At 68.7% G+C, this 56,658-nt stretch carries 50 protein-coding genes and 1 pseudogene (1 of these 51 running past the window's edge); 31 read left to right on the top strand and 20 right to left on the bottom strand.

All coding sequences use genetic code 11. The annotated features are described in order from the left end of the window. Window positions 1-43 precede the first annotated feature (43 nt). Window positions 44-313: a multicopper oxidase domain-containing protein gene (locus tag ABGA98_RS18790; RefSeq protein ID WP_347619614.1), complete on the bottom strand. Its 270-nt coding sequence runs from the start codon at window positions 311-313 to the stop codon at window positions 44-46. Window positions 314-772: 459 nt separating this feature from the next. Next, entirely contained in the window at window positions 773-1,612 is an 840-nt protein-coding gene (locus tag ABGA98_RS18785; RefSeq protein ID WP_347619613.1) for an NAD(P)H-binding protein, read from the bottom strand. Between the two features lie 196 nt (window positions 1,613-1,808). On the opposite strand from ABGA98_RS18785, the gene ABGA98_RS18780 reads away from it, so the two are divergent. The 3 genes from ABGA98_RS18780 (at window position 1,809) to ABGA98_RS18770 (ending at window position 3,724) form a co-directional block, all read left to right on the top strand. Next, window positions 1,809-2,687 carry a sigma-70 family RNA polymerase sigma factor gene (locus ABGA98_RS18780; RefSeq protein WP_347619612.1) on the top strand — a complete coding sequence of 293 codons (879 nt, stop codon included), beginning with the start codon at window positions 1,809-1,811 and terminating at the stop codon, window positions 2,685-2,687. Window positions 2,688-2,771: 84 nt separating this feature from the next. Beyond that, window positions 2,772-3,245 carry a carboxymuconolactone decarboxylase family protein gene (locus ABGA98_RS18775; RefSeq protein ID WP_347619611.1) on the top strand — a complete coding sequence of 158 codons (474 nt, stop codon included), beginning with the start codon at window positions 2,772-2,774 and terminating at the stop codon, window positions 3,243-3,245. 92 nt (window positions 3,246-3,337) lie between these two features. Next, the gene (locus tag ABGA98_RS18770) at window positions 3,338-3,724 is read left to right on the top strand and encodes a DoxX family protein (RefSeq protein WP_347619610.1); all 387 of its coding nucleotides are present in this window, start codon (window positions 3,338-3,340) and stop codon (window positions 3,722-3,724) included. A gap of 1,485 nt (window positions 3,725-5,209) precedes the next feature. Here ABGA98_RS18770 and ABGA98_RS18765 read toward each other — a convergent pair. After that, entirely contained in the window at window positions 5,210-5,590 is a 381-nt protein-coding gene (locus ABGA98_RS18765) for a hypothetical protein (protein ID WP_347619609.1), read from the bottom strand. A gap of 259 nt (window positions 5,591-5,849) precedes the next feature. Between ABGA98_RS18765 and ABGA98_RS18760 the strand changes: the two genes are divergently transcribed. From ABGA98_RS18760 to ABGA98_RS18745, 4 genes are read left to right on the top strand one after another with little or no spacing between them, the layout of a single operon-like run. Next, entirely contained in the window at window positions 5,850-6,506 is a 657-nt protein-coding gene (locus tag ABGA98_RS18760) for a TetR family transcriptional regulator (RefSeq protein ID WP_347619608.1), read from the top strand. Window positions 6,507-6,515: 9 nt separating this feature from the next. Next, window positions 6,516-7,724: a cytochrome P450 gene (locus ABGA98_RS18755; RefSeq protein ID WP_347619607.1), complete on the top strand. Its 1,209-nt coding sequence runs from the start codon at window positions 6,516-6,518 to the stop codon at window positions 7,722-7,724. An 8-nt stretch (window positions 7,725-7,732) separates the two neighbouring features. Then, on the top strand, window positions 7,733-8,623 hold the full coding sequence (locus ABGA98_RS18750; protein WP_347619606.1) for an ABC transporter ATP-binding protein: 891 nt from the start codon (window positions 7,733-7,735) through the stop codon (window positions 8,621-8,623). Further along, complete coding sequence (locus ABGA98_RS18745) at window positions 8,620-10,236, top strand: ABC transporter permease (protein WP_347619605.1); 1,617 nt, start codon at window positions 8,620-8,622, stop codon at window positions 10,234-10,236. The genes ABGA98_RS18750 and ABGA98_RS18745 overlap by 4 nt, the downstream gene beginning before the upstream one ends. 421 nt (window positions 10,237-10,657) lie before the next feature. Here ABGA98_RS18745 and ABGA98_RS18740 read toward each other — a convergent pair whose 3' ends face one another. Together ABGA98_RS18740 and ABGA98_RS18735 are read right to left on the bottom strand one after the other, a co-directional pair. Continuing rightward, on the bottom strand, window positions 10,658-11,857 hold the full coding sequence (locus tag ABGA98_RS18740; RefSeq protein WP_347619604.1) for an FAD-dependent monooxygenase: 1,200 nt from the start codon (window positions 11,855-11,857) through the stop codon (window positions 10,658-10,660). Then, window positions 11,845-12,432, bottom strand: a complete 588-nt coding sequence (locus ABGA98_RS18735) for a TetR/AcrR family transcriptional regulator (RefSeq protein WP_347619603.1) — start codon at window positions 12,430-12,432, stop codon at window positions 11,845-11,847. Before ABGA98_RS18735 ends, ABGA98_RS18740 begins: the two co-directional genes overlap by 13 nt. Window positions 12,433-12,632: 200 nt before the next feature. Here ABGA98_RS18735 and ABGA98_RS18730 point away from each other — a divergent pair. Next, window positions 12,633-12,761 (top strand): annotated as a pseudogene (locus ABGA98_RS18730) (PLP-dependent transferase); the annotation flags it as partial. A gap of 79 nt (window positions 12,762-12,840) precedes the next feature. On the opposite strand, the gene ABGA98_RS18725 reads toward ABGA98_RS18730, so the two are convergent. Next, window positions 12,841-13,509, bottom strand: coding sequence for a response regulator (locus ABGA98_RS18725; protein ID WP_347619602.1), 669 nt, complete (start codon window positions 13,507-13,509; stop codon window positions 12,841-12,843). Between the two features lie 629 nt (window positions 13,510-14,138). Here ABGA98_RS18725 and ABGA98_RS18720 point away from each other — a divergent pair. Further along, on the top strand, window positions 14,139-15,488 hold the full coding sequence (locus tag ABGA98_RS18720; RefSeq protein ID WP_347619601.1) for a potassium transporter TrkG: 1,350 nt from the start codon (window positions 14,139-14,141) through the stop codon (window positions 15,486-15,488). 311 nt (window positions 15,489-15,799) lie between these two features. Here the strand turns inward: ABGA98_RS18720 and ABGA98_RS18715 are convergent, their stop codons facing one another. Next, entirely contained in the window at window positions 15,800-16,618 is an 819-nt protein-coding gene (locus ABGA98_RS18715; protein ID WP_347619600.1) for a TetR/AcrR family transcriptional regulator, read from the bottom strand. An 84-nt stretch (window positions 16,619-16,702) separates the two neighbouring features. On the opposite strand from ABGA98_RS18715, the gene ABGA98_RS18710 reads away from it, so the two are divergent. From ABGA98_RS18710 to ABGA98_RS18700, 3 genes are all read left to right on the top strand, one after another. Then, a complete protein-coding gene (locus ABGA98_RS18710) occupies window positions 16,703-17,647 on the top strand; it encodes an ATP-binding cassette domain-containing protein (RefSeq protein ID WP_347619599.1) in 945 nt (314 codons plus the stop codon). Then, on the top strand, window positions 17,644-18,462 hold the full coding sequence (locus ABGA98_RS18705; RefSeq protein ID WP_347619598.1) for an ABC transporter permease: 819 nt from the start codon (window positions 17,644-17,646) through the stop codon (window positions 18,460-18,462). Before ABGA98_RS18710 ends, ABGA98_RS18705 begins: the two co-directional genes overlap by 4 nt. A 225-nt stretch (window positions 18,463-18,687) precedes the next feature. Further along, the gene (locus ABGA98_RS18700; RefSeq protein WP_347619597.1) at window positions 18,688-19,161 is read left to right on the top strand and encodes a carboxymuconolactone decarboxylase family protein; all 474 of its coding nucleotides are present in this window, start codon (window positions 18,688-18,690) and stop codon (window positions 19,159-19,161) included. 256 nt (window positions 19,162-19,417) lie between these two features. Here ABGA98_RS18700 and ABGA98_RS18695 read toward each other — a convergent pair whose 3' ends face one another. The 4 genes from ABGA98_RS18695 to ABGA98_RS18680 all read right to left on the bottom strand — a co-directional run bounded on the left by ABGA98_RS18695 (window position 19,418) and on the right by ABGA98_RS18680 (window position 22,218). Then, a complete protein-coding gene (locus tag ABGA98_RS18695) occupies window positions 19,418-20,377 on the bottom strand; it encodes a DUF5996 family protein (protein ID WP_347619596.1) in 960 nt (319 codons plus the stop codon). A 238-nt stretch (window positions 20,378-20,615) separates the two neighbouring features. Next, on the bottom strand, window positions 20,616-20,843 hold the full coding sequence (locus tag ABGA98_RS18690) for a GNAT family N-acetyltransferase (RefSeq protein WP_347619595.1): 228 nt from the start codon (window positions 20,841-20,843) through the stop codon (window positions 20,616-20,618). Next, entirely contained in the window at window positions 20,840-21,811 is a 972-nt protein-coding gene (locus ABGA98_RS18685) for a pirin family protein (protein ID WP_347619594.1), read from the bottom strand. Before ABGA98_RS18685 ends, ABGA98_RS18690 begins: the two co-directional genes overlap by 4 nt. Further along, the gene (locus tag ABGA98_RS18680) at window positions 21,808-22,218 is read right to left on the bottom strand and encodes a hypothetical protein (protein ID WP_347619593.1); all 411 of its coding nucleotides are present in this window, start codon (window positions 22,216-22,218) and stop codon (window positions 21,808-21,810) included. The genes ABGA98_RS18685 and ABGA98_RS18680 overlap by 4 nt, the downstream gene beginning before the upstream one ends. A gap of 228 nt (window positions 22,219-22,446) precedes the next feature. Here ABGA98_RS18680 and ABGA98_RS18675 point away from each other — a divergent pair, with 228 nt between their 5' ends. Then, complete coding sequence (locus ABGA98_RS18675) at window positions 22,447-22,611, top strand: hypothetical protein (protein ID WP_347619592.1); 165 nt, start codon at window positions 22,447-22,449, stop codon at window positions 22,609-22,611. Between the two features lie 117 nt (window positions 22,612-22,728). Further along, on the top strand, window positions 22,729-23,193 hold the full coding sequence (locus ABGA98_RS18670) for a MarR family transcriptional regulator (protein WP_347619591.1): 465 nt from the start codon (window positions 22,729-22,731) through the stop codon (window positions 23,191-23,193). A gap of 136 nt (window positions 23,194-23,329) precedes the next feature. Here the strand turns inward: ABGA98_RS18670 and ABGA98_RS18665 are convergent, their stop codons facing one another. The 3 genes from ABGA98_RS18665 to ABGA98_RS18655 all read right to left on the bottom strand — a co-directional run bounded on the left by ABGA98_RS18665 (window position 23,330) and on the right by ABGA98_RS18655 (window position 25,977). Then, window positions 23,330-23,752: an alpha/beta hydrolase gene (locus ABGA98_RS18665; RefSeq protein ID WP_347619590.1), complete on the bottom strand. Its 423-nt coding sequence runs from the start codon at window positions 23,750-23,752 to the stop codon at window positions 23,330-23,332. Window positions 23,753-23,966: 214 nt separating this feature from the next. After that, window positions 23,967-25,562, bottom strand: a complete 1,596-nt coding sequence (locus ABGA98_RS18660; RefSeq protein ID WP_347619589.1) for a multicopper oxidase family protein — start codon at window positions 25,560-25,562, stop codon at window positions 23,967-23,969. Beyond that, window positions 25,549-25,977 (bottom strand): hypothetical protein, encoded by a 429-nt coding sequence (locus tag ABGA98_RS18655; RefSeq protein WP_347619588.1) that lies wholly within the window; start codon window positions 25,975-25,977, stop codon window positions 25,549-25,551. Before ABGA98_RS18655 ends, ABGA98_RS18660 begins: the two co-directional genes overlap by 14 nt. 109 nt (window positions 25,978-26,086) lie before the next feature. On the opposite strand from ABGA98_RS18655, the gene ABGA98_RS18650 reads away from it, so the two are divergent. After that, on the top strand, window positions 26,087-26,998 hold the full coding sequence (locus ABGA98_RS18650; protein ID WP_347619587.1) for a LysR family transcriptional regulator: 912 nt from the start codon (window positions 26,087-26,089) through the stop codon (window positions 26,996-26,998). A gap of 99 nt (window positions 26,999-27,097) precedes the next feature. Beyond that, window positions 27,098-27,625, top strand: coding sequence for a winged helix-turn-helix transcriptional regulator (locus ABGA98_RS18645; protein WP_347619586.1), 528 nt, complete (start codon window positions 27,098-27,100; stop codon window positions 27,623-27,625). A 110-nt stretch (window positions 27,626-27,735) separates the two neighbouring features. Here the strand turns inward: ABGA98_RS18645 and ABGA98_RS18640 are convergent, their stop codons facing one another. After that, on the bottom strand, window positions 27,736-28,590 hold the full coding sequence (locus ABGA98_RS18640; protein ID WP_347619585.1) for an SAM-dependent methyltransferase: 855 nt from the start codon (window positions 28,588-28,590) through the stop codon (window positions 27,736-27,738). 423 nt (window positions 28,591-29,013) lie between these two features. Between ABGA98_RS18640 and ABGA98_RS18635 the strand changes: the two genes are divergently transcribed. The 3 genes from ABGA98_RS18635 (at window position 29,014) to ABGA98_RS18625 (ending at window position 30,464) form a co-directional block, all read left to right on the top strand. Beyond that, window positions 29,014-29,460 (top strand): hypothetical protein, encoded by a 447-nt coding sequence (locus tag ABGA98_RS18635; RefSeq protein ID WP_347619584.1) that lies wholly within the window; start codon window positions 29,014-29,016, stop codon window positions 29,458-29,460. Window positions 29,461-29,608: 148 nt separating this feature from the next. Next, window positions 29,609-30,004, top strand: coding sequence for a hypothetical protein (locus tag ABGA98_RS18630; RefSeq protein WP_347619583.1), 396 nt, complete (start codon window positions 29,609-29,611; stop codon window positions 30,002-30,004). A 52-nt stretch (window positions 30,005-30,056) separates the two neighbouring features. Further along, window positions 30,057-30,464 carry a transposase gene (locus tag ABGA98_RS18625; protein ID WP_347619582.1) on the top strand — a complete coding sequence of 136 codons (408 nt, stop codon included), beginning with the start codon at window positions 30,057-30,059 and terminating at the stop codon, window positions 30,462-30,464. A gap of 122 nt (window positions 30,465-30,586) precedes the next feature. Here the strand turns inward: ABGA98_RS18625 and ABGA98_RS18620 are convergent, their stop codons facing one another. Then, window positions 30,587-31,591: a LacI family DNA-binding transcriptional regulator gene (locus ABGA98_RS18620; RefSeq protein ID WP_347619581.1), complete on the bottom strand. Its 1,005-nt coding sequence runs from the start codon at window positions 31,589-31,591 to the stop codon at window positions 30,587-30,589. 79 nt (window positions 31,592-31,670) lie between these two features. Here ABGA98_RS18620 and ABGA98_RS18615 point away from each other — a divergent pair, with 79 nt between their 5' ends. From ABGA98_RS18615 to ABGA98_RS18595, 5 genes are all read left to right on the top strand, one after another. After that, window positions 31,671-32,948, top strand: a complete 1,278-nt coding sequence (locus ABGA98_RS18615) for a polysaccharide pyruvyl transferase family protein (protein ID WP_347619580.1) — start codon at window positions 31,671-31,673, stop codon at window positions 32,946-32,948. After that, window positions 32,941-33,852: an ABC transporter permease subunit gene (locus ABGA98_RS18610; protein WP_347619579.1), complete on the top strand. Its 912-nt coding sequence runs from the start codon at window positions 32,941-32,943 to the stop codon at window positions 33,850-33,852. Before ABGA98_RS18615 ends, ABGA98_RS18610 begins: the two co-directional genes overlap by 8 nt. Then, window positions 33,849-34,811, top strand: a complete 963-nt coding sequence (locus ABGA98_RS18605) for a carbohydrate ABC transporter permease (RefSeq protein WP_347619578.1) — start codon at window positions 33,849-33,851, stop codon at window positions 34,809-34,811. The genes ABGA98_RS18610 and ABGA98_RS18605 overlap by 4 nt, the downstream gene beginning before the upstream one ends. A 33-nt stretch (window positions 34,812-34,844) precedes the next feature. Next, window positions 34,845-36,467, top strand: coding sequence for an extracellular solute-binding protein (locus ABGA98_RS18600; protein WP_347619577.1), 1,623 nt, complete (start codon window positions 34,845-34,847; stop codon window positions 36,465-36,467). Window positions 36,468-36,557: 90 nt separating this feature from the next. Continuing rightward, complete coding sequence (locus ABGA98_RS18595) at window positions 36,558-39,929, top strand: alginate lyase family protein (RefSeq protein WP_347619576.1); 3,372 nt, start codon at window positions 36,558-36,560, stop codon at window positions 39,927-39,929. 52 nt (window positions 39,930-39,981) lie between these two features. Here ABGA98_RS18595 and ABGA98_RS18590 read toward each other — a convergent pair whose 3' ends face one another. After that, window positions 39,982-40,215: a hypothetical protein gene (locus ABGA98_RS18590; protein WP_347619575.1), complete on the bottom strand. Its 234-nt coding sequence runs from the start codon at window positions 40,213-40,215 to the stop codon at window positions 39,982-39,984. An 18-nt stretch (window positions 40,216-40,233) separates the two neighbouring features. On the opposite strand from ABGA98_RS18590, the gene ABGA98_RS18585 reads away from it, so the two are divergent. From ABGA98_RS18585 to ABGA98_RS18565, 5 genes are all read left to right on the top strand, one after another. Then, window positions 40,234-40,398 carry a hypothetical protein gene (locus ABGA98_RS18585; protein WP_347619574.1) on the top strand — a complete coding sequence of 55 codons (165 nt, stop codon included), beginning with the start codon at window positions 40,234-40,236 and terminating at the stop codon, window positions 40,396-40,398. A 479-nt stretch (window positions 40,399-40,877) separates the two neighbouring features. Beyond that, entirely contained in the window at window positions 40,878-46,799 is a 5,922-nt protein-coding gene (locus tag ABGA98_RS18580; protein WP_347619573.1) for an RHS repeat-associated core domain-containing protein, read from the top strand. A 93-nt stretch (window positions 46,800-46,892) separates the two neighbouring features. Then, window positions 46,893-50,342, top strand: a complete 3,450-nt coding sequence (locus tag ABGA98_RS18575; protein WP_347619572.1) for a LamG domain-containing protein — start codon at window positions 46,893-46,895, stop codon at window positions 50,340-50,342. A 120-nt stretch (window positions 50,343-50,462) separates the two neighbouring features. Further along, window positions 50,463-51,653: a histidine kinase gene (locus ABGA98_RS18570; protein WP_347619571.1), complete on the top strand. Its 1,191-nt coding sequence runs from the start codon at window positions 50,463-50,465 to the stop codon at window positions 51,651-51,653. Window positions 51,654-51,662: 9 nt separating this feature from the next. Then, complete coding sequence (locus ABGA98_RS18565; protein WP_347619570.1) at window positions 51,663-52,316, top strand: response regulator transcription factor; 654 nt, start codon at window positions 51,663-51,665, stop codon at window positions 52,314-52,316. A 247-nt stretch (window positions 52,317-52,563) separates the two neighbouring features. On the opposite strand, the gene ABGA98_RS18560 is transcribed toward ABGA98_RS18565, so the two are convergent. From ABGA98_RS18560 to ABGA98_RS18550, 3 genes are all read right to left on the bottom strand, one after another. Further along, window positions 52,564-53,385, bottom strand: coding sequence for an alpha/beta hydrolase (locus ABGA98_RS18560; RefSeq protein WP_347619569.1), 822 nt, complete (start codon window positions 53,383-53,385; stop codon window positions 52,564-52,566). 19 nt (window positions 53,386-53,404) lie between these two features. Further along, window positions 53,405-53,974 (bottom strand): DJ-1/PfpI family protein, encoded by a 570-nt coding sequence (locus ABGA98_RS18555; RefSeq protein ID WP_138666282.1) that lies wholly within the window; start codon window positions 53,972-53,974, stop codon window positions 53,405-53,407. An 87-nt stretch (window positions 53,975-54,061) separates the two neighbouring features. Beyond that, window positions 54,062-54,805, bottom strand: coding sequence for a GntR family transcriptional regulator (locus ABGA98_RS18550; RefSeq protein ID WP_347619568.1), 744 nt, complete (start codon window positions 54,803-54,805; stop codon window positions 54,062-54,064). Window positions 54,806-55,241: 436 nt separating this feature from the next. Here ABGA98_RS18550 and ABGA98_RS18545 point away from each other — a divergent pair, with 436 nt between their 5' ends. Then, on the top strand, window positions 55,242-56,612 hold the full coding sequence (locus ABGA98_RS18545; protein ID WP_347619567.1) for an extracellular solute-binding protein: 1,371 nt from the start codon (window positions 55,242-55,244) through the stop codon (window positions 56,610-56,612). After that, a protein-coding gene (locus ABGA98_RS18540; protein ID WP_347619566.1) for a sugar ABC transporter permease crosses the window boundary here: on the top strand, window positions 56,609-56,658 show its beginning. The gene runs 901 nt beyond the window's last position; the window shows 50 of its 951 coding nt (coding positions 1-50); it begins with the start codon at window positions 56,609-56,611; its stop codon lies beyond the right edge, outside the window. The genes ABGA98_RS18545 and ABGA98_RS18540 overlap by 4 nt, the downstream gene beginning before the upstream one ends.

Genomic DNA, 56,658 nt, shown 5'->3' with positions numbered 1-56,658 from the left:
GGCGTACCGCCACCCCAGCCTCTCAGATGCCGCAATCCGGTCATCAATGCTGGTGGTGGGTCGGCGCGGACCGGACCGGGGACCGGCCTGCGGACCGGCCGGGCGCCGTGACAACGTACTGGCCCATGAGGCCCTGATCCTCGTGGTTGAGGATGTGGCAGTGGAACATGTAGGGCGTCGCCGGATCCGGTTCTCCGCGAAACCGCAGGGCGATGCGGACGGGAACGTTGGGCGGCGTGTGCACGGTGTCCTTCCAGCCGCGCAGTTCCGGCGGGGGTGGCGCGCCACCGACCGACACCACCTGGAACTGCACGTCGCTTGGAAAACCCGTTGTAGGACTCGACCTTGTTGGTCGCCGCAGTGACCCGCGCCCGTGCCGGCGATAGTGGCCATGCACGCGGGAAGAAAGTGTTCCGCAGGAGAAACTGATCAAGTTCAATACCCTCCGGATAACCCCGTCACCAGCGAATTCAGCATGGAACGTGCTCAGAGCAGAACGAGGGAGCCCCCGTATAGATTGCATCACAGAACAGCAGCAGAAAGAGCGCCTCGCCGACGCGGGGCGCTCTTTCGCGCGCGGAGGGTGTCAATAGCGTTCCCGCCACGGTCAAGGCATGATCATGGCGCGTGCGACCAGCGGAAATACCGCGCACCGCGGCGACATGCCAAGACCTGACTTTGTCGATGAGAGACGGCTTCGGTTGACAGTCGGCTGGTGCCGCCGGGCTCGCCTTCGGGACATGCGCGAAGGCCGGCAGCTGCCGCCAATCCGTCAGGCCGACACCGCGCCGAAGGCGGCGGCGTGGTCGGCGACCCACTGTGCGTAGGTGAAGGGCGGTCGGCCGGTGACCTGTTCGACCGTCGGCAGGATCTCCGTGGGCTTGCCGACTCTCGCGGTGAGCAAGTTGACGTAATCGTCGATCCCCATGGCGGGCATGCCGGCGCGGGCCATCTGGTCCCGGAACCAGTCCTCGGACTGCTCCTGCCACCGCAACGGCCGCCCGATGGTCTCCGCGATGACGCGCACGCGGTCGATCTGGGTCAGCGACTGCGGTCCGGTCACCGAGTACCCCTCGCCGGCACGCCCGTCGAGGAGGCTGCGGACGGCGACCGCGGCGATGTCGCGCGGGTCGATCGGGGCCGTCGCGGCCTCGCCGTAGCGTCCGCGTACGACATCGCCGGCGATGATCTGGGGCGCCCAGATCAGGTCGTTGGTCGTGAGCCCGTCGGGCCGCACGAAGGTCCACGCCAACCCGGACGCTTCGACGGATCGTTCGAGCCGCAGGTGCATCTCGCCGACCCAGCCGGGCTCGGGCCACGTGACGGACACCGAGGACAGCATCACGACATGTCGCAGGCCGGCTCGCTTGGCCACGTCGAGGAATCCGTCGACTCCCTGGAAAACGGGGAACAGGAAGGCCCGCTCGATGCCGGACAGTGCCTCAGGCAGGGTTTCCGGCTGGGTCAGGTCGCCGGTCACGACTTGGACCTGGTCAGGGAACGCATGGCCGCTGGAGTTGCGGGTCATGACGCGGACCTTCTCACCCTCCTCCAGGAGTTGGCGGACGACGTGGGAACCGACGTTTCCGGTGGCACCGGTTACCAGGATCATGGTGGGGATCTCCTTTAGTTTCTTGGTTTCTTTGAGCGGGGAGCCGGTCGGTGACGATCGCGTCACTCGACCAGCCGTCCGGTGGATTCGAGGTCAGCGGTAAGTTTCACGAGGCGTGTGGATCGTTTGCGTGGTTACCTCGACGCCTTCGGTCGCGTCATGACCATGACGGAATTCGCGCAAGGAAGGTAACGACATGGCCGGACCAGGTCCTCACGAAGCACTGGCGGGAGCCTTCGAACAGCAGCGCGAGCGCCTGGTGGCGGTCGCCTACCGGATGCTGGGGTCGCGGGTGGACGCCGAGGACGCGGTGCAGGAGGCGTGGATCCGGCTGGCGCGGCAGGACGCGGCCGGGATCGACAACCTGGCCGCCTGGCTGACCACCGTAGTCGGCCGGGTCTGCATCGACGCGCTGCGCTCGCGTAAGACTCGGGCTGAGCTGTCGTACGAAGACTGGCTGCCCGAGCTGGTGGTGACGGTGGACGGCGGGGCGGCACCAGAGGACGACGTGATGCTCGCCGAATCGGTCGGGCTGGCACTGCTGGTGGTGCTCGACACCCTCACGCCTACCGAGCGGCTGGCGTTCGTTCTGCATGACATGTTCGCGGTGTCCTTCGCCGAGATCGGCGAGATCATCGGCCGGTCCGCCGACGCGACCAAGATGCTCGCCAGCCGGGCCCGCCGGAAGGTGCAGGGCGCGTCGCGGCAGGAGGAGCCGCGGCGGCAGCGCGCCGTGGTCGACGCATTTCTCGCCGCGGCGCGCAACGGGGACTTCGAAGGGCTCGTACGGCTGCTCGATCCGCAGGTGACCTGGCGCACGTACCACCCGCAGGGCGTGCTGACCACGGTCGGGGCGGCCGAGGTGGCCGGTCCGATCCTGCGCGGCATCCGGTCGATGACCTCGGCGCTGGCGGTTCTGGTCAACGGCGAGCCCGGGTTCGTGGTCTGGGGCGCGAAAGGCAAGGTGCTCGGCGTGGTGGGGTGCACCGTGGTCGACGGCCGGATCGTCGAGCTCCTGACCGTGAGCGACCGCAAGCTCCTCGACGCCATGAATCTGCCCGCGCGACCCGAGTAGCGCACGTCCGTCGCATGGGTTGTTACGTCTTGGCCGGGTTCTTCGTCGTAGTGGTGCAAGTATCCGAAGACGAAGGAGACCGCGATGGAAACCCGGATCAACTGGATGGGTACCGAGGTCGGGTCGAAGTGGGCCAAGTACATCATCTCGTCGAACAAGGTCATCACCGACTCGGCGCTGCCGAAGGCGGTGCAGGAGCTGGTGAAGATCCGCGCCAGCCAGATCAACGGCTGCGGCGGCTGCCTTGACATGCACACCAAGGACGCCGCGGCCGCCGGCGAGAGCACGGTGCGGATCAACCTGGTCGGGGCATGGCGGGAGACGACCGTCTACACCGAGGCGGAGCGGGCGGCGCTGGAACTCACCGATCAGGGCACCCGCCTCGCCGACTCCAGCGGCATCACCGATGAGGCGTGGGCGAACGCGGCCAAGCACTTCGACGAGGATCAGATGATGGCGCTGGTGGCCCTGATCTGCACGATCAACGCCTTCAACCGGCTGAACGTGATCACCCGGACGCCCGGCGGGGACTACCAGCCCGGGCAGCAGTTCCTCTGACGCGGGCCTTTCCCTCAGGCTCTCAGGCGGACCCGGACCCCGGGTCCGCATCGCGGCCGCCACCCCCAGACACTCTGCCAAAGAGAAGACTCATGAACATCGCACTGTGGATCATCACCGGCCTGCTGACCGCCCTCTACCTGTTCTCCGGCTTCGGGAAGCTGTTCGTGCCACGGGAGAAGATGGCCCAGATGGCCAACGCCGCGCGCTGGGTCCTCGACTTCAAGCCCGGCACCCTTAAGGCCATCGGAGCGCTCGAGGTCCTCGGTGCTGTGGGCCTGATCCTGCCCGCCTTGCTCGGCATCGCGCCGGTACTGGTACCGCTGGCGGCTAGCGGCCTGACGCTGCTCATGGCCGGCGCCGTGATCATGCGGATCCGTCGTGGCGAGACCAAAGCCGCGCTGGTGGACGGGAGCTACCTTGCCCTGGCCGCCTTCGTGGCGATCGGCCGCTTCGCACTGGAACCCTTCACCGGCTGACCGGCCCGTCACCCGGGCGGGATGCGGGCCGCGATCCGCTCCTGCGGGTGGGCGCACTCGCCGAAGGGCAGCGACAGGGCGGGGCGTGCTCGATGAGCTTCTGTGCGCCCTGGTCGGCGACATGACCGGGCGGCTGCGGTGAAGGTAGCCAGCGATGACCACGACGCAGCGCTGCTGGCTGAAGAGCGCGCCGTCGAACGGCTGACGCGACTCCGTCGATCCCTTACGAAAAGGGGCAATGCGCCCGAGATCGCCAAATGCCCACGGGAGCGTCTGGCTCCTCGCCGACGAGGTGATCGACTACACCGAGGAGGACTTCGCCGCAACGGTCCGCGACGTCGACCTGGTCATCGACAGCATCGGTGGCGACTACGGGGCGCGTTCCCTGCAGACCACGTCCTGGGCCGCACCCGATCGACAAAGTCGTACGCCCCGTGGTGTTCGAGGCACGAGCCGCCGGCGAAGCCTTGCGCCGAGCAACCGGACAACCGGTAGACGTCGTCGCCATCATCGCCGTACACGGCGCCCGCCTACCCCGGTGGGGAGCCATCAACACCGGAGGCACCACCATCCTGCGCGCCTCTCGATTGCATGGCTCCATCACCCGCCGTCCCCGCAGATACACCGCCGAGCAGGTCGCAACCCTAGCGACGGCAGCCGAGCAGGCACTGCCTGCGTACGCGCCTCAAGCACCGCTGTCATAACACTCGGAAGGACGCCCCCCATGCTTCCAGCCGAACGAGGCGAACATTTGGGGCAGCACCAAGTTCGACTGTCGGTCAAGGGTGGAGGCGGACACGCCGTGGGCGGCGACGGGGTGGTGCAAGGTCTCGCGGGCCATCGGCCGTTGACGCGATGGTGGCAGGTGATGGGTTGGGGCCGATTCTAAGGCGAGTGGTCGCACCTCCCGGATGGCGATCGTAAGGGGCCTGCCCAGAGGCGTCTCATCAGCGTGGGGCAGGCGCCGTCGATCTCACGGACACGTACTCGTTCTGCCACCCGCAACAGCCTGATGGCCGCGCGCCGCCCAGGACAGCACCCGAACGGCGCGTCACATCACAAGAGGGCACGTTGCCTGATGCGCTAGTGCAGCATCAGCGCGGGCTACTGCTCCACGTGGGCGGCGAGATTCGTCAGGGAAGAGGCGAGCCCCGCGGCGTGGTCCTCCGCGGAGATGCCGTCCGGGACGTCCTCGGCAACGATGTCGATGCGCGCCCCCGCTCCGACCGCGGTGACCTCCCAGGTCAGGCGAACGTGCTGGTGGTCTCGGGGCCGAAGTGGCGGCTGGCCCAGGCAGCGAAGCCTTGCAGTTCTTCCAGTGTGTGCAGCACGTACACGGCGAAGGGCAGCAGGAAGGGCCAGGCGCCGGGTGTGGCGGGCCCGGCCTGAACGGGAGCGGGGCCGGTGAGGGGGATGCCATGGTCTTCTCCGGTAGGCGGGTGAGGTGTCGATGTGAAGCGATGGGTCGCCGGGGCCTGCGGTGGGTCACCAGTCCAGTTCGTCGCAGCCGCGGTGGTCGGTCGGTTCCACTTGAAGCGTGGCGTGGGCCACGCCGTGGCAGTGGCGCAGCAGGTCGCGGGCCTGGTCCAGGACGGCGTGGTTGTCGCTGAGGTTTGCGGTGACCAGGTGGGCGGTGGCCACGTTCATGCCGGAGGTCAGTGTCCACAGGTGCAGGTCGTGCACGTCGCGGACGCCGACGATGGAGGCCAGGTCCTGGGCCACGGCACCGGCGTCGAGGCCCTCGGGTACGTGCTGGCCCAGCACGGCGAAGACCTGCCGTCCGAGGGAGATGGCGCGCACGGCGACGAAGACGCCGATGGCCAGGGCGACGAAGGTGTCCCAGAACGGCTGGCCGGTGGTGGACACCAGCCAGCCGGCTGCGATGACGCCGACCGAACCGGCACGACCTCGAGGTAGGCGCCTTTGACGTTGAGGCTTTCGCCGGCTCCCGAGCGCAGCAGCAGGGCTACGAGGTTGACGGCCAGGCCGATGGCGCCGACGACGAGCATGGGGCCGGAGGAGACCTCGGCGCTGCCGCCGATGCGGCCGATGGCCTCGATGTCGACGTAGAGCGCCAGACTACACGCGTGTATAGTAAAATATCCGATTGTGTAGGAGTGTGATGATGGCCAGGATCGAGGCAGACCTGGAAGATCTGACGGCTCGCGCCCGCATCAGGGACGCCGCACTGCGGCAGATCGGTGAGCACGGGTTCGAAAGGGCGACGATCCGCGGCATCGCCGAGGCTGCGGGGGTCTCCTCGGGGCTGGTGCGCCACCACTTCGGCTCCAAACAGGCGCTGCGGGAGGCGTGCGACGACTATCTCCTCAAGGAGATACGCCGGCTGGGCGACGAGACACGCGCCGACTCCACGGCTGCCGACGTGAACCCGGTCGGCTCCGCGCTGGCCGCGTTCGGGCCGTACCAGCGGTATCTCGCGCGGGCCCTCGCCGAGGGGTGGGCGGCGCCGCTGTTCGACGAAATGGTCCAGGTGTACGAGGAATGGCTGGCGGAGGTCGACAAGTCTCGCCCTGATCCCCCGTACGCCAGTCGCAAGGCCCGCGCGACCGTCGCTACCGCGATGAGCCTGATCGTGCCGGTGCTGTACCAGCACGTCTCCCGCGGGCTGGGCGCCGACCTGGCCACCCCAGAGGGTGCGCACCTGCTTGCGCTGGTCCTCCTCGACATCCACTCCCACCCGGTACTCACCCCGGAGACGGCCGCCTCGCTGCGCGAGGCCCTCGAAAAAATCCACGACAAGACACCCCAACCACGCTTCTAGGAGTGCGATATGACAGAGGGCGCCATCGAGCTCCCCTGGACGGCGCGTACCACCCGACCCGGCCTCTTCGATCCGCCGCAGATCATCGCCACGCTCAGGAGCGAGCGCCCGCTCCGGCCCATGGCCTTCGCCGACGGCCACCAGGGCTGGCTGGCCACCGGCTATGACGTGGTCAAGGCCATCCTCGCCGACAGCCGCTTCAGCATCCGGCGCGAGGTGGCCCACCCGCCGGTCACGATGCCCAACGCCGGCGCGCAGGCTGTGTTCACCGCGCCGCCGCCGCCAGGGATGTTCGTCCGCATGGACCCGCCGGAGCACACTCGCTACCGCAAGCTGCTGGTCGGCGAGTTCACCGTGCGCAGGATGCGGCGGCTCGAGGCCAGGATCGCCGAGGTGACCGGGGACTGCCTGGACGCCATGGAGCGGTCGGGGCCACCCTCCGACCTGGTCACCGCCCTGTGCGTTCCCGTCCCCGCGCTGCTCATCTGCGAGTTGCTCGGCATCCCCGAATCCACCCTCCCCGTGTTCCGGCAGGCCGCGGCCACCGCGCTCGACGGGGAGTCGTCGCAGGAGCAGATCCAGCAGGCGTACGCGACCATGCTCGGCGTCTTCCCGCCGCTGATCGCGAACAAGCGTGACAACCCCACCAGCGACGTCTACAGCAGTCTGATCAACCACGGTGGCCTCTCGGACGAGGAGCTCACCTCCATCGGGCTGTTGCTGTTTGCGGCCGGATACGAGTCGACCTCCGGCATGCTGGCGCTGGGGGCGTTCGCGCTGCTTGAGCACCCCGGCCAGGTCCAGGCGTTGCGCCGCGACCCGACCTTGATTGACAACGCCGTCGAAGAGCTGCTGCGTTTCCTGACCGGGCCCAGCGGCATGCTGCGCACGGCGCTGGAGGATGTGGAGATCGGCGGCGAGCTGATCAGGGCGGGCCAGACCGTCGAGCTGCTCGTCGGCGCCGCCAACCACGACCCGGCCCGCTTCGAACGCCCCGGCGAGTTCGACATCACCAGGCCGGCCCGAGGACATCTCACCTTCGGGTACGGCATTCACCAGTGCCTGGGCCAGCAACTGGCCCGAGTAGAGCTGCGCGCGGCGCTGCCCGCGCTCTTCGACCGGTTCCCCGGCCTGCGCCTCGCAGTGCCCGCACAGGAGATCCCCATGAAAGACGACTCGGCCTTCTTCGGCCCCAAGAGCCTCCCGGTGGAGTGGTGAGCCGCCCCATGACCGCCATCACCACCCGCGACCTCGTCAAGGACTTCGGCCCCACCCGTGCACTGGACGGGCTCGACCTGACCGTCGGCACAGGGGAGATCCACGGCTTCCTCGGCCCCAACGGGGCGGGCAAGTCCACCACCATCCGGATCCTGCTCGGCCTGGCGCGCGCCGACTCCGGCCGCGCCGAGTTGCTGGGCGGCGATCCATGGATCGACGCCACCGAGCTGCACCGGCGGCTGGCGTACGTGCCGGGTGACGTCGAGCTGTGGCCGAACCTCACTGGCGGCGAGGTCATCGACCTGCTCGGCCGCCTGCGCGGCGGCCTCGACGAGACCCGCCGCGAAGAGCTGATCGAGCGCTTCCAACTCGATCCCACCAAGAAGGCCCGCACCTACTCCAAGGGCAACCGGCAGAAGGTGGCGCTCGTGGCCGCCTTCGCCGCCGACGTGGAACTGCTCATCCTGGACGAGCCGACGTCGGGTCTCGACCCGCTCATGGAGGCCATCTTCCAGGAGATCGTCGCGGAGACGCACGCGGCCGGCCGTACCGTCCTGCTGTCGAGCCACATCCTCTCCCAGGTGGAGAAGCTGGCCGACCGGGTCAGCATCATCAGACAGGGCAAGATCGTACAGGCGGGCACGCTGGCCGAGCTACGCCATCTCACCCGCACGACGGTAGAAGCCCTGACCGCCGCCCCGGTCAGCGGCCTGGCCGCGCTCCCCGGCGTCCACAACGCCGAGACCGAGCACGGGCAGGTGCGGTTCAGCGTGGACGCCGAGCACCTGGACGGCGCCATCAAACATCTGGGAGCCTTCGGCATCCTGGCGCTGACCAGCCATCCCCCCACCCTGGAGGAGCTCATGCTGCGTCACTACGGCAACGGAGCAGCCGCATGACCGCCACCACCGTCGGCCGCCGCACGGCCGCCTCGCCCGGCGGCGCCCTGACCGGCACCAGGGCGATGCTGCGGCTGGCCCTGCGCCGGGACCGCGTCAAGCTGCCCACATGGACGCTCGGGATCACCTTGTTTCTCCCTTATTTCGCCAGCGTGGTGAACGCGACGAACCCGACGGCCGAAACCCTGCGCGCCAGCGCGGAGATGATGGACGCCCCCATGCTGCGGTTGTTCTCCGGGCCCCTGTTCGGCATGGAGAACCCCACGGTCCTGAAATATCTCGTCAACGCCTACTTCCCGGAGTTTCTGCTGGGCGCGGCGCTGATGAGCATGCTGCTGATTGCCCGGCACACCCGCGCCGAAGAACAGAGCGGCCGGGCCGAGCTGGTGCGCGCTGCGGTCGTCGGCCGGCAGGCCGCACTCACGGCCGCGCTCCTCGTCGCCGTCCTCACCAACATGGTGCTAGCCCTGCTGCTGACCGCGGCGGGGGTGGGCGTCGGAATGACCGCGGGCGACGCGCTACTGTTCGGCGCGGCCACGGCCGCGATGGGGCTCGTCTTCGCCGCGGTGACCTCGGTGAGCGTGCAGTTCACCGAGCACTCCAGGGCCGCGGTCGGAATCGCGGGCGCGGTGCTGGCCGTCGTGTGGTTGCTCCGCGCCGTAGGCGCCGTCCAAGACGTTCAAGGCGGCTGGCTGACGTGGCTCTCCCCAATGGGGTGGGCGCAGCTCACCCGGGTGGCGGATGACGGGCGCTGGTGGCCACTGGTTCTGGCGGTACTGCTCAGCACGGCTCTGACGGCGGTCGCGTACGCGCTGTCGGCGCGACGGGACCTCGGTGCTGGGCTGGTGGCCTCGCGCTCCGGCCGCGCGCGGGCGGCCCGCGGGCTGCGTTCACCCCTCGCGCTGGCGTTCCGGCTCCAGCGCGCGTCCATCCTGTGGTGGGGCGGGTCCCTGATCGCGGCCGGCCTGGTGTTCGGCGGGCTCGCCGGCTCGATGCGCGAGGGTGTGGCCGAGGAGATCCTCGGCGGCGACCCGGACGTGGTAGGCGGCTACCTGAGCCTCATGGGGGTCGGGATGTCCTTCCTCGTCGGAATCTTCACGGTCCTGGCGACGACCCGACTGCGGACGGAGGAGAACCGCGGGCGGGTGGCGCCACTGCTGGCCACCCCGACCGGCCGATGGGCCTGGCTGGGCTCGTCACTCCTGGCCACCGGGCTCGCCGCCGTCGCGCTGCTGATGGTGTCCGGCCTGTCCATGGCCGCCGGCACCGCCCTGGCGCTCGGTGACGCCGCCCGTGCGGGAGCGGCGGCCGCCGCCGTGATCGCCCGCACCCCGGAGATCCTCTTCCTGCTGGGGGTCGCCGCCACGTTGTTCGGGCTCGCGCCCAGGGCCGTCGCCCTGGCATGGGCCGTGCTCGCCTTCGGCGCGGTCATCCGCTTCTGGGGCGCGGACCTGCCGGACTGGGCGCGGGGGCTGTCCCCGTTCGACCACATTCCCCGGATGCCGGTCGAGGACTTCCGCCTCGCCCCGCTGGTGATGCTCACGGCGCTCGCGGCGGGCCTGCTTCTCATCGGCCTGTACGGCTTCCGCAGCCGCGATCTGCATGACAAATAGGCCCCTGACGGAGCCAAAGCGTGCCCTGCCCCGTCCGCCTGGCGATCGCAGCCACGCAGGTGGCATCGGCCAACAGCTGTCAATGCTCGCCGCTGCCAGTATCGACGGCACCGGGTTTTTCGGCACTGCCGGATTCGCCTGAAGCCCCTGAGGGCGAGCCGCCTGAGCCTGAGGGCGAGGCTCTCTACGAACACTGGCAGGGCCCTTGGTATCGCTGGAGTGAGCCCGAGTAGAGAGTCTTTCATCCGGTTGGCGATCGCCCGGATCATCTGGCTTCGGCCTGATCCCAGAAACCCTCCATAGCCCACCCGGTATCGGTGTGTGCCCGGTCAAGCGGATCCACATCCCGGAGAAGAACGGCAGGACATGCCGGCGAGGCCGTCGACCTGCTCGGCCGGCTGACCGTGGATCGGAGCGGGCGCTACGCGACCGCCGGTTCGGTCGCGGTGCCGGAGGTCTGGCGCATGACGTCGGCGAGCTTGGTGTCCTTGCCTGCGAGGATGGAGCTCAGGTAGCCGGTGACGAAGGGCACTCGGGTCAGGCTGAGCATGATGCGCCGGATGCGCAGGTCGGTCGGTGATGAGGGCAGGAACCAGCGGGCCATCGATCGGGCGTTGCGTTGTTTGTCCTCGACCACGGGTCGCCACAGGCGCTCGAACTCGGCGGTGGCCCGCTCGATCGTCGGTGCGTGCGCGAGCCGATCGGCGAGTAGGAAGGCGCCGGCGATCCCGAGCGACGCGCCCTGCCCGGCGATCAGCGATACGGCGTAGGCGGCGTCTCCGACCAGGACCACCCGGCCGGTGCTCCACTCCGGAAGCTCGATCTGCGCGACCTGGTCGTAGTAGATCTCCTTGGCCGGCGGGCACTGCTCCAGCGCGCGCGGCGTCACCCAGCCCAGACCGGTGTAGGCCCGCTGGATCGCCACCCGAAGATCGTCTGGAATTGTGGGGTCGGCGCTGCGGTGCACCGCGAACGCGGCAACTCGGCCGTCGCGCAGCGCGTAGAAGCCCATCTGCCGGTTGACGGAGTCGGTGAGACAGAACGCGTGCTTGGTGACGGCGTGCACGTCCGGCGCGTCGAAGGTGAACGCCGCTGTGTGCAGGCCCAGGTAGTGCAGGTAGTGGTCTTCCGGCCCGAACACCAGCCGGCGCACGGTCGAATGGATCCCGTCGGCGCCAACGAGTAGATCGGCGTCCAGGACGGTGCCGTCCTCCAACGTCACCGTCACGCCGTCGGGGTGGTTGACCACGTCGGTCAGCGCCATGTCATAGCGCAACTCGACCTCGGCCGGAAGGTTCTCGGCCAGTACGGCCTCGATGTCGGGACGCAGGAGGTTCAGCAGCCGGCCGCGCGAAAAGCTTTTGGTTCGGATCGTGGCGCGGCGGCGACCGTTCTGGTCGACCAGGCGGCCCTCGTCATAGCGGTAGGCCGGTCGTTCGAACGCGGGCAGCAGCCCCATGGCATCGACCGCCTCCAGCCCGGGGCCGAAAAAGTCGATCATGTATCCCTGGGGGCGAGGCCCGGGGGCCCGGTCGACCACTACGATCTCGCCGCCCAGGGTGGCGAGCCGATGGGCCAGGGCCAGGCCGCTGATCCCGGCCCCGCAGATCACTGTCCGCACTGTGGTTCCTCCTCGGGGGACGTGGAAAGAAGCCTGCGTAGCACCGCCGAGGGATCCTTCGCCTTCAGGCCCAGGCCGCGGTGCAGCAGGAGGCCGTCCACGCAGGCCGCCAGGACGGCGGCGGTCTCGAATGGGGCGCGCGCCCCGTGCCGCTGCAGCAACTCGCCGAACCGTTGCCGGAATTCGGCGACCAGCTCGGTGATCCGCTTGCGCAGCGCGTCGTCGCGGGTGCTCGCCAGGTACGCCTCGATGAACAGCAGCGAGGCGGCGTCGGCGCCGGTGTGCTTCTCGACCGACGCGAGCATCGTCTCGATCGCGTCGCCGGGTGACGGGGTGCTTTCCATCAGTTCGTTCAGCCCGGCCAGCATTCTCCTCATCTCGCTAATCGCGGCCTCGCTCAGCAGGCTCGGCAACGAGGGGAAGTGGTAGTGCACCACGCTCGGCGTCACCCCGGCGCGCTCGGCGAGGATCCGTGTGCTCACTGCCGTCCAGCCGCGTTCGGGGATGAGCTCCGCCGCGGCATTCAGCAGTCGTTCCCGCACCGCGCGCCCGCGTTCGGCCGCTGGGGAGGCCATGGCTCTCTCCTGTCTAGGTCAGTCGTCCTGTACGACTGCCCTGATTGTATCGCCGCGCCTGGACAGACTCAAGGCGAACCGGGTTCGGGCAGGTCACGGGCGCGCTGAAGCTGGGCGCGAACACCGGCATCCAGGACGCCCACAACCTCGCCTGGGTGGAGGTCCGGGCCGGGGCGAACCTGCTGGACACCTCCACGCCGCCGCTGGCGGTGGACAACACTTTCGCCACTCCCGTCCTACAGCGCCCGGTCGAGCGCGGCGTCGCCGTCGTCCTCCACAGCGCCACGAAGTTCCTCGGTGGGCACGGCGATGTGATGGGCGGGGTCGTCACTTGAGGCGAAGAGTTCGCCCAGGCGATCCGGCAGAACTTCGCCGAACCGGCGACGGTGACCGGCCGCCCCGGCGCGGCTAGGGGATGTAGCGGTAGCCCATGCCCGGTTCGGTGATCAGATGGGCCGGGCGGGACGGGTCGCGTTCGAGTTTCTTGCGGAGCTGGGCCATGTACTGGCGCAGGTAGTGGGTTTCCGTGACGTAGTTGCTGCCCCATACCTCGTTGAGCAGGTAGCGCTGCGGGATGAGCTTGCCTGGGTTGCGCAGGAGGATCTCCAGGATGTGCCATTCCGTGGGCGTAAGCCGGATGCCGTGGGAAATGTTCTTGCCGGCCAGGTCGACCGTGTGGTCTCCGACCTGGATCTGGGCGAGGTCGGCATCGTGGGCCGCAGTGCGCCGGGAGACGGCCCGGATGCGGGCCAGCAGTTCACCGACGCTGAACGGCTTGGTGACGTAGTCGTCGGCGCCCGCGTCCAGGGCGTCGATCTTGTCCTGGTTTCCCGCCCGGCCGGACAGGACGACGATGGGGATCTCGGTCCAGCCGCGGAGGCCGTGAATGACCTCCACGCCGTCGATGTCGGGCAGACCGAGGTCGAGGACGATCAGGTCGGGATGCCAGTCGGCGGCCTGGCGCAGCGCCTGGCCGCCGTCGGCGGCGACCGCGACCTCGTAGTGGCGGGCGGTCAGGTTGATGCGGAGCGTGCGCAGAATCTGGGCGTCGTCGTCGACGACGAGGATCTTGGTCATGCCGTCACCGCTCGGGCCTCATCCGGATAATCATGGAGTCTCCCCCTGGCCTCTCGCGACTGCACCCAAGCCAACACTGAGATTTGAGGGGTTTTGCCGCTCTTGACGGATTCCATACGGCTGCAACCCCAGTATTGACGCCATTTCTACGCCCCGGCTCGCCTGCGAACCGTCTGGACGCCGTCAAGATCGGAACCGGCGATGCGGCCGGAGAAACAGTCGTGAGCGCATCTTGGAAGACTCGTGGACGGACGCGATCTCCCGAGATGCGACCCAACGGGGGCGCGACCATGCCCGCAACGGATGACCCCTTTCCCACCGGTACTGGCCAGTCTCCGATTCATACGTTTTCTTGACGCCCTCACCTCGTCCGCCGCCTTGCAGCCTGGGTAACGTGCGATGCGTCCTCAAGGGGTCTTGATGAAGGGTGACCTTTATGGTGCTGGCGAAACGGTCGGCCGTGGGAGGCCCGTTCGATGCCGGCGGGTTCACGGTCGAGCCCGCGTGCTCGGCATGTTCCCGATCAGAGTCGCAATGCCCTTGCCAACCCTTCTGAGCTGTGGCCTGTCCGTCCACGGGCACACTGCGGCGGCGTGCCTTGGTCGGCTCCGCGTACGTGAGCGTGCGGCATGAGACGGCGTCACGGGATCCTTGATCGGTTTCAGCACCCGGCCCAGGTGATCGTTACCGGGTTCGGGGCGGTAGTTCTGATCGGCACTGCCTTGCTCACCCTGCCGATCGCCACCGAGTCGGGGGAGTCGGCGGGTTGGCTGGCCGCTCTGTTCACCTCGACATCAGCGGTATGCGTCACCGGGTTGGTGGTCGTGGACACCGCATCGCACTGGTCGGTGTTCGGCGAGATCGTGATCGCCGGGCTGATCCAGGTCGGCGGGTTGGGGATCATGACCCTGGCGACACTGTTCACCGTCCTGGTGGCCGGCCGCCTCGGCCTGCGCGTAAGGATCTTCGCACAGGCCGAGACCAAGACGCTGAACATGACCGACGTGCGGCACGTGGTCCGCCGCGTGGTCGTCTTCAGCCTGGTCTGCGAGGCCATCGCCGCGGTGATCCTCACGGGCCGGTTCCTCCTCGGCTATGGCGAGCCGTTTGGCCGAGCCGTCTACCTGGGCGTCTTTCACGCAATCTCGGCCTTCAACAACGCCGGGTTCGCCTTGTGGCCCGACAGCCTGATGCGCTTCGTCACCGACCCCTGGATCTGCTTGACCATCGCGATCGCCGTGATCGTCGGCGGGCTCGGCTTCCCGGTCGTGTTCGAGTTACTGCGCACCTGGCGCCGACCCCGCCACTGGTCGGTCCTGACCAGGGTCACCGTCGGCGTCACTGCGGTCCTGCTGGTCGCCGGCATGCTGGTGTTCCTGGGCACCGAATGGCGAAACCCGGAGACGCTGGGCGCACTCGACGACCCCGGCAAGCTGCTGGCCGCCTTCTTCACCGCCGTCATGCCACGCACCGCGGGCTTCAACAGCATCGACGTCGCCGGCATGTATCCCACCAGTTGGCTGGCCACCGACCTGCTGATGTTCATCGGCGGTGGCAGCGCGGGCACGGCGGGCGGCATCAAGGTCACCACGTTCGGCATGCTCGCCTTCGTCATCTGGGCCGAGCTGCGCGGCGAGCGCGAGGTCAACATCGGCCATCGCCGCCTGCCGGAGGCGGCGCAGCGTCAAGCCGTCTCGATCAGCCTTGTGAGTGTGGCGCTGGTCGCAGCGTCCACGTACGTGCTGCTGGCCCTGACTCCGCACACCCTGGATCAGGTGCTGTTCGAGGTGGTGTCGGCCTTCGGCACAGTGGGCCTGTCGACCGGCATCACCGCCGATGCCACACCGGCTGGTCACGTTCGGCTGACGCTGTTGATGTTCATCGGCAGGATCGGCCCGCTCACCCTGGGCTCCGCCCTCGCGCTGAAGGACCGCGCCCGCCGCTACCAACTCCCCGAGGAGAAGGTCATCGTCGGCTGACAAGAACCCTGAGACAGTGGCCACGCCGAAGCCGGTGGCAGCGGCAATGTCGTGGACACTCAGCCGGGTCTCTTCAAGCAGTTCCTGAGCCGCCGCGACCTGGCTCCGACGTGCCCCTGGAGTCCAACGCGTACACGGTCCACCAGGTGGTCGCGCGCACTGCGCGGTGGTGCGATCGCCGGGCACCGCATCGCGACCGTGATGCTCGTCGGCCACTCCTACGGCCCGGAGATCCGCCGAGCTGGGAACCGCGCAAGGCGTACAGGACGCCGCTGCGCCTTTCGGTGGGCATTCAGGCATGGCTTGTGCGCCTATTTCGCTTTTGATGCCCTTTCGGATGGGCTTCGACGAGCATGCCCTGGTCCGTCCTGTTCTTCGCGCCCCTCTCGGTGCGCCGGCATCGAGGGCTCGGCCGTTGCCGGGAGGGCCGCCGCGATGCAGTCGAGGACGCGCTGGAGCCCGTACCGGAACTGGTTCTCGCGGCTCAGGTGTGGCTGGCGCGCCTCCATCACGATCTTGGTGAAGATCGGGTGATCCCCGCTCTTCACCAGCTGGTCGACGTACGGGTGGCTGCGCGCCATCCACTGCGACTCGCTGAGCCCGCTGCGGCGGAGTTCCCTGGCCGTGCTGATCTCCTCGCGAACGGTGCTCTCGATGTAGCCGTTGAGGATGGCCATGAGGCCGAGGTTCTCGTCGATGGAGACGAAGGCGTCGAGCACTCCCATCAGCCGTTCGATCAGGAGTAGTTGGTTGGGGCCGAAGCTGGGGAGTGAGCGCTGCACGGTGGCGATCCACGGGTGCCTCAGCCACATGGCCCGCAGCCCGTCGGCGTAGTGGGTCAGGTCAGCGCGCCAGTCGCCCGAGGGCATGCCTGTGACGTCGATCTCGCCCATCACCCGATCGGCCATGAGCTCGACCAGGTTGTCGCGGCTCGGTACGTAGCGGTAGAGGGACATCGCCCCGGCGCCGATCTCGGCGGCGATCCGCCGCATGGTGGCGGCCTCCAGCCCTTCGGCGTCGGCGATCCGGACGGCCGCCTCGGTGATCTGCGCGCGGCTGTAGACCGGCTTCGGCCCGCGGGCGGGCCGCTCGGGCCGCATCCAGATGCTCGCGTACTCGACGTCGGTCACCGTTCCACCTCCTTGTTGCGTACATAGTACCCAGTGCTTTAGCGTGACGCCGTAACCGCGTACAAAGTACCCAGTGGAGAGATCATGCCTGAACCGATCGTGGTCGCCGAAGGGCTGCACAAGTCCTTCGGCGACACCCACGCCCTGCGAGGTTTGGAGCTGAGCGTCCCGAGAGGAACGGTCTGCGGCCTGCTGGGGTCCAACGGCGCGGGGAAGACGACCGCGGTGCGCATCCTGGCGACCTTGTCCGATCCCGATGCCGGGCACGCCCGCATTGCCGGATACGACGTCGTCCGCGAGGCCGGCAAGGTGCGCGCCAGGATCGGGCTCGCGGGCCAGTACGCCGCCGTGGACGAGAAGCTCACCGGCCGTGGCAACCTGCGCATGTTCGGGCGCCTGTCCCACCTGTCCCGGCGCGGGGCGCACCGGCGGGCCGACGAACTGCTCGAACGCTTCGGCCTGATGGACGCCGCCGATCGGCAGGTCGCCGGCTACTCCGGCGGCATGCGGCGCCGCCTCGACCTGATCGCCAGCCTCATCCTGCGCCCCGAGGTGCTCTTCCTGGACGAGCCGACCACCGGCCTGGACCCGCGCAGCCGCGGCGAGATCTGGGACAACGTCCGCGAGCTGGTGGCGGACGGCACCACCGTGCTGCTCACCACGCAGTACCTGCACGAGGCCGACCAGCTGGCCGACGACATCGCCGTCGTCGACCACGGACAGGTGATCGCCACGGGCACACCCGACGAGCTGAAGGCCGCGATCGGCGACCGCGTCGACGTCGTCCTCGAAGACCCCGCCGCCCTGCGTCCGGCGGCGACCGTGCTGAAAGCCCTGGCCGGAACCGATCCCACGACGACCGGCGCCGACCGGCTCAGCGTCGCCCTGCCGGGCGGCGGCTTCCGGCTCGCCGACGTCGTGCGCGAGCTCGACCGCGCCGGGGTCGCCGCGGCGGACGTGCGGCTGCGCCGCCCCACCTTGGATGAGGTGTTCCTGCGCCTCACCGACCGGAAGGAGCCGGTCTCATGACCCGCACCCGGCCACTGGGCAGCCGCCTGCGCTGGACCCTCACCGACGGGCTGACCCTGGTCGGCCGCGAGCTGGAACGGCTGCGACACGCTCCCGGCGAACTCGTCGCGGCCCTGGTCTTCCCGGCCGTCATGGTGGTGCTGTTCGGGTACGTCTTCGGCAGCGCGATCCGGGTGCCGGACGGTGGCGACTACCGCGAGTACCTCATGCCTGGCCTGTTCGCGATGGTGACCTTCTCCGCGTGGTTGGGTGTCATGACTCGGATGGCCGCCGACGCCTCCCGCGGTGTGATGGACCGGTTCCGCTCCATGCCGATGGCGCGCTTGGCGGTGCCGTTCGGGCAGACGGGCGCCGACCTGCTGACCGGCCTGCTGATGCTGGCCATCATGGTGGGCGCGGGCCTGCTTGTGGGCTGGCAGCCGCACCGCGGCCTGATCCCCACGGCCCAGGCGTTCCTTCTGATGATCGTGCTGCGGTACGCGCTGAGCTGGGTGGGCGTCTATGTGGGCCTGGCGGTGAAGAACGACCAGGTCGCCGACGCGATGGTGCCGCTGGGCCTGCCGTTCACAATGTTGTCGAACGCGTTCGTCCCGACCGACGGCATGCCGGGCTGGCTGCGCTTCCTGGCCGACTGGAACCCGGTGAGCGCGCTCACCGCCGCCTCACGGGAGCTGTTCGGCAACCCGGGCGCCCCGTCCGGAAACGTGGCGTGGCCACTCGCGCATCCGGTGACCGCCGTCCTGCTCTGGTCGGCCGCGCTATTGGCGATCTTCGTGCCGCTGTCGCTGCGCGCCTACATGCGCAGGGGACGCTGAACGCTCCAGCCATCCGCAGGCCGCATGTTCTGCACCGAAACATGCTCCTCCGAAAAGTATCCACCGCGGCCCGCCGTGGTGAACGGCGGTGCGCGGTGAGCACCCGCCGTGACGCGCATCACATCGGCATGCCGATGTGATGCGCGTCACGGCCGGCAGGTCGTCCCCAAACGTCTGAGCCCTTCGTCACTTAGGTGTAACAGCCGACGCAACAAGGAGATCCTCATGGAGAGCCGCTTCAACTACGCCGAGAACCCGGTCGGGGCCAAGGCCGTCAAGCATCTGGTCTCGGCGAGCAAGGTCGCCCTGGACTCATCCGTGCCGGCCGCGACGAGGGAACTGGTGTCGCTCCGCATCAGCCAGATCAACGGTTGCGCGCCCTGCGTGGAAATCCACACCAAAGACCTCGAGCACGCGGGGGAGACCTCGCTGCGGATCAACCTGGTCCCGGTCTGGCGGGAGGCGCCCGTCTACACGGACGCCGAGCGGGCCGCCCTGGCGCTCGCGGAAGAGGGCACCCGGGTCGCCGACGCCGCCGAGGGCGTCAGCGACGAGACGTGGGCCGCGGCGGCCAAGCACTACGACGCGGACCAACTCGCCGCCCTGGTGGCGCTCATCGCCGTGATGAACGCCTTCAACCGCATGAACATCATCACCGCGCAGCCGGCCCCGGGCTCCTACCAGCCAGGCCAGTGGTAGCCGACAGCGGAGAAGGCGACCCGGCCACGGGCTGGAAAGCACCCGTGGATGTCGCGAAGTGGAGATCATCGACAAGGAACGTCACATCGTGCGGATCCATCTCGCTGCCCGGGCCCTCGATCCGATCCGTCGGCTCGGTACGGTGATCGGCGACGATGTCACGCTCAAGCCGTACGCGGATGCGCTCGCGGACTTCGCGCCTCCACCGCAACCTGGCAGGGGCAACGGCCCCACCCCGAGCAGGTCGCTCGGCGGGTCAGGCATCGGTGTCTCCTCGAGACGCGGGGGTTCCGTGCCACCGGAAGGGGTCGTCTTCCAGCGTGGAGCGGTCCCAGTGTCCGCGGTCCGCGGCGGCTTCGTAGGTGGTGTGGAGGAACTCGGCGACCGCGCGGTCGGGGTCGGGCGCGGCGCGGGCGGCCTCGTAGGGCAGCAGGAACTGCTGGAACTCAGTGCTGAAGTACGCCCCTTCGGGGCCGATCGGTTGGTCGGCGAACCCGTCGGGCTCGGGGTAGGCGTAGGAGTAGAAGGCGCCTTCTTCTCCACCGCCGGGCCAGAATCCGCAGCTGGACAGTTCCCGGGAGTAGCCCTCGACCATGACCCAGTCCCCGCAGTTGGGCACTCCGCCGGGATGTGGCGGAGCTGACCGCCCGGAGAAGCGGGTGCAGGCGAGATCCATACCTCCCCAGAAGAAGTGCACCGGACTGACCTTGCCGACGAAGTGCGACCGGAACTCGCCGATCACTCGGTTCGCCTGCAGCAGCTGTCGCCAGAACAGGGCGGCCGCCTCGCCGTCGTAGGAGGCGTGGGTGTGGTCCTCGGCGAAGGGGATCGCCGGCTCGACCTCGTTGGGGTGCGGCCGGATCGGGGCCTTGATCCCGAGTTGGTCGAGCATGTCCAGGATCCGGGTGTAGAACTCGGCGACCGGCATCGGCCGGAGCGGGAGGCTCCGCACGCCGCCGTTGCTGCTGCGGACCTCGAGCTGGTGGCCGACGAAGTCGAACTCGATCTCGAAGGCCCCCGTGCGGTACGGGATGGTCGATGTCGTCAACCCGCGCGGGCTGACGTACAGGGTCACCTGCCACCAGTGGTTGAGCAGCGGAGCGTGGGCCATGCGGATCTTGCCCACGATCTGCGTCCACATGTGCAGGGTCTCGCGGGTGGGGGTCCAGTCCGAGACTCGTAGGCTCGGCCAGCTCGTTGTCGTGGGGCTGGTCATCGGTTCTCACATCCCGTGGTGGTCATGTTCTGCGGGCGGGGTCCTCGGGCCCGGTCGCGGGCGAGCCCGGTGAAGTCGGGCTTCTCGATCATCGATGCGGTCATGGGGGTCCTTCCGGTCCGAGGACGGACATTGACGGGTGGTTCCGGTTACTGGCCTGCGGCCAGCCACCTCAGGACGTCGCGGTTCACCGGATCGGTGATGTCGGTGAACCCGTCGTGCTTCGCGAGGTAGCGAGCTACGGCCGGGCAGATCGGAACGACGCGCTTGCCTTCCTCGCGCGTGTGGTCAGGGCGTGCTCGATGAGCACGGAGCTCAAGCCCTTGCCCTGGAACGCCTCGGTGATCTCGGTGTGGAAGAAGACCCGTTGTGCGTCCCGGTCGCGGAACTCCGTGAAGCCGGCGGGCTCGCCGTCGACCCGGATCAGGTAACGGTTGTCGGCTCGTTCGACGGTGGGGTGTGTCATCTCCGGCTCCGGGGGGTGATCCTCGCGTTGGGCAGGGCGGGCGCGGGCAGGCGTTGTGGCGTGCCGGTGTAGCCGTCGATGCGGCCGAACTGGTCGGACTCGCGTTCCCATGCCTCGCGGAAGGCCACGACCTCATCGTGGCTGCGGGCCACGAAGTTCCACCACATCACGATGTCCTCGTCGAACGGGGCGCCACCGAGCAGCAGCACCCGGGCCGACTGCCCGCCAGGGTTTTCCAGCACCAGGGTCGCTGTGCCGGGCGCGAGGTAGCCGAGGTCGGCCCGGGCGAGGCCGGTGCCGGCGAGCACGACCGCCCCGGTGTCGACGAGGACGCCGTGTTCGTGGGTGGGGTCGACGGCGAGCGTGATGCCGGCCTGCGGTTCGAGAACGATCTCGGCGCCGAGCAGCGGGGTGAAGGCCGGCACGGGAGAGGTCTCGTCCGCGAGGCTGCCCAGGAACACTCGCGCGGTGGCGCCGCCGATGTCGATCGGGGGCGGCGTGTGGTGGTGGAAGGCGCGTGTCGTGTGGCGGTGCGCGTCGGGCAGGGCGATCCACAGCTGCACGCCGTGCAGGGTCGTGGCGCCCCCGGTGGAGACCTCGGAGTGGCAGATGCCGTGCCCGCCGGTCATCAGGTTCAGCTCGCCGGGCCGCACGATCGTGTGCGTGCCGAGGCTGTCGCGGTGCTCGACCTCCCCGGCGAAGAGCCAGGTCGCGGTCTGCAGGCCGGTGTGCGGGTGCGGGGGCACGTCCATACCCCCGCTGCGGCCGACGGTGGCAGGTCCGTAGTGGTCGGCGAAGCACCATGCGCCGATCAGCGATCGCTTGCGCTGCGGCAGCGTGCGCCGGACCGTCATCGCCCGATGGCCACCGAGCGGCACCTCCCGTGCGGACAGGACCTCGACCCCGCCGGTGCCGGGCGCGCCGCCAGGGCAGGTGAGTTCGACCGGGACCGTTTCGGTGTTGCTCATGCGATGCCTCCTCGGGCGGCTTCGTCGGACCTGGCCGAACGGGCTCGAGCGACGGTACGGCCGCGTGGGGAGCGGGGGAAACGCTCGAGCATGGCGCGGACCTCGGCGTCCACCACGCGGCTGTCTTCCCAGGTGTTGATGAACGTCCGGTTGATGGGCTTCTGCTCGGGGAAGACGTCCTGCAGTCCTTGGATCAGGTAGCCGCCGCGCTCTTCCAGGACGGTGGTCAGGATCGTGGGGACGCCGAATGCCTTGGTGGTCTTCGCGAGCCCGACGACGTTGTTGACGACCAGCGTCGGTTCGTGGCTGTTGAGGTTGGCGAACTGGAACGGCTGGTGGTCGATCAGCAGGAGGACGCTCTCCTCCGGAGTCAACAACGCATCGAGCCCAGCCTTCTTGGTGCTCATGGCACATCTCCTTCCGTCGTGACGATCAGGTGAACGGGTACGGGCCGAAGCGCCCCCAGGCCACGGCGCCGGCCGGCACGGTCATCGCGACGGCGGGGCTTCCCTGCGGCGGGGCCGGACGAGCGGGTCGCCGACCCTGGCCGCGGCATGACGATCAACCGTTTTGTTGATGCGTCTACATCTATGCGATTTCCGATGACGTGTCAACATCGCTGGTAGACTCTGCGCATGTTGCGTCCTGGAAGCTGGACGAAGCCGGCGGGCGGGCCGGAGGGCCCGGTAGCAGGCCCCGGTTCGTCGTCGCGGCGGGTGCTCAAGCTGATCCGCCAGCGGCTGCAGGCGGACGTGATGTTGGACGGGATGCTTGGAGCGGACGGTCGCAGGGCGGGGTGATCTCCCGCTGTATGTCCAGAAGACATTGACAAGCCGTATGCGGGAAAACCGCACGTAGGGATTGAAAGGGGGATGGGGAAACCGGGCCGCGAGCGGTACCGGCGCCCCTGACGACCCATGGGTGAGGCGCGCTGGCTCGACGAGCGGGAGGCGCGGGTGTGGCGAGGGGTGATCGGCGTGCTGCAGCGGCTGACCGCGGTGCTGGAGCGTCAGCTGGTCCAGGATGCGGGGCTGTCCGGGGCGGAGTACACCCTGTTGGTGCCGCTGTCGGAGGCTCCGGGCGAGGTGTTGCGGGCGCGTGACCTCGGTCGGATGGTCGGCTGGGAGCGCAGCCGGATCTCCCACCAGGTCACCCGGATGGAGAAGCGCGGCCTGGTCGCCCGTGAGGAGTGCAGCGAGGACGCGCGCGGGTCGATGGTCCGGCTTACCGACGCAGGCCGGACGGCCATCGTCGCCGCCGCTCCCGCACACGTCGCCGCCGTCCGGCGGCACTTCATCGGCGTGCTCACCGACGCCGAGCTCGACGTCATCGGACCCGCGCTCGAACGGGTCCTCGACCGGCTCCCCGACTACGACGGATGACACCGCCTCCTCGACGGGGTCGTGTCCAACCGGCTGGAATGCCGGAGAGCAGTCTGATCGCCCTGCGAACGCCCAGTTCGGCAACGGTACTGGCTGTTCTGGCATCCCACAGGGTCACCGACATCCCGAGGCTGGATCAGGCGGGCTCTGCCGCGCAGGCCAGCTCGCGCACCGGGCGTTTCCCCGTGGTCAGGAACGTCGTCACCGCGGTGTCCGCGCACGTGTTCTTGCCGAGCAGGTAAACACCATGGCCGCCTTGCTCGACGGTCACCATCCGGGCCCGGTCGCCGAGCGCCCGCTGCATCTTCCTGGCGCCGGCCAGCGGTGTCCCCGCGTCGCGGAGGAACTGCACCATGAGGACGTTCGACGGGCCCCGGTCACTGACGCGCACCGGCGCCTCGATGGGGTCGGACGGCCAGAACGCGCACGGTCGGATGTTGGCCGCCGCCGCGCCGAACATCGGGTAACGCTTCCGATCGGCCTCGACGGCGCGCTGGTACGTACGGATCGACCTGGGCCAGCGCGAGTCGCCGCAGACCACGTACTGGTGACCGGACATCAGGTTGTCCGAGTTCAGTACGGGATCATCCGCCGCCCCCGCCGGCGGCGCCTGGCCGGTGCCGACGCTCGCCGACAGCGGCTACGACGGCGCTGGGATCGGGATTCATACACCGATCGAACAGCCGGAAGGCGACCAGATCCTCAGCCCCGACAACCACACCTACGACCGGCTCCTCGCTCCTGCCCGCTGCGCCAGCCGACCGCGGACCTCGTCAGGTGATCTCAAGGTTGGCCATCATGCCCATGTCCTCGTGCTCGGCGTTGTGGCAGTGGAACAGGTAACGGCCGCGGTAACCGTCGAAGCGAGTGATGATCTCCACCGATTCGCCGGGACGCAGGGAGACGGTGTCCTTGAGGCCGGCGTCGTAGGGCAGGGGTGGCCGACCGCTGCGCGAGAGTACGCGGAAGCCGACCAGGTGCAGGTGGACGGGATGGTGGACGTCGGCGATCAGCCGCCACACCTCGACGTCGTCGAGCCTGGCGGTGACGTCGGTGCGGGCGGGGTCGAACGGCAGCCCGCCGATGAGCCAGCCACGCCCGCTGTGCATGTGCCCGGTACGGAAGGCGAAGTCACGCACCCTGACGGCGTCCGACCTGCGCCAGCCCGGCAGGTCGGTGGATAGCGTGCCGGGGACGCGGCTGTCGTCGGCGGCCTTGCGCGCCACGCGGAAGGCCATGACGTCGCTGGTACGTCCAGAGCCCAGCCGGTTGAGCAACCTGACGCGCCCGCCGACCGGGACACTCGAGAAGTCGACGATCAGGTCGTAACGTTCGGCCGGGGCGATCGGCAGCAGCCGGTGCGTGACCGGCGCTGCGAGCAGCCCTTGGTCGGCGCCGATCTGGACGAGGTCCAGCCGCCGCCCGTCGTCGCCGACCGCTTCGAGCTCGTAGTGGCGGGCGTTGGAGGCGTTCAGGACGCGCAGCCGGTAACGGGCGGCGTCCACCTCGTGCACGGGCCACGGGGCGCCGTTCACCAGGATCACGTCGCCGAGCACCCCCGCCAGGTACGGCTCCTGCACGCCAGGCCGTTCCCGCAGGGCGGGGTCGAGAGCAGGATAGGCGAGGCCGCCGTCGGCGGCAAAGGCGCGGTCGGCGATCATAAGGGGCAGCTCACGCGGCCCCGCGGGCAGGCCGAGCGCGTCCTCGGCGTCGTCGCGGACGATGTGCAGCCCGGCCAGGCCACGCCAGATCGCGGGGGCGGTGAAGTCCATCCGGTGGTCGTGGTACCACAGCAGCGTTGGCCGCTGGTCGAGTGGGAAGGTGTAGTCGCGCGTCAGCTCGGTCACGATCGCCCGCGGGTCGTGCATGCCGTGCCCCGAACCGTGCCCCGAACCGTGCACGGCGGGCGGCGCCCAGCCTTGGGGCAGGACGAGGTCAGTGGGGTACCCGTCGGAGGCTGCCGGTGTCCGCCCGCCGTGCAGGTGCACGACCGTCGGCACGGGCAGTTCGTTGCAGTGTGTCACGGTGACCGGGCGGCCGCGGCGCGACTCGATCGTCGGCCCGGGGAAAGTACCCTCGTACGTCCACAGCGGCGTCCTGACACCGGGCAGGATCTCCGCGGTCGCTTCTCGCTGGACGATCTCGTACCGGTCGGCGCCGACCGGCTTCAGCGTGCGCGGGATCGGCAGCGGCACCTGGTACGGAGGCGGCAGCGGCACGGCGCTGCGCAGTTCGGCGCCGGTGACCGGCGGCCGGCGGGCCAGCGCGGCCGAGACGGACAGGTCGGTGGCCGCCACCAGCCCGAGCGCCCCGCCGATGCCCAGCACTCGCCGCCTGCTCAGGCCGCGGCCCTCGTCATGCTCGCACATCGTGGGCCTCCCGCCGCAGGAGGGGCCGCCGCCAGACGGCGATGAACTGCACGACCAGCGCCACGACGGTCATCACGCCCAGCGGGATGTGCAACCACAGCGCGCCTTCCAGCCCGGCGAAGTACTGCGCATTCTCGGCGACCACCACCGCCATCGTGGCCAGGAACGGCCCCGCCCGGCGCAGCCGTACCCAGACCATGATCGCAGCGATGACCTGCAGGTAGCCGATAGATGTAACCACGTCGGCGCCGATCGCGTGCCAGCGCAGGCTGTCGTAGTCGCCGGTCAGGTACACCCCGGCGAACACCGGCTGCCCGGCGATCGTCACGACGTGCGCGCTGACCACCGCACGCAGCGCCCACCCCGTCCATTCCGTCGATGGCGTGGGTTGCTCCATGTCGGCCGCGGTGGCCATGAGGGACCACCCTCCTCACTTCGTTCCCGATTCGAGCACCATCGACGATATGAACTTCGCGTTATCTTGTCTAAGATTAATATTGCTATGATGCTATGTATCGGGAGTCATGATGGACCTGAACATGCTCAGGCAGTTCGTGGTGGTGGCCCGGCTGGAGCACCTCAGCCGCGCGGCCGAGGAGCTTCGCGTCGCCCAGCCGTCGCTGAGCCGTACCATCGGCCGGTTGGAGAGCGAGTTGGGTGCCCCACTGTTCGACCGCGCCGACCGGCTGCGGCTGAACACCACGGGCAGGCTCTTCCTGGGGTACGTCGAGCGCTCGCTCGGTGAGCTCGACGGGGGCCGGCGGGCCGTCGCCGAGGCCGTCAGCGACGGGGTGGGCAGTGTGCGGCTGGCCTCGGAGACGTTCCTCACCCTTGCCGGGCCGCTGGCCGCCTTCAAGCGCGATCACCCCGGCGTCGAGTTCGGGCTGCACTGGATGGCGGCCGAGGAGATGTCCCGCCACCTGCGGGCCCAGGACGTCGACCTGTGCGTCGCCTCGCGGCCGATCCACGCCGAAGGCCTGGCGTCCGCGCGGCTGTTCGACGAGGCCGTGGGAGTGGGCACGCCACTCGATCACCCGTTGGCGAGCCGCGACCGCGTGAGCATCTGCGAGCTCGCCGGCCAGCCCTTCGTTACCGCCCGCAAGGGGCACTGGATCCGCCGGCTGCTCGATAGCCTCTTCGCCGCACGCGGCCTCACCCCGAGAATCGTCTGCGAGAGCGACGAGCCCAGCGCCATCGCGGAGCTGATCAGCGCGGGGCTCGGCATCGGGCTCGTCCCCGCGTTCGCCCGCCGCGTCGCCGTGCGCACCGCCGGCGCCTGGATCGCCGTCGACGAGCCCGACTGCCGCCGCACGGTCACCCTGTACTGGGGCGCCGACAGCCACCTGTCGACCGCGGCCCGCCTGATGCGCGCCACGATCACCGGCTGGGAGTGGAATGCCGACGAGCCGCAGGGGCTCAGGACCGGTCGTCCGTGACGCGCTCATCGGGTGGTCCGCTCCGAAGCGCGAAGGCAGGGCTCGTGGCGCACATGTCCGCGGCCAGGCAGCCGAATTCGGGATCGTCCGGGTAGCGGGATGCGTCCGCTCGGAACAGGCCGACCCTGTACGGCGCGCTCACGCGTGTCGCTGCCCCGAGATGCTGCCGGCCGGGCCGCCCTCGTGTGCGAGCGCGCACGGCCGGCTTGGGAGGCACTTCTGGCGCTGCCCAAGGTGGCACACGCTGAAGTTCTGGAAGTCCGACCGGTGGGGCCGCTCAGCGGGACACGGGCCATTCTGTACGCCGGAGCGCGAGGCGCACACCGGTTCGGTGAGTACCGGCGCATGGTCGCCGGTATCTCGGACCGCATGCTGACCGTACGGCGGCGGGAGCTGGAGGCACACAAGCTGATCCGCCGCGACGTAGTGCCTTCCATGCCCGTGCAGGTGCTCTACCATCTCACCGAACGCGGTCGCTTCCTCATCGAGGCCGTGCACGGGGTTGCCCACCTGGGCGGCGCGCGAGAGCCGGTGAGCCGCGGCCTCCAGCGGACTGCACAAGACGATCAGGCGATCGTCGGGACGGAGCAAGGGCCAATGCCTGTGGATCGGTTCCGGTGTTGCTGAGTCAGTGCAGTTGTCCGGTCTGGGGCAGGCGATCGAAGATGATCTGATCGACTGGGACAGGAACCCGACGGCCTGCCGGGCCGCGTGGGCCGGCGGCCCACCCGCAGTGCTCAAGGCTTGATCGCGAGGCCACCGTAGGCCCAGGCGTGGCCGCCGGGAATCTGTTCCTGATATTCGACCGGGTCCGGCCGCCACGTCACCACCTCGACGAGGCCCGGGTCCACCAGGTCCCAGCCCTCGAAGAAGCGCAGCGTCTCGTCGTGGGTGCGCGGCACCATGGGAGCGGAGCTGTTGTCGTACGGCTTGGTGGCCTCCTCGCGGCTCAGGTGGTCGGCGAAGTCGAGCGTGATGTGCGACAGCAGCAGGTGGCTGCCGCTGGGCACCGCGGCCTTGAGCTGCTCGACCACCCCGTACGGGTTCTCCTCGTCGGTGATGAAGTGCAGGACTCCGGCCAGGATGACGGCCACGGGACGGGTGAAGTCGAGCACGCCCTGGACCGCGGGATCGGACAGGATCTTCTCCGGCTGCCGCAGGTCTGCCTCGATCATTGCGGTCGAACCTGCCGGGTCACCGGTCAGCAGGGCGCGGCCGTGCACCAGAACGATCGGGTCGTTGTCCACATAAGCCACACGGGCCTCAGGTACGGCCTGTTGGGCGATCGTGTGGGTGGGGTCCTGGGTCGGGATCCCGGTGCCGATGTCCAGAAACTGGGTGATGCCCGCCTCGGCCGCCAGATACCGCACGGCCCGGCCCACGAAGGCACGATGGGCGCGCACGCCCTCACGCGTGCCCGGCGACATCTCGATGAGCGCCTCGGCGGCCTTACGGTCGGAGGCGAAGTTGTCCTTGCCGCCCAGTAAGTAGTCATATATCCGAGCGGGATGAGGTATGTGAGGATTGATCTTCGTAGCCGGGACGTCGGTGTACGCGGGGTCCAGCGGGTCCGTCTCTCTGTCGCTGTGCATCATCTTCTCCTCCTGGTGGATCGGCTATGACCGCCGGGCCTTACGGGGCCGGGACGGGCCTCGCCGAGGACTTGCCTGCGTGCTTCTCACCGTGCTTTCAGGTGCTTCCTCGCCGCGAGATCGAGCGTCAGCGCGCGGCCGGCGTGCGGTCACGCCCGCGCCGGGTGACGTTCGTACGCAAGCGGTGACCGGAGGCGCCGGGCCAGGCTCGCGTGCTCAGGTCCGGATCTGCGAGGGCGACGGCCGCCGAGCCCCCGCGCCGGCCGTGCTCCAGTGGTCGCTCCGGCTATCGCCCGCCCCCTTTTTTCGAGCCCGGATATGAACTGTCTTTCTACGGCCAAAACCCGTGTCATGTCCATACATTCGGGGACTCTCGCTGGACAAAGGGTTCACGAGCGGCCCTGGAGTTCCCGTCACTCCTGATTGACGCGCTCCCCGGCCATCAGGACCCCGGAGAACGCCATCCTGGGAGACGTCGCGGACGCCGGCGACCAACTGCTCCACGCCCTGCGGGCCCGGCCCACCGACGAACGGGTCTGGGATGCCCTCCGCCACGCCCTGGGCACGCTAGTCGACCGATACGCCGCAGATCCCGAGCGGGGCCGACAAATGGCGAAGCTAGTCAGCAGTGCCCCGGCGCTGGCGGCCCCACACCACGAGAAGAACGCCCGCTGGTACGCGCTCCTCCGGCCGGAACTGGCGCGCCGGCTGGGCTCCGATCCCACCGACGCGCTGGATCCACGCCCCTTCGCGCTGATCGCCGCCGCCCTCGGATGCGTAGACGCCGCCATCACCGCCTGGGCCGCCAGCGCCCCTGAGACACCTGTCGAAGCCATCCTCCAGCGCGCCATGGACGCCGTCGGCGCCTGAACGGGCGACGCTCGTGGTCGCCTTCACCGTGCCGCCCGGGCCCACGTGAGCATTCGAAAGTCCGCGGATAGCTCGTTATGACGGACTTATGACACCTTGCTCTCACGCTAGAGGTCGCAACTGTTCAGGGGCACACGAAGGAGGGATCATGATTCGTCAGCTCGTCAAAATAGGCCTCGCGACTGTGGCGGCGGGGGCGGTTCTGGCCGGGGCGACTCATCCAGCCCAGGCCAAACCCTACGACAAGCAGACCTGCGCCACGCAGGCGCATAGAAACACCTGCACGACGAAGGGACGGCCCGTTGAGGCTCACCGCAGTGCGCGATGGGTGCTAATCAGCTGGGGAGAGACCTTCGGGAAACTCGTAAAGATCGACATTCTCAATGCCCGCACAAACCGCGTTGTGGCAACCATTCAGACAAGGCAGCCCTCGTCCCGAAATTTCGTTGTCGTGGGGAACGGCGAATTCTACATCAACGTCCTTCACAAGAATGACTTCGGGTATCCAATCGTGGCTGGGATCGCCAACTATACCCGGCGGTAGTACTACAGGTAATAACGATGACCACCACTCCGCCATCAACTTGGCGGGGGTGGTGGTCGGGGGACGAACCGGCGTTCAGTGGGGCTATCTGCCGCACGACCTGCCGCCCAGGAGCGCGGCGTACTACTACTTAGCCAAGCGGCGCGATGACGGCACCGACAAGACGATCCACGACCTGCTGCGCTGGCATCTGCGGGAGAAGAAGAAACGATCAGCCGACCCGAGCCTGGTCGTGCTGGACGCACAGAGCGTCCACGTCGCGGCCGGGGTCCCCGCCTCCACCACCGGAAAAGACGCGGCCAAGCGCGTACCGGGGAGGAAACGCGGCCTGGCGGTGGACGTGCTGGGCCTGGTCATCGCCGTGGTCATGCTGGCCGCCTCGGCCCACGACAACACCGCCGTGATCGCCCTGCTGGACCGGGTCGCCGCCACCACCTGCCGCCATTCAAAATGTCCATGAATGACGTCCAGTGTTATGCCGTATCGGATGCCGATGAGCACCCGCCGAGCAATCATCGGCGGGGTGATATCCCTACATAGGCTGACGACAATCGATATGAGCCGCGGGCGATCACGCGAACGCTAATCGCGGATCCGGGTCGGAGCGGTCGCTGAGTCACGGATCACCAGTTCGGGTTCGGGGTCGGTGATGACACCGCCTGCGCTTGGCCGCCCCGCGATCAGGTCGTATAGCGCCTCGACGCCGGCCCGGCCGAGTTGGTACATGGGCATCCGGACTGCGGTGACGGCCGGGCGCAGGTGTCGCATCAGGTCGACGTCGTGGATGCCGACCACTGACAGCTGGTCGGGGATGGCGATGCCGAGGTCGCGTGCGGCGGCCAGGACCCCGACGGCGCTCATGATGTTGTTGACGACGATGGCGGTCGGCGCGGTTGCCGCCTGCATGGCCTGCCGGAGCCCGTCGGCGCCGGCCTGCTCACCGAACCCGGTGGCCAGGTGCGGAGCCGGTGTCAGGCCGGCGGCGTCCATCGCCTGCTGGTAGCCCAGGTAGCGCTGCTGGGAAAGGTATCCCGAACCCCCGACGAAGACGACGTGGCGGTGGCTGAGGTTGACCAGGAACCGCGTCGCGATCTCGCCCGCCCGGCGATCGTCTACGTCGATCCAGGGATGGTCCAGTGCATGTTCCAGGATGAGGATCGGCTTGGGGTGGGAGCGGAGTTCAGCCATCACGTCGTCGTCCAGCAGCCCTTCGCCGCGGATCAAGATACCGTCGACCGTGCCCTGGCTGAGCAGCCGGGTCAGGAACTGGCTGCCGGAGCGCATCGTCTCGGCATCGCCCAGCAGGACCGTCGCGCCGTGCTCCGCCGCCGCCTCGTAGACCCCATGCCGCAGCGGTCCGTAGACCGGGTTGTCGATCTTGTTGAGGATCATCGCGATCATGTCGGTTTGGTTGAGCCGCAGCGAGCGCGCCGTCTGGTTCGGCTGGTAGCCCAATTGCTGCATCGCCTGGAGCACCCGGGTGCGGGTGGATTCCTTCATCCGGGTGTGGCTCGTGCCGTTGACCACCGCCGACACCACGGCGAGTGACACCCCAGCCGCCCGTGCGACGTCACGTTGCGTTGCCATGGTGAAAGCCTCCTCGGTTCTTGACGTAACGTCTCACCATCCCTATTTTGAATTAACGTTACGTCAACAAGGAGTATATATGACATCGACACGTCGCACCGTCCTCCTGCGGTCCTCCTGGGCGACGGTGAACATCGGCGACGTGGCTCACTCCCCTGGCGTGGTGCGGGCGTTTCAGCGGTTCGCCCCCGAGGTCGAGGTCATCCTCTGGCCGGTGCGGCTGGAGGAGCGCGAACGATCCATGCTGCGGCACGCGTTTCCCGACGTGCGCGTCGTCGATGGCACTCTCGGCGCGGACGGGCCGAGCACCCCGGAGCTGGCCGCCGCCATCGACGGCGCGGACGTCCTGATGCACGGATCGGGCGCCGACGCCTTCCAGAGCACCGAGATCGATTGGTGGCGCGAGCACGTGGGCCGCCCGTATGGGTACTTCGGGATCACCGTGGATCCGCTGTGCCCACCGACCATGGCGACGCTGCCGGAGCTGGCACAGATGGTCGATCTGCTCCCACCGTCCTATCTCGAGGACGACGTCAAGGACCGTTTCGACAGCGCCGACTTCGTGTACTGCCGCGAAACGCTGACCCTGGCCACCCTGCGCGGCCAGAAGATAACCGGGCCCGACCTCGCCTTCGGGCCGGATGGCACGTTCGCGTTCGACCACACTGACGCCGTCGCCGCCGCTCGCCTGCTGGAGGGTTTCGGCCTGCAGCCCGGTCGGTTCGCCTGCTTCGTTCCGCGGCTGCGCTACGCCCCCTATGCGAAGATCTACGGCACGGAACCGACCCGCGAGCAGATGCGGCGCGACGCGGTCAACCGGGCCACCGTGACGCACGACCTGGCGGTGCTGGCGGCGGCGATCGAGACCTGGGTACGCGTCAGCGGCCTGCCGGCCGTCGTGGTGCCCGAGATGAGCTATGCCGTCGAGCTCGCTCACGAGCAGCTTCCCAGCCTGCTCAGTCCACAGACGCTCGCTCAGGTCCGGCTCCTGGACCGGTACTGGCCGCTGGAGGAGGCGACCGGGGTCTACGCCGTCTCGTCGCTGGTGGTCAGCATGGAGTGTCATTCGCCGATCCTGGCCGCACGACATGCGATCCCGACCGTCTACCTTCGGCAGCCGACCGAGACCACGAAATCTCAGATGTTCGCCGACCTCGGCGCCCCAGACCTGGTGATCGAGCTCGACCATCGTGCCGCGGCGACGGTCGTCACGGCGGTCACCGACATCGCCACCGACCCGGCTCCCGCGGTCGCCCGGAGCAGGAGGGTCGCGGCCAATGCCGACGACCGGCTGCGGGCGGCGGTGGAAGCCTGCGTAGCAGGCCGGCCCATATCGGCGGGGACCGGCGATGCGTAGCCTGCGCGACCGCTGGCGGCGCGACCGGGTCCTGCTGCTGCTGGCGCTTCCCGGGGTCACGGTGCTGCTGCTGTTCCACTATCTGCCGCTCGGCGGGAACGTCATCGCGTTCCAGGACTTCCAGCCGTTCCTCGGGATCTGGCACAGCCCGTACGTCGGGCTGGACAACTTCGAGCCGGTGCTCACCGGCGACCCGGTGTTCCTCAACGCACTCGTCAACACGCTGATCATCACGCTGATCCAGGTGGTCTTCGTGTTCCCGCTGCCGATCTGCCTCGCGTTGATCCTGAACGCGACCATCAGTGAACGGCTCAAACGCCTCGCCCAGTCGATCCTCTACATGCCGCACTTCCTGTCCTGGGTCATCGTGGTCGCCCTGTTCCAGCAGATGTTCGGCAACGGCGGGATGCTCAACGCCTGGCTGCGCTCGGCCGACCTGTCAACGTTCACCATCGTCGGCGTACCCGAGCTGTTCAAACTCATGATCACATCACAGGTGATCTGGAAGGACACCGGCTGGTCGACGATCATCTTCCTCGCCGCACTGTCCAGAGTGGATCCGGCTCAGATGGAGGCCGCGGTGATGGACGGCGCCTCGGCGGTTCGCCGCCTGTGGCACGTGACCCTGCCCGCCATCCGCCCGGTGATCGTCCTGCTGCTGATTCTGCGGCTCGGTGACTCGCTGTCCGTCGGGTTCGAGCAGATCATCCTGCAGCAGGCACAGGTCGGTGCCGGTGCCAGTGAAGTACTCGACACCTATGTCTACAACCACGGGATCGTCGGCGGCGACTGGGGCACCGCGGCCGCGGTGGGGCTGATCAAAGGCATGGTCGGTGTCGCGCTCGTGCTCGGTGCCAACCGGCTGGCCCACGCCCTGGGCGAGCAGGGGGTGTACGCCAAATGACGAGCCGATCTGTGCCGACCGGGGTGTCCGTGGCGCGCCACGCCGCGCGCACAAGGCCACGCTCGGGCCGCAGCCGGCGTCCGGTCTGGATGGGCGAGCCCAGCAAGCTGGGGGTCGGTGCGCGAGGACTCGTGCTCGGCCTGGGCTGCCTGGCGGTCTTGGTGCCGTTCTGGGCGGTGCTCGTGACCAGCATCGCCTCCCCGGAGGAGGTCAACAGGGCGGGCGGCTTCGTGCTGTGGACGAACGAACCGACGCTGGACTCCTACCGGGCCGTCCTGTCCGGCGGAATCGTCACCCGTGCGCTGCTGGTGAGCGCCGGCATCACCGCGGCCGGCACGGCACTCAGCCTCGTCGCCACGATCGCTCTGGCGTACGCGCTGTCACGGCCGGGTTCGTTGCTGCAGAAGCCGATCCTGCTGATGACGGTGTTCACCCTGCTGTTCAACCCGGGCATCATCCCGATGTACCTGACGGTCAAACAGCTCGGCCTGCTGGACAGCTACCTGGCACTGATCCTGCCGGTGCTGGTGAACGCGTTCAACGTCATCGTCATGCGCGCGTTCTTCCAGGAAATCCCCCGCGAGCTGCGGGAAAGCGCCTATATGGACGGTGCCGGGGAGATGCGCATCCTGCTGCGGATCGTCCTGCCACTGTCGAAGGCGGTCGTCGCCGTGATCGGGCTGTTCTACGCGGTGGCGTACTGGAACGCCTTCTTCTCCGCGATGTTGTACCTCCAGTCGTCGGAGAAGTGGCCGCTGCAACTGGTGCTGCGCACCTACGTCGTCAACAACACCCCGATCGGGTCCGACCAGCTCAGCTCGAACCTGGAGAACCTGCCACCACAAATCTCCGTCCAGATGGCGATTCTTGTCATCTCCGTCCTGCCCATCCTGTTCGTCTACCCCTTCATTCAGAAGCACTTCGCCAAGGGACTCATGGTCGGCGCCGTCAAGGGCTGACCGATCGTCCACGCCATGTGGAAAGGGAACGTCATGGCACCCACCTTCAGCCGCCGCCGCGTCCTGGCACTCGGCGCGGCAACGGGGCTGGCCCCGCTGCTCGGGGCCTGCGGCGACGGCAGCCCGAGTTCGCCGAACAGCTCGACCGGGTCGGTCAAGCTGCCCACCTACAAGCCCGTCACCGCGGCCACGCCCGACCTGGCCGCCGAGCCGGCCGGGGTGTCGCCGGGATACTTCACCTACCCGGGCGCCTCCAGCGCCGCATCACAACCGGTGCAGGGCGAAGCCGTCACGGCACTGACGTACACCTACGACCCGATCGCCCCCGCGCTCGGCTCGAACCCCTACTGGCAGAACCTCAACAGCAAACTCGGCACCGAACTGAAGATCACGTACGTCGCCTCGACTGACTACAAGAGCAAGGTCGCCACGACCATTGCCGGTGGCGATCTGCCCGACATGGTGGCTATCCAGGGCGTTGTCCAGCAGATGCCGGCCATGCTGAAGGCGACATTCACCGACCTCACCGAGTACCTGTCCGGGGACGCGGTCCTCGCCTACCCGAACCTCGCCGCCCTGCCCACCGATGCCTGGCGCAGCACCGTCTACGACCAGCGGATCTGGGGCATCCCCGTGCCGCGGGCACGGATCGGCACCGTGCTGTACACCCGGGCCGACCTGCTGGCCAAGGCAGGACTCAGCCTCCAGCCCGATTCATGGGCCGAGTTCAAGGAGATGGCGGTCGCGCTGACCGACGAGCGGGCCGGTCGGTGGGCGTTCGGACAGATCCCGTTCAACACGATCCTTGAGATGAACGGGATCACCGGCAACTGGCCCGGCGGCGCCGGCGTCTGGCAGGCCGAAGGTGGCGTCTTCACCCACTCCGGGACGACACCGCAGTTCATGCAGGCCCTCGAGGACACCGTCGAGCTGGTGAAGTCGGGGGTGGTGCATCCCGACCACGCGGGCGCGCCCAACACGAAGCGCAACGGGTGGATGCTGGCCGGCACGACCTCGTTCACCATCGGCGGGTACGCCGGGTGGGGCAAGTTCTACGGCCAGGCGAAAGACGTGCCCGGCTTCCGCCTGACCGGCATGCTCTCGCCCACCCGCGACGGCACAGGGACGCAGGTACGCACGCCCGGCCCGACCCTGTCCAGTTTCACCGCTGTAGCCAAGACCGACAACGCCGACCGGATCAAGCAGATCCTCAAGGTCCTCGACTGGTTGTGCTCACCCTTCGGCAGCAGCGAGTACCTGGCCCTCCGGTACGGCGTCGAGGGCCAGACGTTCACCCGCGACGGCTCCGACCCGACCCTCACCGAGAGCGGGCGCAGCCAGGTGTTCCTGCCGGTGCGGTACCTCGCCGAAGCATCGCCCGTCATCTACGAGCCGGGCAACCGCCAGGCCGTACAGGACCAGCACGACCACCAGGTCGCCGGCGTCCCGCTTGCCGTCGCGGACCCGACCCTCGGGCTGTACTCGGAGACCGCCGCCAGCAAGGCTGCCAGCGAGCAGCAGGAACTGGACTCGGTGCTGCTGGAGATCCAGCTGGGGAACAAGCCCGTCTCGGCGTGGCAGCCGGCCGTCAAGAAGTTCATGGACCGGGTGGGCAACAAGATCAAGGCCGAGTACGAGGAGCAGGCGGGTGGTTGACGTGGACTCAGCTGACACTCTCACGGGGTTAGGGAGAAGACAGTGGTGAGACGGAGCACGTTTCGTTGGTACACGCGTTGTCGGGTCCGTGTGGCGGTCGTGCTGGCTCTGGTGGCGGCGGTTCTGTCGCCGGGCAGTGCCGCCGTCGCCGACATGTCGGATCTCGGCGGGCTGCTCGACCTGACGCGCCCGGGGCTCGGCGCGGTGGCGGCCAAGCTGGCCGCCGGTGATGAAGCGGGCGCCGCGAGCGAGCTCAAGGTGTATTACGCGGGCCGCGCCGACGTCCAGTACCCGGCTCCGGCCGAGGGCCTGGGCGGTGGCGACTCGGGCCCCGACGAACTCGCGGCGGGGATCTTCCGGTTCGGCTCCGAGACTCGCAACTTCTACAACAGCGCCGAGCAGCGGATCGACGTCGACTGGCAGGACCTTTGGGGTGGGACGCAGACCACCCCGGGCGGCGCGCAGACGTTGATGAGCGACTTCACGTTCATGCCCAAACTGACATACGCCTACGTGTCCGAGAGTGACCCGGCAAAGCGTGCGGCGTACGCGGCGGCGTGGATGGACATCTCGCTGGACTTCTTCGCCGACAATCAGAGCTGGCCGCAGGGCCGCAACCTGTCGGCAGCCAAGCGGCTCGCCCAGCTGGTCAGCGCGTTCTCCGTGTTCCGGACCGATCCTGGCATCGACGCGAGCGATCTCGTGGCGTACCTGTCCGGCGTGCACGCCACGACGGACTTCCTCGTCGGCGTGATGCAGATACATGTCGGAAACAACTGGTACGTGTCGATGGCCCGCTCCGTCCACGCGGCAGCCGTGTTCCTGCCCGAGTTCTCGTCATCGCCTGGCTGGGAGTGGTTCGCGGTGCGCTCGGCCGAGCGGTTCCTGCGCGCGCACTTGAAGGGCGACGGTGTGTACCGCGAGCCGGCGTTCAACTATCAGGCATACGTGGCGGATATGCTCAACTCCGTCATAGCAGTCGCGGATGCCAACGGGCGAACCGTTCCTGAGTCGCTCGTCCAGGGGGCGGACTGGATCGCGGATTCGCTGTTCGCGACCCGTCAGCCGAATCTTGAACCCGCGGCGATCGGCGACACGCCGAACAACTACGCGGGTACGTCGGCCATTCGCAGGAGCGGTGTACGCAACTCCTGGCCCGATTTCACCTGGGTCGCCTCCGGCCGAACGCAGGGGACCGCCCCGACGCTGTCGTCCACGGTGTTTCCGATCAGCTTCGCGGTTCAGCGTTCCGGGTGGGACGCCGATGCCCGGTACATGCTGATCAACAACCAGAATTCCAGTTACACCGCCTCGCATCGGCATCCGGACGACCTCAGCCTGGTGATGGCGGCGTACGGGCGTCCGCTGATCGTCGACTCCGGGGTGGGGGACTACAGCGCGACTCCGACGAACGACTGGATGCGCCGTACCACCGAGGCGCACAACACCATCGAGGTCGACGGACGTCCGCAGACCGCCGGCGTCCCCCGCACAACGTCGCTGTGGCGCTCGAACGCGGGCCTCGACATCTACCGCGGTGCGGCGATGGGCTACCGGCCGGTCGAGCACGATCGCGCGGTCTACTTCGTCAAGCCCGGCTTCTGGGTGGTCTCCGACGACCTCACCGGTGACACCGCCGCGCACAAGTACCGGCAGCTCTGGCACTTCCCCGGTGATCCGGTGACCGTCAATCCGACGACGAAGGCCGCCACGGTCGGGTTCGACACCGTGCCCGGAGCCGCACCCGTTGCCGGCGTGCAGCTCATCCCGGTGGCAACGGCCGGCGCCGCGGTAACCCCCAGGGTCCACAAGAATGGCGCCGTACGCGTCGGCGAGCAGGTACTCACCGACGTCGACTACCTGTCGTACGACTGGTCCTCCACCGGGCCGACGGGACTGGACACGGTCGTGGTTCCCGGTGAGCCCGGCGCGGCGCCCTCGGTGACGGCGAAGCGCATCGCCATGCCCGGGGTGAGTCACTCCGTGGCGACGGCGATGGAGATCGCCCTGCCGGACGCGACCGGACGCTTCTACCTTTCGCGCGAGGCGACTCCCTCGTCGAGGGCGTTCGGGGCCGCCACGACCAACGCCGAGACCGCGTACCTCGAGCGTGCTTCGGGCGGCGGGCTCACCAGGTACGCGCTGACCAGAGGGTCGTCGCTGATCGACCAGGACAACACCGTTATCAGCGCATCCGCACCGGTGTCCGATATCAGTGTGGAGCTGCGCGGCACGACCGCCCGGATCTCGCTCGGGGACCCGTTCACCGGCACGCTCTCCATCAACGCGCCGAACGCGAACGCGGTGACGGTGAACGACACCCCGATCGCGTTCACCCGCACAGGCAACCTCATCACCGTGTCACTCGACGAACACTTTGCCCCGGCACCCGTGCTCAACGACGAGTTCGACGATGCCGGCCTGGACCGCACCGTCCATGACTTCAACGGATCCTTTGGCGGCTGGACGCCGGTCCAGGGGACCTGGGCGCTGACCGGCGCACAGCCGGACACGCAGCTGGCACAGACCTCGACTGCGGACATGGTGTCGTTCGCGGCGCTGCACGACGTACCCGATGACGTGGTCATGGCCGCGGACATCGTTCCCGGGGTACGCGGCCAGACGACGGCCCGTACCGGTCTCGCGTTCCGCTACCACGATTCCCGCAACTACTACCGGGCCGAAGTGCTCAACTCCACGTCGGGAGCGACGCTGAAGCTCGTGAAGATATACAACTCGACGACCACGGTTCTCGCGGAGACCGCACTGCCGATCGGCGCCAACGTCCCGCACAAGCTGGTCGTATCCGCGATCGGGAAGCATCTGAGCGCCAAAGTCGGCGATACGTCGATCTCCGCGGACGACGGACAGTTGCCGACGGGTGGTGCCGCCGCCTTCACGCATCGGCGGGCCGCGACCTTCGACAACATCGTGATCAGAGAAGGGCTCGATCAGGCCAGCTGGCGAGGAATAACAGGGTCCGTGTCCGTCGCCTCGGGCAAGTTGCGCCTCACGCCTGCCGGTGGCCGGGCGCACGTACTGGCCGACTCGACACTGCCGACGCGCTTCTCCGAGGCGTGCGACTATGTCGTGGAGACCACGGTCACGATCGACGGATCCGTCGGTAACGCAGGAATCTCGCTGCGAGACACCACGGACGCGTACGGGTATCGGATCCACGTAGGCAAGACGAGCAACCGAACCCAGTACGCGAGCATCATCCGCGAGGCTCACGCGTCGGGTCCCGTCACAGTGGCCAAGGCATCCATCAGCAACCCGTTGACAGGTCCCGTGCGACTGGGTGCGGCGATTCACGGCGACCGCATCACCGTGACGTTGAACGGCGTTGAGATCCTGAAGGGTCGCGACACCGTTGTGCGCAGCGGCGGCGTCGGGCTTTACGCATCCACGGAGAGCTCGTTCAAGAACGTCACTGTCGCTCGGTCCTGCGGGGGGCGGTAGCGCCTGCGGCCAAGTCGCCCCCCGGCGCCGGCAACCGCTGGGACCACCACGACTAAGTGGTCTCTCTTGTGACGACCTTGCGCTGCACGATGGAGAAGAAGATCTCCACTTGGTTCAGCCAGGAGGCGTGCACGGGCGTGTGGATCATCACCGCGTTGGGGGAGCGGTCGGCCAGCCGGTCGGCGGCGGCCCTGCCACAGTTAGAGGAGCCGTTGTCCACGATCCAGAACACCCGCTTGGCCGAGGCATACGGCTCCTGGGTCATGACCTGTTCGACCAGGTCCATGAACGCACGATGCCGGTCTTGGGCGAGCAGTTCACCGCATCGCGCGAGTTCACCCTCAACGGCACCGACCACGCCGGCCACCGCGAGCAGGGCAGCATGATCCGCCGCTACATCGCCTGGCGAAACCGCAACACCGATAACCCTCGCCTACGCCGCATCGTCAAGAGGGCAAACGTGGCCTGATGCGGCACTAGCGCCGCTTCGGCCGATCGATCGAGGTCTGTCTGCCTTGCCCACCTGTCCATCATCGGTGAGATCTCTGCGAAGGTCGGCCACGGTCAAGGTCACTGTCTGAAAGGTCCCGCCGACTCACTACGCATCCACCCCTGGTTGTACTCCTCAGGTTGAGGCGGCCTGAAATGTATGCGTGTGGGTGGAGTCAAATGTCCAACTTTGGCTAGACGCTGAAACTGCCCCTTTTTTCTAACATTTGCGCGTCGGCCAGATTCGGCCGGTGAATTCGCTCTTCTCGCCGTCCTCTACTCCCGTCCTCGGTCACCGGCTCAGGGGAGGGTTCTGTGCTGGCAGGAAAAACATCGTTGGCCGCGACGGCGGTCGCCATCTTGATGGCAAACCTCCTCCATGCCCCACCGGCTTACTCGGAGCCGGTCGTCAAAGGGCCGCCGGAGGTCGTCGACGATCAGCCGGTGCGGGGAGAGCGCGTGCCGGTCCGTCCGCGCACCCCCGACCCCGCGACGGGCGAGAGTGCGCCGCGGCCCCGGCGACCGTCCGCGAACGACGCCGCCGTGGTGCACGCGACGGGGAATGCTCAGGTGCGCGTGCTCGGCAGGGGCGCCGCGGCGAAGGCCGGAGTGGGCGGACTGCTGTTCACCGTCGACAGCCCCGGCCCCGCCCAGGTACGGGTGCCCTATGACGGGATCACCCGCGCCTACGGCGGCTCATACGACTCCCGCCTTCGGCTCGTCCGGCTGCCGAGATGCGCGCTGACCACTCCCGACGTGGAGGAGTGCCGCACTGCCACGCCGGTTCACGCGGACAACGACGCCGAATCCAAAACTTTAACCGCCGATATCCCGGCCGGTTCGGCGGTACTCGCCGCCGAAGCCGGTCCCGCGAGCGCGTTCGGCGACTACCGTGCGACGCCGCTGGCCGCGACGGCGACCTGGAACGGCGGGGGGAACTCCGGCGACTTCACCTGGTCGTACCCGATGCGGGTGCCGCCGGTGCCCGGCGGGCTGACCCCGCAGCTGGCGATCGGATACTCCTCCAGTTCGGCGGACGGGCGGACCTCCAGCACCAACAACCAGGCATCGTGGGTGGGCGAGGGATTCGACCTGTGGCCGGGCTACGTCGAGCGCAGCTACAAGGGGTGCGCGGACGACGGGGCACCCAAGAGCAACGACGTGGATCCCGGTGACCAGTGTTGGGCGTACGACAACGCCACCGTCACCTGGAACGGCAAGGGCGGCGAGCTGATCAGGGCCGCTGACGGCACGTGGCGCATGCGCGGCGACGACGGCACCCGGTTCGAGAAGGTGACCGGCACGCACAACGGCGACAACGACGGCGAATACTGGAAAGCCACCACGCCCGACGGCACCCAGTACTTCTTCGGCCGCAACCGTCTGCCCGGCTGGACCTCCGGCCGGGCGGAGACGGCATCGGCCTGGACAGTGCCGGTCTTCGGCAACAACTCCGGCGAACCGTGCCACGACGAGGGCGGGTTCGCGAAGTCGTCGTGTCAGCAGGCGTGGCGGTGGAACCTCGACTACGTCGTCGACACGCACGGCAACGCCATCGCGTACTACTACGAGAAGGAGGGCAATCACTACGGGCGAAACGTCTCCCTGACCGACGATGTCGCCTACGAGCGTGGCGGCCGGCTGAGCCGCATCGAGTACGGCCTGCGCGCCGGCGACCTGTTCGCGCCGCCGCCGGCCAAGGTGGTGTTCGAGACCGCCGAGCGATGCATCCAGGACAGCACGTTCGACTGCGCTCCCGCCAAGATCGCGACCTCACCGGACCGGTGGCCCGACGTGCCATGGGATCAGAACTGCGCCTCGGAGTGCACCAGGAAGGGGCTGATCTCCCCGACGTTCTGGTCCCGTAAGCGGCTCGTCGGCGTCACCACCCAGATCAGGCAGGCGGACGGCGGCTACCGTGACGTCGACACGTGGGCGCTGCGGCACGACTGGGGCGACGCCGACGTCGACAGGGCGCTGCTCCTGCAAGGGATCAAGCACACGGGCAGGGCGGCCGGCACACCGGTGACGCTCCCCGAGGTCACCTTCAACCACGTGCAGTTGAGGAACCGTCTCGACCGCGTCGGTGACGACATCCCGCCGTTCATCAAATACCGGCTCGGCGCGATCTACGACGAGTACGGCGGGCAGATCGAGGTGCAGTATTCCGGCGAGGACTGCACCCTCTCCGCCCTGCCCGCCCCCGAGACCAACACCAAGCGGTGTTTCCCCGCCATCTGGCAGCCCGCCGGGAAGGAAGACCCGATCCAGGACTGGTTCCACAAATACGTCGTCACCAAGGTGATCCGGTCCGACCGCACCGGCCGCGCGCCCGACATGGTGACCAGCTACGACTACCTGGGCGGTGCCGCCTGGCACTTCGCCGACGACGACGGCCTGACCAGGACCAAGGAGAAGACCTGGTCGCAGTGGCGCGGCTACGGCAAGGTCCGGGTGACCACCGGCGGCGACGGCGAGCCGCTCACCTTCGAAGAGCACCTGTACCTCCGCGGCATGAACGGCGACCGGCTCAACGCCGCGGGCGGCGTCAAGAACGTCACCGTCTCCGACGGCGAGGGCGGCACGTACGTCGACAAGGACGCGCTGGCCGGGTTCGAGCTGAAACACACCGTCCACACCGGGCCGGGCGGAGCCGTGCACGACAAGACCGTCAACACCCCCTGGCAGCACGAGACCGCCTCCCGCACCCGCCCCTGGGGCACCTCCGCCGCGGTCCTCACCGGCGTCGCCACCACCCGCACCTGGACCGCCATGGACGGCGGCGCCTGGCGGCAGACCCGCGTCGACACCACGTACGACACCGTGACCGGGGCGCCGACCCAGGTCGACGACCAGGGCGACACCGCCCGCCAGGACGACGACCTGTGCACCCGCACCGAGTACGCGCTCAACGCCGCCGCGTGGATCCGCAGCCTGCCCTCCCGCGTCGAGACCGTCGCCGTCCGCTGCTCCGCCACGCCCACCCGGCCCCGCGAGATCGTCTCCGACGTGCGCACCTTCTACGACGGGGGCGCCTTCGACGCCGCTCCGACCAAGGGAGACGCCACCCGGGTCGAGAAGATCGCGGCACACGACGGCACCACCGCCACCTACGTGCCCTCCGCCCGCACCACGTACGACGACTACGGCCGGGTCACGGCGGTCAAAGACGCGGCCGGCCACACGACCACGACCGCATACACCGAGACCACCGGGCTGACCACGAAGACCACCACCACCAGCCCGCCCGTCACCCCGGGAGACGCCGCCAGCGCGCTCGTCACGACCGAGACCCTGGAGCCCGCGTCCGGCAGGCCCACCGCGCAGACCGACGCGGCCGGGAGCACCACCCACCTCGCCTACGACGCGCTCGGCCGCCTCACCAAAGTCTGGCTGCCCGGCCACGCCACCACGGGCGACCCCGACACCGAGCACATCTACCAAGTGGCAGAGGGCAAGATCGGCGCCGTCACCACCAAGACCCTGACCTCAGCGGGCGGCCCCCGGGTGACCCAGGAGCTGTTCGACGGCCTGCAGCGCCCGCGCCAGACCCAGGTCGAGGGCCCGGACGGCGGCCGGCTCGTCACCGACACCTTCTACGACAGCCGGGGCAACGTCGCCCGCTCCTACCATCTCTACTACGCCGAGGGAGAGCCGGAGCCCGCGCTCTTCGGCGTCGGCACGCCCGGCGACGTCGAGTCGCAGATGACCTACTCCTACGACGGGCTCAACCGGGAGACCGTGCGCCGCTTCCTCACGGGCAGCAACGACGCCCAGGAGAAGTGGCGCGTCACCACCAGCTACGGCGGCGACTGGGTGGCCGTGGACCCGCCCGACGGCGCCACCCCCACGGTCACCGTCACCGACGCCAGGGGTCGCAGGACGGCGCTGCGCCAGCACGACGGCGCGTCCCCGACGGGCCCCTATCAGGCGACGACCTACACCTACACCCCCGCGGGCCAGAAGGCCACGATGCGTGACCCCGGCGGCAACACCTGGTCCTACACCTACGACCTGCGCGGTCGCACGATCAAGGCCGCCGACCCCGACAGCGGCACCACCGTCACGGCCTACGACGACCTGGATCGCCCGGTCAAGACCACCGACGCCAGGGGCCGCACGCTCGTACCGGTCTACGACCCGCTAGGTCGCGTGACCAAGGTTCACGAGGGCTCCGCCACGGGCACCCTCGTGGCGGCTTACACCTACGACACCGTGCGCAAGGGATACCTCACCGCACAGACCCGATACACGGACGGGCGGCCCTACACCGAGCGGATCGACGCCTACGACAGCGCCGGGCGTGCGCTGAAGTACACCCTGGTCATCCCCCAGGAGGAAGGGGCGCTGGCCGGGAGCTACACCTCCACCATCGCCTACAACCCGGACGGCACGGTCCGCAGCCGGGGCTTCCCGGCAGCGGGCGGCCTGCCCGCCGAGAACGTCACGACCACGTACGACGAGCTCTCCCGGCCGACCCGCCTGACGAGCAACCTCGCCAGCTACGTCACCGCCACCTCCTACTCCGCGACGGGACGTCCCCTGCAGTACGAGCTGTCCACCGGCGGCAAGAAGGTGTGGCAGACCTTCACCTACGAGAACGGTACGGGCCGCCTGGCCAGCGCCCGCGCGGAACGCGAGGGCGTGGCCGGGGTGGACCGCGACGCGGCCTACACCTACGACCAGGCCGGGTCCATCACCTCGATCTCGGACGTGTCCCGCTCGGGCACCGACACCCAGTGCTTCACCTATGACCGGTTCCAGCGGCTCCAGCAGGCATGGAGCCAGGCCACGCGGTCCTGCGCCGCCGCTCCGTCGGGTTCCGCCGTCGGCGGGCCGGCCCCGTACTGGCACAGCTACGCCTACGACGTGACCGGCAGCCGCACCCAGGAGGTGCTGCACGGGCTGGACGGCACGGCCGACACCACCCGGTCCTACGCCAACGCCCCCGCGGGCGAAGGCCACCGGCTCGCCTCGGTCACCCAGACCGGTGGCGCGGGCCCGCAGACGGAGACCTTCGGCTACGACGCGGCCGGCAACCTCATCACGCAGGCCACCGGTTCGCAGGACAAGACCTTCACCTGGGACGCGGCAGGCATGCTGGCGAAGGTCTCCGTCGATGACGCCGACACGACCTTCGTCTATTCCGCGACCGACGATCGGCTCATCCGACGGGACGCCGGCGGTAGCACGCTCTATCTGCCCGGCATGGAAGTACGCGTCGCGGCGGGCGCCGCCCTGGCCTCCCAGCTCTCGGCGGTCCGCTACTACACGCACGACGGCCGGACGATGGCGATGCGCTACTCCGCCTCCGGCGTGCGCTTCCTCGTGCCGGACCACCAGGGGACGACACAACTTGCCATCGACGCAGGCAACCAGACCGTCGTCCAACGGCGCCTCACCCCCTTCGGCGCCGAGCGCGGCCAGAGCACGGCGGACTGGCCGGACGAGAAGACCTTCGTCGGCGGCACCGCCGACGACAGCACCGGCCTGACCCATCTCGGTGCCCGCGACTACGACCCGGCGCTCGGCCGTTTCGTCTCCACCGACCCGCTGCTGCTGGACGACCCCCAGCAGATGCACGGCTACAGCTACGCCGGCAACACGCCCGTAACCCTAAGCGACCCGAGCGGCCTCGCGGACTGCGGAGACGCCCGCGTGACGCTCGTGGCGGCCCGCGACTGCAACAGCGACGGCGACTACTTCCCGCCTCCCGGCAATGACCACGACAAGGACCACCACCCGCGCCCCGGTGGAGGTGGCGGTGGCGGTGGCGGATGGAGCGGTGGCGGCGGCGGTGGTGGTGGCCGCGGCGGTGGCGGTGGTGGTGGTGGCGGTTACCACCCGCCGCCCATCGGCCCGGTCCGCATCTGCTCCGGATGGTGCGCCATCAAGGACAAGATCGGCGACTTGGGCGGGGACATCGGCATACCGGACCCACCGGAGCTGCCCATCCTGCCTCGCCCTCCCATCGTGAAGGACCCGTCCAAGTGCAGCCTCACGTCTCCCCTCAGTTGCCTGAAGCCGCCGGATCTCGACTGGACCAAACAGTTCATCGGCGTGCGGTGCGATCGCCTCAGCTGCACCATCGTGTTGCCACGGTCGGTGACGAAGTTCATCAGCGACTTCCTTCAGAGCACGGCAGGCACATACTCGCTGATCGTTGTTTCCAATATCATAACGGCGCTCGTCTGCACCGAAGGCGGCCCTGTCGGTGTCGCCGCCTGCGGTATCGCGGTCAACGTCCTCATCGAGCAGGGCAAGACCTTCTTACGGAAGGCGGCGGAGAACGGGCAATGCGCGGGTGTCACCGTGGTGCTGCCACCGTTCGGGCCCAAGATCCCCACCCGGACCTCCGATCCGGCCGTCTGTCCTCCGTAGCCCTGCCGGCTGATGGCGAGCGCCCACTCCAGGGCGCTCGCCGCAGGAAATGACGCTCACCCGCGCAGCCAAGGAGATTGGAGAGCCACGCCCATGCGAATGCCACCCGGTGGGAGTGCCCGGCGGTTCATGGTGACCGCCCTGGCCGTCTGCCTCGTCTGCATCGCTCCGGTGAGGACGAGCTCCGCGGCGGCCACGGAACCCGAGCCGCCCAGGGGGAGCGCCGTCACCGAGACGGAGGCGGCGCGGGAGGCGCGCTCGTCGGGGCAGCCGGTGGAGGTGCTGGCGCTGCGCGGCGAGTCGCGCGAGGTGCGCGCCCTTCCTTCGGGCACTTTCGAGCTGGTCCAGCACCAGCGTCCGGTCCGCACCCGCAAGGACGGTGCCTGGACCCCGGTGGACCCGGCGCTGACCCGGCTGCCCGGAGGCGGTCTCGGGCCGATCGCCTCGACGGTGGACCTGCGCCTGTCCGAGGGCGGTTCGGGGCCGTTCGTGACGATGGGCAGGGCGGGCCGGACCCTCAGCCTGTCCTGGCCGAAGCCGCTGCCCTCGCCGATGGTGGAGGGCGACACGGCGACGTACCCCGAGGTGCTGCCCGGGGTGGACCTGAGTGTGCGCGCCGACGTCGACGGCTTCTCGCACCTTCTCGTGGTGAAGACGCCGGAGGCGGCGCGCAACCCCGAGCTGGCCCGGCTCAGGCTGAGGACGGAGTCGCCTGAGCTGGACCTCGCAGCCGACGCCGCCGGCGTGCTGCGCGCCACCGACAAGGTGACCGGCGGCGAGGTGTTCGAGGCGCCCGCGCCGCTGATGTGGGACTCCGGACCGCCGGCCGTGGGCCTGCTGTCGGACGGCCAGGCACGGGAGGCGGGACCCGTCGAGGGCTCCCGCGTCGAGCGGGTGGGCGTCGGCCTGGCGCGGGGCGAGCTGGCCCTCGTTCCCGACCGTGACCTACTGACCGACCCCGGCACCCACTTCCCCGTCTACATCGACCCGGTGTGGAAGACGGTGGGGGAGGCGGCGAGGCTCATGGTCTCCAGCGGCTACCCCACCACGACGTACTACAACTGGTCGGGCACGCAGGGCGTGGGCCTGTGCGACGTCCAGTTCGACGGGGCCTGCGTCAAGGACCAGAAGAAGCGGCTGTTCTTCCGCATGCCGATCGGTGCCATCGCGGGGAAGGTCGTGCTGTCCGCGGAGTTCATCGCCTACGAGACGCACGCCTACAACTGCTCCAACCCCACGTCGGTCCAGCTCTGGCACGCCAGTGGCTTCGGCTCCAGCTCGACCTGGAACAGCACCGACGACAACTGGATCAAGCATCTGACCTCGCGTGACGTGGCGTACTGCTCCCGCACCCCCGTCGAGTTCGGCGGCAGCGCCCTGCTGGCCGCCGTGAAGGCCGCGGTCACCAAGAAGGACGCCAACATCTACTTCGGGCTGCGCGCGTACTCCGAATCGACGATGGCCTGGTGGAAACGCTTCGCCACGGACGCCGACCTGCGCATCCAGTACAACACCCCGCCGCCGCAGCCGCTGATGAAGAACCTGTCCATGAGCCCGGGCGGGCCGTGCGTCTCCTCACCGGCGCCCACGGTCAACCAGCCGCCGATCATGTACGCCGTGCTGACCGACCCCGACTCGGGATCGGCGGCCAAGCTGCAGGCCCAGTTCCGCATCCTCTGGGACAACAACGCCGGCGTGTGGGACTCGCCGCTAACGGAGGCCAAGACGACCGGCTCGACGTTCCAGATGTCCGCGCCCCCGACGATCCCGCAGAACAAGCTGCTGGGCTGGCACGTCCGCGCCTGGGACGGCTACCAGTGGAGCCCGTGGAGCTCGGCGGGCGAGGCGACGGGCTGCTACTTCTCCTACGACGCGGCCGCCCCGCCGCCGCCGTCGCTGACCTCGGCCGACTACCCTCCATCCAACCCGGACGACCCCGACGACCCCTGGTACGACGGCGTGGGCCGCTACGGCTCCTTCACCGTCAGCACGACGCAGAGCGACGTGACCCGCTACTGGGTCGGGATCAACACGACGCCCACGTCGGCGGGCGAATACCGCCCGGCCACCCCCGGCGGCCCCGTCACCATCCAGGTGGCACCGACGAGGGCGGGCGTGAACTTCCTTTACGTCAAAGCGCTCGACGCGGCGGGCAACGCCAGCGCGCCCACCACGTACATGTTCCGCGTCAACGCCGGCGCCGCCCCCCGGGCGCACTGGACGCTGGACGAGCAGACCGGGGCCACCTCGCTGTCGGCCACCGTGCGCCCGGGCACCGCAGCGGTCTCCACGCACGTCTCCGGCGGCGTGACGCTAGGGGCGGACGGCCAGGTCGGCACCGCGATGCGCGGCGACGGCACGACGGGGTACGCCGAGACGTCCGGGCCCGTCATCGACACCTCCAAGACCTACTCGGTGGCCGCCTGGGTCAAGCTCGCGCACACCAACGGCTTCGCCACCGTCGTCAACCAGGACGGCAACGTGGTCAGCGGCTTCTACCTGCAGTACGTCCACGACGACAACCGATGGTCGTTCAGCCTGAGCAACGCCGACGCGGTGCAGGGCGGGGTGCGGGTGCGGTCCGTCGCGCCGCCGGAGGCCGGCGAGTGGACCCACCTGCTGGGCGTGTACGACGCGGTGGCCAGGACCGCCCGCCTGTACGTCAACGGCGTGCTCCAGGAGGAGAAACCGTTCACCGTGACCTGGAACGCCGCCGGCCCGATGGCCATCGGCCGCGCGATGCACAACGGCGCCAAAGTGGACTTCTTCCCCGGCGAGATCGACGACGTCCAGGTCTTCGACCGGCTGGTCGGCGCGGAGGAGGCCGCTGACCTGTTCAGCCACCACCCCGTGCTCGCCGGCCGCTGGACGCTCAACTCCGACGGGCAGGACGGAACCGGCCACGGCCGCCACCTCACCATGGCCGGCGACGCTCACGTCGATCAGGTGGGCTGGCTGGGCTCCCCGCCGGGCGCCCTGGTCCTGGACGGAGCCGGCGACCACGCCGCGACGGCCGGTCCCGTGGTGTCCACCAGCCGCAGCTTCACCGTCGCCGGCTGGGTGACCGCCGCGGGCAGGCCCACGGCCCGGTCGGCCGTCTTCTCGCAGGGGGGCGCCGTCAACAGCGGCTTCACTGTGCGCTACGACCCCTCCGCCGCAGGTGGCGCGGGTGGCTGGCAGGTGGAGATGCCGGACTCCGACATCTCCGGCGCGGTGGCGCAGCGCGCGGAGAACTCCGCCTACCAGAGCCAGCTCGCATGGGACCACGTGGCTATCGTCTACGACTCCTTCGCCGACGTCCTGCGTCTGTACGTCAACGGTTGGCTCGAGGAGACCGAGGAGCGGGTCTCGGCCCGCTGGCACACGATCGGCTTCGACGCCACCGGCCCGTTCCAGTTGGGCCGCTCGAAGACGGCGGGTACGTGGAGCGAGTACTGGTCCGGAGTGATCGACGACGTGTGGGCCTTCTCCGGAGTGCTCAGCCAGGAGCAGCTCCAGATCCTCGCGGGATATACGGAACTCCCGTCCGACTCTCCCTTCTGACCCTCCCAGATCGACCGCTCCGGGCCCGGTGTCCGGGGGCGGTCGGCGGCGTGATGCCTCAACCCCCGTGGTACAGGCCGGGTTGATGCGCAGCGGCCCCGCTCGGAGTTAACGTGACGGATGTCCTTCACCGGCGCGTCGCCGCTGCAGCGTCTGTCCGCGCTCCATCCCCTGGTCCTCGACGGTGCGGTGGCGCTGTCCCTGGTCGTGGGCACATGGTTGTGGGACTGGTACGGGCCGGACATGGGCAAGCCGTCCGACCTGCTGTCAACGGCGCTGACGTTGTCGGCCAACGGACCGCTGGTGCTGCGCAGGCGGGCGCCCATGACCGTGATGACGATCTGCGCGGCCACGTCGCTGACCTATCACTACCTGGGATACCACGTGGCCCTCAACAGCATCGCCCTCCTGGTGATGCTCTACACGGTGGCCGTGCACCGCTCGTGGAAGGCGAGCGCGGCAGGCGGCGTGATGGTGGTGACGGTGTGGACGCACGCCTCGACGCTCCAACCGAACGTCGCCCTGGGGTCGGCGCTGGGCTCGGCGGTCCTCCTGGCGACCTGCGGGCTGGGCGCGGGTCTGAGCGCCCGTCTGCTGGCCCAGCGCACCAGGCAGCTCGCCACCCTGGCCCAGCAACTGCAAGACGAGCAGGAGACCGCCGCCCGCCGCGCCGTCACCAGGGAACGCGTGAAGATCGCCCGCGAGCTGCACGACGTCGTCGCCCACCACATGTCCGTCATCTCGGTACAGGCCGGCCTGGGCCGCTTCGTGGCGCTGTCCGATCCGGCCACGGCACACGCCACGCTCGGAGTGATCTTAGAGACCGGTCATGAAGCGCTGAACGAGTTGCGCCGCCTGCTGTCGATCCTGCGCATCGAGGCCGACGACGAGGGCGGCGCGCTCTACACCATCGCCCCCGGCCTGCGGAATCTGGACGCCCTGGCGGAGCGCATGCGCGTGGCCGGGCTGCCCGTCGAGGTTGCCGTCGAGGGCACGGTACGGATGCTGCCCCCTGGCCTGAACCTGTGCGCCTACCGGATCGTCCAGGAATCGCTGACGAACGTCCTCAAGCATGCCGGTCGCGCCCGCACACGGGTCCGCGTCACCTACGGTCCCGCGTCGCTCACGGTGCACGTCACCAACGACGGTGCTCCCGCCGTACCTGCCCGGAAATCCGGTGGACACGGGTTGATCGGCATGACCGAACGTGTCAGGCTCTACCGGGGAACGATCATCACGCGTCGACTCCCGCACGGTGGATTCGAGGTGCTCGCGACCCTCCCACTGTGCTCATCCGACGAGGCCGAGTGATCCAAAACGATGATCAGCGTGCTCGTGGTCGACGATCAAGTGCTTATCCGCGCCGGATTGGCGGCGCTGCTGCGGGTGGCGGGGCTGCACGTGGTGGGCGAGGCTGCCGACGGCGAGGAGGCGGTACGTCTGGCCGCCTCCGTCAAGCCCGACGTGATCCTCATGGACATCCGCATGCCGGGCATGAACGGCCTCCGCGCCGCCGAGCTCATCCTCGCCGCCGAGCAGCCGGTGCCCAAGATCCTCGTCCTGACCACGTTCGACCTGGACGAGTACGTCTACAGCGCGCTACGACTGGGCGCGAGCGGCTTCCTGCTCAAGGACACACCGCCCCAGCGGCTCATCGCCGCCATCCACACCGTCGCCTCCGGCGACGTCCTGCTCTCACCCACGGCCACCAAACGGTTGATCGAGGCGTTCACCGACCCGCCGACGACCGCGTTCCTTCCGGAACTCGACCGCCTGACCACCCGCGAGACCGAGGTGCTACGCCTGGTCGGCCACGCCCTGTCCAACAGAGAGATCGCCGAACGGCTGTCGGTCAGCGAGGGTACCGTCAAGACACACCTCAACAGGATCATGGGCAAGCTGGGGCTAAGGAGCCGCGCCCAGGTGGTGGTCCTGTCCTACAACGCCGGCCTGGTGAAACCGTCCGTCCGGTAACGGTTCCCGCCGCCGTGGCGGAGACGCTGCAGGGCGATATCGGCACCGGTCGCCCAGCAAGGCGCGATGCCCATGCGCGGTCTGTTCTGAAAGTTGTGAATGCCCCTGAGAGGCAAGCGTCAACGGCCCCGCTGAGGGCTGCTGTGGCATAGGACCGTCTCTACGCCTTGAGGGGATTGACAGACCGACTGCTCCCCAATTTATGAGTCCGTAGCTTGAGCACGGGCTGCGGACCTGTCGCAGCAATTTAGGGACCTCGTTCCCGGCCGAGGAAGCACGACAGGAGTTGCCTGAAGTCGTGCGGGTGTTCGAGCGCCGGCACGTGCCCGCATCGGCCGAGCACGTACAGACGGACATCGGCCAGGTGTTCGAGCAGGGGCAGGGCTGCCGTCCCGAGCGGGGTGACTCGGTCCTCGGCGCCGTGGACGAGCAGCACGGGCGCGCGGACCCCGGCCAGCGTTTGCGCCGAGAGGGTGAGGTCGTCGGCCCAACGTGCCCTGGGTGGAGGGAACAACGACTTGAATGCGGCCGCTCCCGCTCGCATCGCGGCCGCACGGGCGGCGACGGCCGACTCGGTCACGAGCGTTTGGTCGAGGACGAGGCGACTCAACATGTCTCGTGCCCCGATCGGGCCGGCGGGGGCGGCCCAGATCGCGTCGAGTTCGGCGGACAGCGGCGCCCCGGGGGCGCCCATCGTCGAGACCGCCACGACACGGGTGACCTGCTGGGGACGCGCGGCCGCCAACGCCAGCGCCACGGCACCGCCCATGGAGTGGCCCACCACGGCGTAGTGCTCGACACCGAGAGCGTCCATCAGGCCCGCGGCCTGCTCCGTCCACAGCCGGAGCCCACCCCTGGAGCCTGCCGGGATCGGCGTACGGCCGAACCCCGCCTGGTCAGGAGCCACCAGGTGCCAGGACGTGCCCAGCGCCTGTGCCGTCGTCGCCCAGGCGCCGGATCCGGTCGTACCGGGTCCGGAGCCGTGCAGCATCAGCACCGCGGGGCCGGTGCCGCTCTCCAGGACGTGGACGGGGGAGCCGTCCACGGTGACGGTCCGATGCGCCGTCACCGGGACAGGCCAGGCGTGCTCATGCCGATGCGGAGTTGATGGACTTCGAGAAGACCTCCATCATCGCCCTGCCGAATTGCGGCATGTCGGGCCATCCCCGGCAGGAGACGAGGTTGCCGTCCACGACGTCGGGAGCGTCGATGACCGTCGCGCCCGCGTTCTCCATGTCACCGGTGATGGGGGGGAAACATGCCGTCTTTCGACCCTTCAGCAGCCCGTACACAGCCGGCACCTGCGCGCCGTGGCACACCAGCGCGATCGGGAGGTTGCGCGCGAAGAAGTGCTCGGTGATGCGCCTGACGTCGGCGTCGACCCGGATCCACTCGGGGGCACGTCCCCCAGGGATGATGAGGGCGTCATAGCGCTCGACGTCGACCTCGGCCCAGGGCACGTCCACCGGCAGCTTTCGGCCGTTCTTCTCCACGTAGGCGTCGGAGTTGGGGTCGAACTCGTGGATGACCAGCTGAACGTCACGCATCGTCCGTGACGAGACGTCGACGTCCCAGCCGCCCTCCTGCACGCGATAGTAGGGATACATGGTGTCGAGCTCCTCGGCGGCGTCGCCGGTCAGGAGCAGCGCTCTGGGCACCTGCTTCTCCTCGCATCTGGGGCGGGTGAGGTGGATCCAATCCGATCCGATCGGATTGAGTTAGCATTCCTCGGCCCAGCCCGCCCGTCAAGCCTCTACGGCCATTCCGTCCGCACCCTCGGCCTCGTCGAACAATCGCCGGAACCGCTCGCCGGACCGCAGGATGTGCCGGCGCATGGCGTAGGCGGCGGCGTCGGGGTCGCGCGCGGCGATCGCGGCGAGAACCTCTTCGTGCTCGGCCATGGCCAGGTGAGTGACCTGGGCGTCGCGGTGAAGCCGGAAAAGGTGCACGTGCGTGTGCAGGCGAGCGAGTGCTTCGCGGATGACCTGGTTCTCCGCGCTCAGGGCGACGAGATCGTGAAAAGCGGCGTCGCGCAGCCCGAAGGCGCCATAGGCCATGGGTCCCTTGCCCCCCTCCAGCTCCGCCATGTCCTCCAGCATCCGTCGCATGCCGGCCACCTGCTCCGAGGATGCGCGTTCGGCGGATCTGCGCGCCGCTGCCGGCTCGAGGAGCAGGCGGACCTCAAGCATGTCCTCGAATCGGTGACGGGTGATCTGGGAGGGAATGCGATAGCCGGCATGGGGCACACGCACGACCAGGCCCTCGGCCTCCATGCGGTTCAGAGCGTCTCGGATCGGCGTCTGTGAGACCCCCAGCTCTCGCGCCAGGACATCGATCGTGACGCGGGAGCCAGGCTCTATCCGTAGCGACATCATCTGTCCGAGCAGCGTGTCGTACACCTCGTCGGCAAGCCGGCCGCGAGATCTTCGCGGCGGCGTTCCGTCCGTCATGGCCTCACGGCGCCGCGCGATCACGGCTTCGTCGTCCATCGTGACGTGAGGTCCTTTCTTGCGTCTTCGGGAACCTGTTGTCATCGGTCGCCATACTGCGGGATGTTGACGCTCCCCATCGGATCGTATAGGAAAGGTGGCGGATGCCAGCCATCCCTCATCCATCGGGGAACCGTCCGCCATCGCTCCGCTTCGATCAGTTGGAGCTTCCATGAGCATGCTCGACGTCCTGCTCGGTTCGCCACCGGGCCGCACAAGGACCGAATTTTCGACTGCTTGAAGCCCCATCACGTCGCGGCGTACTCGTGACTCCGGTCTGCGGGTCAGCCCCTGCGACAGCCGGCGACCCGCCTGAACAAGCCGGCAACCGCTCGGCGAAGCACGCAGCAAGGCTCCAGAACTCCCCGCCCAGAAAGCAGGCAAGAAGATGCGGTACCCCAAGCGAAGAGGACGACTGTCCGTTCCCAGTCGAAAGGTGCGGCTGGCGACGGCGGCCATGTTGGTGGCCACGACCGTGGCGGCTTGCGGCGGCGGCCAGGACGACAGCGCCCCCAAGGCACCGGCGACCATCCCGGAGCTCACCAAAGACCCGCTGACCCTCAGCTTCATCTGGTTCGACTGGCCCCCCGCCCACGCGCTGGAAGCCTTCGCGAACGCGGAGTACACCAAGGAGCGGCCGAACGTGACCGTCAAGGTCAAGACCGTGCCGAACGCGAACTGGCACGACGCGATGTTCACCCAGTTCGCCGCGCACAAGACCGACTTCGACATCCCGATCCTGGACTCGCAACACATCGGCGAGGCCGTGACGAACGGCAACATCCTGGACATCACCGACTTCGTCAAGAAGAACATCGAGGTCAAGGCCTACAACCCGTACCTCCTGGCGGCCTACGGCCAGTTCCCTCAGGCGGAGACCGGGAAGCGCGACGAAAACGCCAGCCTGTACGGACTGCCGCTGCTCGGCGACACCTGGACGATGATCTACCGTAAGGACCTGATCGGTGACAAGCCACCGCAGAGCTGGGACGAGATGATCTCAGTCGCCGAGAAGTGCCAGGCGGACAACCCCGGCGTCAGCGGGCTGGCTTTCCACCAGGCCAACGGCTCCGACGCCGCGGCCGTCACCTACAACACGGTCAACGGCGTCTACGGCGGCAACCTCTGGGACCCCAAGACGCGCAAGATCGACGGCGTCCTCAACGACGCTGCGGGCCAGGAGGCGATGGACGTCCTGGTCAACAAGATGAAGCCGCTGACCGCCAAGGGCTCCGGCAACTGGTTCATCGACGAGGTGAACGCGGCGGTCGCCCAGGGAAAGGCATGCATCGCGTTCAACTGGATCGCCGCGAGCGGCGGCCTGCTCGACCCGAAGCAGTCGACGCTCGGCACCACACGGGAGCAGATTCTCGACAAGCTGGGTTTTGCCACCCTGCCGAGTCAGAAGACGAACCTGGTGCCTCTCGGCGGCATGGGGATGCACGTGTCGGCCTATTCCCCCGAGGCGAACCAGGCTGAGGCCCTGAACTTCATGAAGTGGTTCGAGCAGGCTGACATCCAGAAGAAGTGGGCCGCCGCTGGTGGCGTGCCATCGCGTACGGACGCCCTGGAGTCGCCCGAGTTCCTCGATGCCCAGCCGTTCAACCAGGTGTACACCGACTCGGTTCCGCGGATGCGGGACATGTGGAACGTGCCCGAGTACGCGCGCCTCGTCGACATCGAGAACACCAACGTGAACGCGGCTCTCAACGGCGCGAAGACGCCGAAGGAGGCGCTCGACGACATCGCCAAGGAGCAGCAGAGCGTGCTCGACTCCAGCGGCGGCAAGGGCGGCGGCGGACTGTGAGTGACTCCGCCCCCCTGACGACCGACCACCCCGGGCAGGTGGCGTC

It is taken from the genome of Nonomuraea sp. B1E8, from assembly GCF_039871515.1.
GTDB lineage: Bacteria > Actinomycetota > Actinomycetes > Streptosporangiales > Streptosporangiaceae > Nonomuraea.
Note: the sequence above shows the minus strand (reverse complement) of the source record. Positions and strands in the feature narration are given on the sequence as shown.

Bases quoted from the DNA above. Each gene is read 5' to 3' on its own strand.
- ABGA98_RS18785 (WP_347619613.1), bottom strand. From the start codon at position 1,612: ATGATCCTGGTAACCGGTGCCACCGGAAACGTCGGTTCCCACGTCGTC.
- ABGA98_RS18780 (WP_347619612.1), top strand. From the start codon at position 1,809: ATGGCCGGACCAGGTCCTCACGAAGCACTGGCGGGAGCCTTCGAACAG.
- ABGA98_RS18775 (WP_347619611.1), top strand. From the start codon at position 2,772: ATGGAAACCCGGATCAACTGGATGGGTACCGAGGTCGGGTCGAAGTGG.
- ABGA98_RS18770 (WP_347619610.1), top strand. From the start codon at position 3,338: ATGAACATCGCACTGTGGATCATCACCGGCCTGCTGACCGCCCTCTAC.
- ABGA98_RS18760 (WP_347619608.1), top strand. From the start codon at position 5,850: ATGGCCAGGATCGAGGCAGACCTGGAAGATCTGACGGCTCGCGCCCGC.
- ABGA98_RS18755 (WP_347619607.1), top strand. From the start codon at position 6,516: ATGACAGAGGGCGCCATCGAGCTCCCCTGGACGGCGCGTACCACCCGA.
- ABGA98_RS18750 (WP_347619606.1), top strand. From the start codon at position 7,733: ATGACCGCCATCACCACCCGCGACCTCGTCAAGGACTTCGGCCCCACC.
- ABGA98_RS18745 (WP_347619605.1), top strand. From the start codon at position 8,620: ATGACCGCCACCACCGTCGGCCGCCGCACGGCCGCCTCGCCCGGCGGC.
- ABGA98_RS18735 (WP_347619603.1), bottom strand. From the start codon at position 12,432: ATGGCCTCCCCAGCGGCCGAACGCGGGCGCGCGGTGCGGGAACGACTG.
- ABGA98_RS18725 (WP_347619602.1), bottom strand. From the start codon at position 13,509: ATGACCAAGATCCTCGTCGTCGACGACGACGCCCAGATTCTGCGCACG.
- ABGA98_RS18720 (WP_347619601.1), top strand. From the start codon at position 14,139: ATGAGACGGCGTCACGGGATCCTTGATCGGTTTCAGCACCCGGCCCAG.
- ABGA98_RS18710 (WP_347619599.1), top strand. From the start codon at position 16,703: ATGCCTGAACCGATCGTGGTCGCCGAAGGGCTGCACAAGTCCTTCGGC.
- ABGA98_RS18705 (WP_347619598.1), top strand. From the start codon at position 17,644: ATGACCCGCACCCGGCCACTGGGCAGCCGCCTGCGCTGGACCCTCACC.
- ABGA98_RS18700 (WP_347619597.1), top strand. From the start codon at position 18,688: ATGGAGAGCCGCTTCAACTACGCCGAGAACCCGGTCGGGGCCAAGGCC.
- ABGA98_RS18695 (WP_347619596.1), bottom strand. From the start codon at position 20,377: ATGACCAGCCCCACGACAACGAGCTGGCCGAGCCTACGAGTCTCGGAC.
- ABGA98_RS18690 (WP_347619595.1), bottom strand. From the start codon at position 20,843: ATGACACACCCCACCGTCGAACGAGCCGACAACCGTTACCTGATCCGG.
- ABGA98_RS18685 (WP_347619594.1), bottom strand. From the start codon at position 21,811: ATGAGCAACACCGAAACGGTCCCGGTCGAACTCACCTGCCCTGGCGGC.
- ABGA98_RS18680 (WP_347619593.1), bottom strand. From the start codon at position 22,218: ATGAGCACCAAGAAGGCTGGGCTCGATGCGTTGTTGACTCCGGAGGAG.
- ABGA98_RS18675 (WP_347619592.1), top strand. From the start codon at position 22,447: ATGTTGCGTCCTGGAAGCTGGACGAAGCCGGCGGGCGGGCCGGAGGGC.
- ABGA98_RS18670 (WP_347619591.1), top strand. From the start codon at position 22,729: ATGGGTGAGGCGCGCTGGCTCGACGAGCGGGAGGCGCGGGTGTGGCGA.
- ABGA98_RS18665 (WP_347619590.1), bottom strand. From the start codon at position 23,752: ATGTCCGGTCACCAGTACGTGGTCTGCGGCGACTCGCGCTGGCCCAGG.
- ABGA98_RS18660 (WP_347619589.1), bottom strand. From the start codon at position 25,562: ATGTGCGAGCATGACGAGGGCCGCGGCCTGAGCAGGCGGCGAGTGCTG.
- ABGA98_RS18655 (WP_347619588.1), bottom strand. From the start codon at position 25,977: ATGGCCACCGCGGCCGACATGGAGCAACCCACGCCATCGACGGAATGG.
- ABGA98_RS18650 (WP_347619587.1), top strand. From the start codon at position 26,087: ATGATGGACCTGAACATGCTCAGGCAGTTCGTGGTGGTGGCCCGGCTG.
- ABGA98_RS18645 (WP_347619586.1), top strand. From the start codon at position 27,098: ATGCGTCCGCTCGGAACAGGCCGACCCTGTACGGCGCGCTCACGCGTG.
- ABGA98_RS18640 (WP_347619585.1), bottom strand. From the start codon at position 28,590: ATGCACAGCGACAGAGAGACGGACCCGCTGGACCCCGCGTACACCGAC.
- ABGA98_RS18630 (WP_347619583.1), top strand. From the start codon at position 29,609: ATGATTCGTCAGCTCGTCAAAATAGGCCTCGCGACTGTGGCGGCGGGG.
- ABGA98_RS18620 (WP_347619581.1), bottom strand. From the start codon at position 31,591: ATGGCAACGCAACGTGACGTCGCACGGGCGGCTGGGGTGTCACTCGCC.
- ABGA98_RS18615 (WP_347619580.1), top strand. From the start codon at position 31,671: ATGACATCGACACGTCGCACCGTCCTCCTGCGGTCCTCCTGGGCGACG.
- ABGA98_RS18610 (WP_347619579.1), top strand. From the start codon at position 32,941: ATGCGTAGCCTGCGCGACCGCTGGCGGCGCGACCGGGTCCTGCTGCTG.
- ABGA98_RS18605 (WP_347619578.1), top strand. From the start codon at position 33,849: ATGACGAGCCGATCTGTGCCGACCGGGGTGTCCGTGGCGCGCCACGCC.
- ABGA98_RS18600 (WP_347619577.1), top strand. From the start codon at position 34,845: ATGGCACCCACCTTCAGCCGCCGCCGCGTCCTGGCACTCGGCGCGGCA.
- ABGA98_RS18590 (WP_347619575.1), bottom strand. From the start codon at position 40,215: ATGGACCTGGTCGAACAGGTCATGACCCAGGAGCCGTATGCCTCGGCC.
- ABGA98_RS18575 (WP_347619572.1), top strand. From the start codon at position 46,893: ATGCGAATGCCACCCGGTGGGAGTGCCCGGCGGTTCATGGTGACCGCC.
- ABGA98_RS18570 (WP_347619571.1), top strand. From the start codon at position 50,463: ATGTCCTTCACCGGCGCGTCGCCGCTGCAGCGTCTGTCCGCGCTCCAT.
- ABGA98_RS18565 (WP_347619570.1), top strand. From the start codon at position 51,663: ATGATCAGCGTGCTCGTGGTCGACGATCAAGTGCTTATCCGCGCCGGA.
- ABGA98_RS18550 (WP_347619568.1), bottom strand. From the start codon at position 54,805: ATGGACGACGAAGCCGTGATCGCGCGGCGCCGTGAGGCCATGACGGAC.